This is a genomic window from Vibrio cidicii (assembly GCF_009665415.1).
In the GTDB taxonomy this organism is placed as follows: domain Bacteria; phylum Pseudomonadota; class Gammaproteobacteria; order Enterobacterales; family Vibrionaceae; genus Vibrio; species Vibrio cidicii.
The window spans coordinates 1-57,671 of the sequence record NZ_CP035920.1; the positions used below are offsets into that span (position 1 = coordinate 1).

Sequence of the window (57,671 nt, forward strand, 5' to 3'; positions counted from 1 at the left end):
ACTTAGGAGTTAACAGCTTGTTTTATTTATTTTTCTTATAATGATTTTACTTATTGATGAGAAAATTACTTTGATATTGTTCTCAACTTACTTACGAAGTGGTTTCGAAATCTTTCAATTTTTAAAAGTGAAAGATTGTGATTCATAAGTAATCATAAAAGTGGGCTTTATTATCTAATGAACCTGAGATCGGTTTAAGCCATCGCCGAATGAGCATCCACGAATCGCAGCTACTTAGAGTTAAGTGTAAGCGGTTAATACCCAGCAGTATTGAAGTGAGCAGCTAGAAGTATTAGTATCTGGAGATATTCCACGGAAGAAGAGATTCGAACTGCTCTACCGTTTCGGCATACAGCAGTTTAGTCAGGAGGGTGGTGAAGATATTCGTATGGCTCTAGCCCATTTAGCTTTGCGGTTTCGACGATGCTGTAGGCTTTCGCTCCAGGCGAACAACCATGACCACCTCCCAACCAAGAAAGAGCGAATTGCATTCTCGGCAAGGATATTGCTGATGCGCAGTTCGCCATCGGTGTAGTAGACAGTAAGTTTAGACCCGAGATTCCGCAGCTATTTTTAGAATTTATTTCGCCGAATATGCCGACACGTTCGTAACAATTGCGAAATCTTGCTGCCTTTGAGGCACTAGCAGAGAGGCATGTGATTTTTGATGACGAGTCACGTTTAGCCTCCTGATAGCAGTGAGAGATAGTTTAACCGAATATTGTTATCAGAAACCGACTTGGGTAGCCACCATTGGATGACCCAATCAATCGTTACGTGATGAAAGTCACATGATTTATTAGATAATTAGGTGCGGAATGACGGTTAGAAAAGCCAAAAGTAAAATTCGGATTGGATTTTTGCTCACGAGAGACGACCTCATAATGAAGTTCAATCAACTCAGGCTTGCGTGCTTTGCGCTTCGCCCGATATTCTTTATCGTATTGCGATTTAGCTAGCCCTTAGCAACTTGTTGCTTTAGGGGCGCAGCGTTTACTTCCCTTGCAAACCAGGTTGTGTTGAGAGACAGTTTAACAGCTTGCGAGCCCGTAATGTGATGCGAGTCGAAAGGAAAATTCGCGCATAAAAAGTATCCGCTCAATACTCAACTCAAGCTCTTTAAATGTAAAGTTGGTTGAGCCTTTACCTGGTGTTTTGGCTCGTGGCTGCGCCTCAGTCGCCTTTAAGACTGGGGTTATCTCTTAAAAACTACCCGAAATCACAAGCCCAGAAACGAGTACCCCCTCACAGGGTGCTGATCTAACGGGTAGCGGGAGGGGTGTTGTTGGTGATTAACAAAGCTGAATGGACATATATTCGTACCATCTCGTGTAGAACCACGAAATGGTCAGTAATATCCGTTAATACCCCAGTTCACCTGCATTAAACAAAACCAAACTTTAGTAAATCCAATTATTATGTGCTAAAGGCATTCGGTTTAACAAATCACGGCGCTCTCGCCAATCGGGAAGTAGCTTGCCCATATACCCCTTGAAGCATTCATTGTGATTACGCTCAAGCAAGTGCACCAATTCATGCACTAGGATGTACTCCAAACACTCCGGTGGCTTTTTAGCAAGTTCTAAATTCAGCCAAATACGCTTGGCCTGCGTGTTGCAACTGCCCCACTTGGTTTTCATCTTTTTGACTCCCCAATCGGCAGCTGTAACGCCGATCTTATCTTCCCAAACAGGCAATAACTCAGCGATTCGCGCTTTAAGCGCATCTCGATAATATGAGTTCAGTACCAATGCCTTGTTCTCAAGCGTTGTTGCGGGATTGACATATAAATGCAATCGACCACGACCTAGCTTGATTTCATGCTTACCAGCGCGCTCGACCACATTCAGTCGATAACGCCTGCCCCACAGGTAATGACATTCACCACTCACCATTTCTCGATCAGATTGGCGAGGTTGTTTGGCAAAATCACTCTGCTGTTTCTTGATCCAAGGAATGCGGCTGATTACTGCCATACGGATTGCGGTTTCTGTCATAGATTCAGGAGCAGAAACACGCACACGCCCATCAGGTGGCAGTACGCTGATATGGAGATTTTTAATTGCCTTACGATTTAACTGCATCGTAATAGAACCAATTTCTACCTTAGGCATCAGTGGTACTCTTTTTGCGCTTTTGCCAGTTCCATTACACCCTGAATATCCACCTCATAACCCGCCGTTTCTTCTCGAACCGCATTGGCAATTTCTCGTTCCTTAAAGCGATCACCTACCCAATCCGCTTTTTTGGTATAACGAATGGCACTATCTATTTTGGTAGCCAGTAGTTCATCTTGACCAAAATTATCGTAAAACGCGCGTTTGGGATTAGAGTCCATCGATGGCGGATAGTTAGCCGCTGTCTGCTCTGGACGTATAACCTTACGAGATAGCTCGCGGACTTTTTCCAGATACTCTTGATATTCAATCGCTTTTTGGCGACGAAGCTCAATCAGCTCGTCCAATAACACCGACATTTGCTCGTAATACTTGGGGTTAACCGGGTTTTCATCAACGATGGTTTTACGCACATTATTTTCGATGGTTTCGGCCATGGCTTCCTGATTCTTACGAATACTTTCAGGCAAAGCCTCCACGGCATCAGCACCTTTTTCAACAATGAGCTCAATAAGCCCTAGCTCTTCAAAATCCATCAGCACTTCGCTGTCATCCGCACGAATATACATATCTAACAAGTGGCGCATCGCAGGCTCAAAGCGTTTCATTTCTACCAAATCGCCACTGGCCAGTTTTACTTCGTCACGGACTTTCTCAAAATGAGCCACTTCTGTTCTTATCGAGTCCACATCTTGCCCAGAATAGCCTGCATCAGGCATTTCATTGGCGATATTGGCGAACGCACGCAGCAGTTTGGCAACGTTCTGATAAAGCGTTAAACGCAGCGCTTCTTTCTCGGTGAGCTCGTCTTGGTTCAGACCTGACTTACCACAAAAATAATAAATGTAGTCTTCCGTGTTGCGTGGCGCTTTTACCGGCTCACACAAGGCTCGCACCATTTCCAGAGCATTATCCAAATCTAGCTTGGCCTGCTCTAAACGATCTTTCAGCAGCCCGGCAACGTCTTCCTTGTCATAACCATCAAATGCGCCTTGAGTATAATCCGAAATTGCTTTATCCAACGAGCGGAACAGATCTTTGTAGTCAATGATGTAACCGTATTCTTTATCATCACCATCCAAGCGGTTCACGCGGCAAATGGCCTGAAACAGGTTGTGATCAGCCATCTGTTTGTCGATATACAAATAGGTAGCCGAAGGAGCGTCAAAGCCAGTCAGCAGCTTATCGACCACGATGAGCAAGCGCATTTGCCCTGGCTCATCAATAAATTGCTTTTTAACTTCTTTTTCAAACTCTTCAACTCGGTTAGCGGCCTTGTCTTCCGGTTGCTCGAAGTAATCCGCAAGCATCTTGCGGTAAATATCGTACTTAAAGAGCTTTTCTGTTAAACCTTCACCAGTTTCTTCCCCTTTAATGCTTGCAGCAGTCGGTTGAAAACTGGTGACAATAGCCACCTTACCGGCTAAATCTGTTTGACTGAACATTTCATAAGCTTTACAAGCTTGATAGACACTAGAGCAGACCAACATGGCATTGCCGTAGCCATCCATCAGGCGTGGCTTGGTGTCCATATCCAGCAAGATATCATTCACAATCTGCTGCAAACGCGATTTACTGGACAGCACCTTTTGCATGGTGCCCCATTTCTGTTTCAACTGGGTTTTCGCTAATCGAGATAATCCGCGTGTTTTGGCCTCAAACCATTCATCAACCTTTTTCTGCGAAGTGACATTTTGGTCAATGTCTCGTGCTTCATAGCGCAAGTCGAGCACCACCCCATCGGCCACGGCTTCATCAAATTTATAGGTGTGAATGTAAGGGCCAAATACCTCAACCGATTTCTTCTTGTCTTTCTTCATCAAGGGGGTGCCGGTGAAGCCGACAAACATGGCTTCTGGCAGGATGGACTTCATCGCTTCGTGCAACTTGCCCGATTGAGTACGGTGACACTCATCCACAAACACAAACAAATCGCCTTTGGCTTTAAAGTCCGATGGTAGGGATTTCTTTAACTCGGCAATAAACTCATCCGTCGCGGTATCGTTTTCCGAATCAGACTGCCGACCAAATTTATGGACTAAAGAGCAAACCAACCAAGGGTTGGGCTGATTGAGCGTCGCCACCAAATCGGCACCGCTTTTGGTGCGATAAATATCTTCCTCAACACCGGTGAACACTTTTTCAATCTGCTCATCCAGCTCGGTACGATCGGTCACAATCAATACACGGGCGTCTTTGACATTTTCGCGTATCCATTTGGCCAGCCATACCATAGTGAGGCTTTTGCCAGAACCTTGCGTGTGCCAAATAATGCCGCCTTCACGCCTTGCGATATGGCGTTTTGCTGCTTCAATACCAAAGAACTGATTGTGACGACAGGTCTTTTTTATACCCGCATCGAAAACAATAAAATCATGGATAATTTGCAGAAAGCGCGCTTTGTTACACACGCGGCTCAGGTGAAAATCGAGTTTATGATCGTATGGCCCTCTATTTGGCTCATGGCTGCTGCAATCTTCCTTCCACTCAAGGTAATGTTTTTCAGGTGTTTCAATGGTGCCGTAACGCAAACCTTGCGTGTCGTTACCCGCCATCACCAATTGCATGCTGGTAAAGAAGTTACGAATAAAATCTTTCTTTTGGTTATCGAGGTTCTGCCGAATACCTTCAGAGACAGACACAGAAGAGCGTTTCAGCTCAATCACACCGAGTGCGATACCATTGACATACAACACAATATCTGGGCGCTTTTTGTTCTCACCCTTAATAGACACTTCTTCGGCAATGGCAAAATCGTTTGCTTCTGGGTTTTTCCAGTCAATCAGCCACACAGTTTCATTAAGATGGCCAGCACCTTCTTTGTCTTTCACGCCATAACGCAGCAGGCGATAAACCTCTTTGTTGGCGTAATAGAGCTTTTTACCTTCGCCCAGCGCTGCTGCCGTATCTAATTGGCGAATAGAACGATTGATCAACGCCTCGCTGACACCACGCTTTTTTAACCAATCAACTAGGATATCCACTTCAATATTTTTATTATTAGCGCGATCCTGCCAATCGCCTAAATAGCGATAGCCTAAGTCAGTTTGAAAAAACTGAACGATACGATTTTGGGTAGCGCGCTCACGCTGACCAACGTTACTCATCCTAACCTCTAATCAATTCGAAGCTTGTTCCCCTTGCCAATCAAGCAACGATCAAGCAAATTATATCCATCAAAATCAAGCCATTAGAACTAAATTAGCTAGCTTTATCACCACCAAGTCAAGTAAGGATCAAGCAAGTTAGACTTTTATTAAGCACCCAACTCAACCAACTGTGCTCGCTATTCTTTGAGCTCGCTTAATAATGGCCTTGAACGCATTGCCAGCCCTGTCGTCAATAAACTCAATGTCTGGATACGCTTTTAACGCTCGTTTTATGCCGCTCCCCAAGCCCCGATATGGCAACACTTTTGGAGCAAACGAGGCCAAAATTGGGTTCCTAACATTCGAGTTACCCATTTTGATATTTTCTATCGTTAAGTTATTGGGCAAGTGACCGGGGCTGACGATTTCAATTCGATCAGCAAACACCAAAACCTTAATCGGAGCGGATACAAAGTAATCTCGATGAATAAGTGCATTGGCAATAAGCTCTTCAAGAACGATTCGCGGAATTTCTGGCTCGCCTACTGAGTTGAAGCCTTGTTCATTCTGCACATGGCGAATGTTAGCCAGCACAAAACCCAGAACCTTTTGGAATACATCCGATAGCTTGCCGTTAATATCCTGGCTGTCGATATAGTGCTCGTCTTCGATATCAACACCCGGAAAAGCCACCGCTTTTACAATAAAAACCGGTAAGCGTATTTGTGGTCGTGATGCAAACAACAAGGCGCCGCAGATGTTAAGCTGCCCGTTCTTTGCCAAATTCATGTTTTCAAGCAGTTGCACACGAGATACGTCTTGGTCTTCAACTCGTTCGCCGTATTCCCTTTCAAAAAATGCGTCAAAAAACTCTTGGTCTATGTCTGTAACAGAACTACCGTTCACAGATATCTCATCCGCATGGACCAACGCCGATGATTGAAACATTCTCAGTAGCTCTTCTCGCGCGCTGACTTTGGATTTGTTAGCGCTATTTTTTACCCATACATGTAGGTTGCCATCCATATAAGGCTTGCTTATGCCTTCAGGCACATCAACAACCATCACCATACCACTGGGTAAAGCAACATTTTCAGTGGTAACGGAAATCGGTGGTTTTACATCCTTTGCCGCATTAGAAACCAACTGATTAATTCGCCCCATATCCTCAATAGTTAGTCCTTGAATGCCTCCGTCATCAGTGACTCCAATAAACAATAAACCGCCTTTAGAATTACTGAATGCCGCTAACTCGGGCACCAGACTCTCAGCTCGGGTAATGTTTTGCTTAAACTGATGCCTTGAGTCTTCACCGTTGGCAATAATCGCTAAGAGTTCTTCGGTTTCCATGCTTCATATACCTGCTTACGTTTCTCGAAGGCTTCGGCACCACCTTCCATAATACTTACAATGCGTTGCTGAACGTCAGCACAGTCGATGCTGCCGTTAACTAACGCGATATGGTCATCTTGATACTCACAGGCAATCACCTGTTCCGCATCACCCAGTACCGGAATATTGGCGTTGTGTGTCGCGAAGATAAACTGGGTAGAAGGTTTAAGCTCTCTAATCAGCTTGATGACATCGTCATAGATAGTTTGGTTGTCCAAATCATCTTCTGGCTGATCAATGATCACCACGTCGTTTTCTTGCTGACTTAACACAAACAGCATCAACGCCGATGCCCGTTGCCCCAACGAGTGGTGCGCCAGTGCTTTGCCGTGATACTCGATAGTAAATACATTCGGCACTTGCCAGGTTAACAAGGCTTCTAAGTTGTCTTCAAAATACTGCCAGAAGGTATCAAAAGACCCGCTAAGCGTGCTTTTCAGCTTTTCAACGTCGCGATAGGCCGATGCGAAATCACTGTATTCATCCACCACACTTTGCAACGTTGCTTCACGAATACGGCTCCCGCGATACAAATCTTGAATGTGCTTAAGCATGGCAGCCTTATTCGCTTTAAATTGCGGCACAATTTTAAGGGGCGAATCAACCCGATTGATTTTGCTCAGTACCTGCTCAATGGTGCGGTACTCCTCCAGCCATAAATCATTAAGCTGCGCTAATTCACGCTCTAGGGATTGATTCAAATTCGCATACTGCTGCTCGCTTTTGGCGAGTACGGCTAACATTTGCTCGGCTTGATCTAACAAGCTTTTAAGTTGTTTAAATTCTTGCGGGCTAATTGCCTGTGCACCAGCTTGCTTAAGCTCTGTGGCCAGTTTGCGTTCAATCTCGGCAAACTCTTCTTTTAGCGCCTGCTTTTGTTGTACAAAGCCAGCTAGTTTCTGCTGTAAAAGCGCAACCGTATTGTGACCATTGAGCACCGTTTGCTTAATGCCATCAAAGCCAGCAATCAACTGCTTGTAGGTCGCAAAAAAGTCATCAAAAAATATCTGATTCTGGGCAGACTTATACAACGCCTGATTTTTTAGCTCATCTTCAAAGCTGGCGACAAAACTATTGAGCTCGGATAGATAATGCTCAGCACCTTGAATGACTTGCTGTGCTTTACGTTCGTCGCGCTCAAAGTCAATTTGCTTTTGCAGCTTGGTTTCAACACCGTGCTGCTGATAAAACTTGAGCTTAAATTCGGCATCTTGCTTTTTCTGCAACCATTCTTGCTTTTGCGTTGCCGCTCGGTTGAGGCGCTTAATCTGATTAATCGCATCCACCACCCGCTGACGGCCCAGCTCAATTTTTTGCCGGACAGGTACCAGCGCTTCGCCAAGCAACTTTTCAATCAAGTCTTTTTCAAAGCCAGCGCCCGTGCTGGAAAGATCTTTCTGACCAAAGTAGATCGGCTGATGCAATACCGTTTCACGCACCGACACGCCAGGTTGCAACTGACCATTCACATACACATCGGGGCGCTCACCCAAGATACGGCGGATTTGATAGGGCTGCCCGCGTCGATCAATGGCGTCGATGGTAATTTTGCCACCACTACGCAGTAAGTGTTTTACCAGCCCCTCTTTGTATTCCACATCCGACGACTTATCACCAAAGGGGATATTCAGCGCGTAACGTACGCCTTCCAACACGGATGATTTACCACTGCCACGAATGCCAATCAGGGTATTGAGCTCAGGTGAAAGGCAAATTTCTGTGCCACCTAAAGTACCCGCCCCTTCAAAGCGGATTTTTTGAATATAAGAATGCTTATAGCTAGGCAGCTCGGCGCGGACTCGGGAGACTTTATCGCGCAGCGCAAATTTAACCGCCTCAAAGCTGAATGAGCCAAGCTTTAAGTAACTTGCCTCTTTTCGTGCCGCCATATCCGCAAGGTTCTTGGCATCACAACCTTCCACTTCAGCCGGATACAAATAACCTAATGCTTGCTGGATTTTCGCGCGCTCATCGCGGGTGCGCACTTTTTGAAAAGCCAAGGCTCTGCGTCGTACTGTCGCATTATCAAATAGCTCTTTGATTCGTCCCGGAGCAAGCCCGCCCCATAAGCCATTCGGAGCTTCAACATGGGCAAAAATGAGAAAGTAATCTTTGTGAAATTTATCCAGCTCACGCACGGTTTCGACAATATCGTGGTTCGAGCGCGCATTTTCATCTTCAAAGTTCGCAATACCCGCGAAAGTCAGGCTGAGAAACGTTTGAATATGGTTGGTCTGTTCTTTGTTGTTAAACCATTCATCAGAAAAAACCACCAACGTATGCACACCAGCCTGACCATCTTTAATAGATAGCTCAACGCCCGGCAACAAACCAATGCCTGACTTTTTGGCTTTTTTGCGCAGTGCCTTAAATTCATCTACATCAAATTTATTGTGGTTGGTGATAACTCCAAGACCAATGCCCGCATTCGCAAGCGCCGCGACATACTGGTTGGCATAGTCATTTTCTTCACCACTATAAGTAAACTCTTTATCAGCGCGAGTATGGAGGTGGAAGTCGGCCTTTAACCAGCGACTTCCATATTCAAAAACGGATTCACTCATGAATAACCTCCTTTGATGGTTTGATTAACCGTGTTTTACCCGTCAGCAGCTCTTGCATCATGCCTTGTTTGATCTGGCGGGTTTTGCCAAGGCGTTGTTCCAGCGCCTGAATCTCTGCGTCCATATCGGATAGGATGGTGGCGATGGCGGTTTGTTCTCTAGTATCGCAAGGTAAATATATTGGTATTTTTTTAATAAGCCCTGCGGTGTAGCTTAACTGCTTTGTACCCTGACAATATTTGAAGGCTAGCTCTTCGCCGTTATAGACATACCAGAAATATAAATACTGGGTCATTAGCTTTTCGTTTGGGTAAATTGCCATGCAAGACTGATTTGTTGCTGACGGCTGCCCAACAATGCCACAAGCACCACGCGTACCAGCGGCTTCCAATCCAGTAATAGCCATTAAGAATGTACCTGCTGGATGAATCTTTAGGTTTGTTTTTAAGACTGCCTCATCGCTGATTTTTTCAAGAGTATCATTAATAACGCAATAATTGAGCTCGCCGCTAGTTATCCAACGAATAGTGCCTTTGTAAAAAGACTTATTTCCTCTATAGGGTGTTGCGCCACTAGACAAAAAGCTTATTACGTCAGCAAAGGTAAATACCTCCCAATCTTCCGGGATTTCTCCCAACTCACTTGGCTTGGTACCTTTTGGCGTACCATCTTCACGCAAAGCAAACTGCGGCAGGCGGGTGCGGCCGGTGAGGAGTTGTTGCATGGTGGCAGTTTTGATGGCCTGTTTTTTGGCAATCAGTTTTTCCAACTCGCTAATTAGCGCATCGACATCTGACAGGGCATTGGCGATGGCGGTTTGTTCTTTTTCTACGCTCGGTAGAGGAATTTTGAATTCAAATAAGTTTTCAAGCGTGATGGACGCTTGGTTGGCGTTTCCTCGATAAATCACCTCAATAAAATCAATATAACGTTCTGTTCGAAAATGATTTAAAAGTAATGCTTGAATACCTTCCGTTTTAGATTTGGCTCGAATTCGAACTGCATTTTGGTTTAAGAGGCTTCCTTCATGCTTTTTTGTTACATAAATGGCTTTACCAACCAATGAATCATACATTGGCGGCTTCGAACCAACCGTAGAAAAAATAAGGTCACTTTCTCTGAGAGACCATGCTTGATAAAGCTTTGCCAACTTATCCGAGATGAAAATTGGGGATTCATCTTTTATATCCGCATAACTTGTATCGCTCACTCTAATGATACGCGTGCCCGTTTCGCCGTATTGCTCGGATTTGAACGCATATCCCTTTTTATAATCGACTAAATCCCCAAAGTTATGGCACTCCCAATCTAATGGGATATCGCCAGCTTCGGTCTGCTTATAGCCAATGAGGTCAGCATTCGAAGCCGCTTCCGCCAGATATTTCGGACTCATTTCCGCAATTCCACTCATAGCGTCCACTCCAAGCCCATCGCTTTTAAGTGGCCTGCCACTTTATCGCTGAGGTTTTCTACCGATTGGGTCAGTTGCGGCAGGGTGGCGCTGTAGCGCTCTTCCAACTCTTTCACACGATTCGCTAATTGCTGCGTCACGCGCTCGATTTCGGCGACAATATTACTTTCAAGCGTTGCCAGCCATTTGTCGTCCACAATCAGGGATTTGATCTCATCGATGCTGAGTTTGGGGTATTGCTTAAACACCGCTAAATCGAGGGCTTCTTGCGCTTCTTTTAGGGCTTTTTTGGCCTCGGCCTCGGCATCAAAGAGTTTTTTGGCTTGTTTTAGTGCGGCTTTTTCATCCGGATCGCTGGCGAGTTTCAAGCGCGCCGTGACGGTGGCTTTGGTGACTTTATCTTTATCGTTCAGCGCATCGTTAAGTAGGCCATCGTCACCACTGTTTTCTTCCAGATAGGTTTCAAGCTCTTGGCTGGCGCTATCCAATAGCGATTGCAGGCTATCCACTTTGGCTTGTTCTTCGGCAAAAAAGCGCGCCACGATTAACGCCGGTGGAATGAGTTCGGCTTTGTATTTGGCTTTACCAATCACCAGATCAGGCGTTTCTTTCAGTTTTTCACCTTTTTTAACGACCAACTCACGCAACACTTTGCCTGCTGGCCAGCCGTCTTGCACTAGCACATACACATCGTCTTGCATTGACTCCGCCCAGTAATCCATCAGGATCTGGTAGATGTCGTATTTGCTGAGTAACGCCACGTTCGCGTAGCTATGCAAGAGACTTTCACTGATTTCAAAAATAAGCGATTTGGGTTGATCACCGATAGCGATTTCCTCTAACGCGATAGCCTCACTCCATGCATGAAAATGCTGCAAGCTTTCTGTCGCGAAGGTTTTAAACTCCGCATGATTCAAAATGGTACCTTTTACTTCAGAGGATTTAACCAAGGCTTTGCTATAACCCTCACGGGCATTTTCAAACAAGGTCGCACGAATGCTCGGGAAGACTTGCCAGTAACGCTCTAAGGCATCGATGTCGCGGTTTGGAATACCGCCTTGCAGATGAGCGCTTAAGTCGTGTAAGTCTTCCGGTTCACTGGAGTCGATATAACGCGGAATATTCAGGTTGTAGTCGTTACCGGCGATTTCACTGAGCGGTACCATACGCGAGTAGCGCGGCAGTTCTAGCTGCTTGGTAAAGACATCAACGATTTTGTGAATATCTTGGCTGCGCAGGCGGTTTTTATTGCCGTCTTTGGCAAAGCCTTTGCTGGCATCGACCATAAAAATACCGCTGCGAGCGTTCGCGTGCTCTTTATCAATCACGATAATGCAAGCCGGAATGCCGGTGCCATAAAACAGGTTAGCCGGTAAGCCGATAATACCTTTGATGTAACCTTGTTTAATCAGGTTTTCACGAATACGCGCTTCGGCATTGCCTCGGAACAAAACACCATGTGGCAAAATGACCGCGCCTTTACCGGTGCTTTTTAGGCTTTTAATGATGTGCAGTAAAAAGGTGTAGTCGCCGTTTTTCTCTGGCGGAATGCCCCAACTGAACCGGCCAAACTCATCCTCGCTTGGATTAATTCCACTGGTCCAGTTTTTGTTGGAAAACGGCGGATTGGCCACGGCGAAATCAAAAGTCTTAAGTTGGCCGTTTGCTTCTTTCCATTGCGGGTCAGCAATGGTGTTGCCTTTCCAGATTTTGGCGGTGGCGTTGTTGTGCAGGATCATGTTCATACGCGCCAAGGCACTGGTCGCGTTGTCCATCTCCTGGCCAAAAATACTCAACCCACGCGGCGCTTCATCACTGGCTTTTAGCAATAGCGAGCCCGAGCCGCAGGTTGGGTCGTAGACGGTGGCATCTTGCGGAGTATTGCTATCAATACCAATCACTTTAGAAAGGATACGTGACACTTCCGACGGTGTATAAAACTGGCCTTTGGATTTACCGGATTCGGTTGCAAAGTGGCGCATCAAGTATTCGTAAGCATCACCCAACAAGTCATCGCCATCGGCGCGGTTGGCAGAGAGATCTAGCCCTTCAAAGATACCAATCAGCTTAGACAGGCGGTCAATCATCTCTTTGCCTTTGCCAAGCTTGTCTTCATCGTTGAAGTCGGCAACATCGATGACGCCTTTGAGGTCATTTTCTTCGGCCAGCGCGCTGATGATTTTATTGATTTTATCGCCGATCTCTTTGTCGCCTTTCAGGGCAACCATATCGTCAAAGCTGGCACCTTGTGGCACTACAATCATGCCGTAAGGGTCACCTTTGTATTTGTCAGAGACATACTTCATAAACAGCATGGTCAGCACATAGTCTTTGTACTGACTGGCATCCATACCGCCGCGTAGTTCATCACAGCTAGCCCAAAGGGAGGAGTAAAGTTCGGTTTTCTTAATGGCCATTTGGGTTCCTTAACCTTTCATCGTCTGGCTTTTGGCCGGAGTATGTTCCAATAATTGGTTTAACTCGCAGTCGAATAACTCGCACAGCTTATCGAGCGCCTCTAAGTCCACCTTGAGCGCGGTTTCTTTGTACAGTAGCGTGACTGTGGTACGGCTGAGGCCGGTTTCACGCATCACGTCGCTAATGCGCATTTTTCTCTCACCCATTAATCGGGCTAGGTGGCAGCGGATCATGCTCTCTCCACGGTGTTTTCTTAACCATAAGCTTGGGGATTTTTCACTGTTTCTTACCCTACCACGATTATGATTATTCTCAACTTATTTGAGTTAAAACCAAATAATTGAGCGTATTTGTTATTCGTTCGGTGCTGGTTGTTGGTACGCTGGCAGTTCACTGGAATGCTTCTAACGGTATTGTCCGCCTTAGCCAGTAAACCTAGCCAAGCCCTTGGTTTACTGGCGGAGCACTGCAAGGTGACAAGCCTACACAGGATTCATCGCCTTTCTAGTCATCCAAGATGCTTCCTTTAACACAATACATGCGTGGGCGGATGTTGTCGGATAGGCTAACTTTGCGCTGTGGTCGGCTACCATCGGGCAAGCGCAAAATCCGCTGCTGACGCGCTGGGTGTACTGAGTACGAGGTTCTAGGACGTTGTCAACATTGAGTGTTGCCGCTTTTAACCATCTTTCGATGAACAGTAAAGCTCACTTAATCTTTACATAATGACGCACAGCCTTCATCAGAAGCTCATGATCGATATTGTCGAATGCGCCTTTGATATCAAACTCAACGACCCAGTCCATTCGCCAACACCACAGTCGAGTTTTATCTACCGCTTGCAGTGCCGATTTCCCTGGTCGATAACCGTAAGAATCAGGATGGAAGCATCTGTCTATTTCGGGTTCTATTAGCATCTTGACCACCATCTGAGCGATGCGATCAGACATGGGACACCCAGACTCCTTGTACCACCATCCTTCTTAGGTATATTTACCTGCTGAACAGGTGGTGGCATGTAGGAGCCTGACGACATACGATTCCATATCTTGTAGAGATTTCCTTTCAGGTTTCGCTCAAATGCAGACAAAGAGATTTTGTCTACACCAACTGCGCCTTTATTAGCTTTCACACGCTGATATGCCCTCCAAACGAGCTGTTTTGAAATATCAAACGATTTTGTTGATGCCATCTGGCTATTGCTAGGTTGACTGAATTTCATCAACTGGATAATGCTTCCCTTCACTCCTCATCCATTACAGATGACTCATCGCTACTACGAGCCGCTCCGTCCCTGTATTTGATATCGGTATTCTTCCTCATGGTATTTGCCATTTGTCATTTCCCTTAAACTCACATCCAGGTTCCCACGTTCCATGCTACCGCCTAAATCAAGCTCATGCCGCCTATACACCGATTGCCGCTGAAACAGTAAGTAGGTTTCCTTTCAGCTAATCTTAGGGTTACTGGGCGCCCCTAGTTTTGACAATACTTAATCCTTAACGATGCGTCATCGGACGGTTTGCTTTCGCTCATCTTCTTGATTCATAAATGATATCTTATTGATACCTTTTCCAAAGTCGCTCACTACCATATATCTTAAATACAGCAGCACTTGGCGGTTTGAAACCGCCCCCTACAGGCAGATTTCGGGAGGCCATCTCCCATCAGTAGCACCGCTACCAAGAGACAAGTCGGTGTCACTTTCAATCATGGCAGCGAGACCGTTGAATAGGTTAAGACGCACACCTTCACACCTAACTCGAAGCCAATCGATTCAGGCTTATTTAACCGATGAAAGTTGTCAATGTTCAGCCTGAACATTGCTATTGGAGCGTGTATGAAAAACGGATTTACTCTACTGGAATTGCTAATTGTAGCGGCTCGCAATCGAAAACAGTCGGACTCGCAATCAGCGCAAATTTCGGCTCACATTAACTGCAAATGAAAAACGCCACCGGCTCACATTAAGTGATAATGAGCTCGCATTTATCCTGCTCGACTCACAATCGACTTTTGTCGACTCACGCTAAGTGAAAATGAAATACTCCCCCGCGACCACCTTGAGTGTCCACTTAGAGTAGAGTTAAACGAGACAGTTTTCATGGCACTTTACGGCTATGCCCGCGTTTCAACCAATGATCAGGACCTTACCCTGCAGACACAAATTCTCCGCACTGCCAGGACAACGGCGCCTCTGGCGCCACCGATAGTCGTTGTTGCAACTGAATGACCGGGGATGGCAGCGCCGCCTCTGGGCTCAAATGGGGGGCGATTGGGCGTTCCTGGGAGGAAGGTCTCTGCGTGAAGGGGAGAGACTCACCGCCCCAACTCCCGACGGCACTAAGACCGGTGAACAATATCGCACTGACCATAACAGTGTGTCCGGATGGGATAAGTGCCATATAAAATCCTTGGCCTTAGTGAGGCGGTTAGGGATAGGTGACGCTGTGAAGTTCGCACACCGTTTGACGGCTGGCGGGCCACAACGAGTCGGGATAAGCCGACACGATGATCGGTGTGTGAGCCTGATAGGCGGCCAGAAGCATGCTTAAGAGCCCGTCGTATCCTGGGTGACTTTTCGCCACAAAATACCCACCCGGGCACGGTTCGCTGTTGGTTTCCATGGACAGAAAGGCATCGCCTTGTCGGCTGTCAATGACGAGGCGATCAATCATGGTGGGGAGGGGGATGTCCAAATCCGGTGAAGCCGTGGCTAAGGTGGGTAAGCCGACGACGCTGAGTATGAGTATGAGAAAGTAGGCTTTCATTTTTTATCCCAGTAGCGAGACCAAGAGTGACGACCCTGGGAGCGACTTTACGCGTCTAGATATCAACCTGAAGGGAGTCAGCCCGATGACTTAAGATTGAACCATTAGACTCAGTGATTTATGGGGTGAGAGGAGAGCTCACTGACCGCCTTAATCAAGGTCCACTTCTCTACCCGGTCACTCCCCCCTATTTGCAGTTAATGTGAGCCGAAATTTGCGCTGATTGCGAGTCCGACTGTTTTCGATTGCGAGCCGCTACATCTAAGGGGCGTTTTTTATGTTTCAGACCTAATTCATCTATCAACTTGAACATATGCCAGCAAATGCATTACAATGTGACACGAATCACAAAAATTAAAAAAGGGGGGTAAAATTGAAATTAAACAATAAAGAAATTTCAAGAAAGCAGTTTGATGATTTCCTCAACAAAAAATTTGGCGAGGCAATTAAGAATAGTATCGAGCAATTAGACTGTGAAAAAGCTCGAGAAACAGTTACCAATCAATTAAGAGAAGAGGGTTACTTAAATGAACAAAAAGAAAACCAATAAAAAGATTGCGAGAAGTGCAATCACTGGGCAATTTGTTTCTCTTCAATACGCAAAATTACACCCATCAACAACCGTTGTTGAGAAGAAAAAATAGTCTATACAAACGCAACGCATTTTAGAGTAAAGAAGATTTATTCCAAAATTCGTTAAATTTTAGTGCTCCCTTTTACTACTTAACTGCTTATCGCACCATGCGCTTATCTGTGGCGAGTAAAGCGCGAAAACACTAATCAACAACGCGATACCAATAATCACAAATAGGCCACTCATAAGAACCACCTCCCAAGAACATACCTACTCATAAGACTACCACACCTTTGAGTTTTCCAAACTGAACATCCCCACACCAAGAAATCGGCGAAGCCGTTTTCTTGGTGTGGGGATGCGACAAGCGCAGCGCGTCAGTTCGGAGCCAAATGTTCGTTGTGAACATTCATCTTTCATCACTCTGTCACTTCATACCCCTATCAAATTCACTCAGCGTCCCTCCCTGTTTGCTCGCTCCGCATTGCAAATTTGGGAGAGACACTTCGCAAATTTTGATGGCGATCAAGACCTCGCTAGGTTAGAACTTCGTTTAACCTAGCAAGGTCTTATAAAGTAAATGATTCAGACATTTCACGCATATTAAATAACGCATACTCAATTTGAAATTTGATCTTTAACCAAGAACAGTGCATTATTTGCGCAACGATGTGAATCAGTTTTATGGTGGCGTAATCGCTGCACTGGCAAGTGTGCTTTTCAAATTTGATTTGGATATATGGCGAAATGCAAGGTCAGTATCACCCACGATACCAAGCACATATGTGCCAATACCGAGAACGGTTTTAGTTCAAATCGCACTCGCGACCACGCTGAGAACAGCTTAAGTTCAAACTGCAAAGCAGCAATGTTTAGCCAACTTCAGGCTTGGAAAACGGTCAGATAATCCATGTGTTTCTCACACAAAACTGGCGAATAGGCATTAAGTTGTCGCTGTCTCGATGTTCGAGATTGTATGTTCTTACAAGGAAAAACAATGTCATACACTTACAACCAAAGAGAAAACATTCGCACCTCATTTGAAGTCGAAAAACTCTATAACACTCATAAAGGTTTTATTGGCCGCCTCCCTGATGTTGAATACAAACAATCCAATGGAACATGGAAAAGTGCCGGTTCACGATGGTTAATCAACGTCGACGATATAAAAACCATCATGGACGAAGGTTTTAAAAGCGCTCAACTCTAATGACTGACTTCGATGTTCAAAGCGAACTTTCAGCCCTGAAAGATCAAACCCAAACCATACGGAAACGCTCCTATTCCACTCGAAAATCACGCCTCGACAAATACAAGTATCAACTATTGGAGCTTCATCAAGCTGGCGCAACTGGCGCAGAGCTTCAGCGTTGGCTTCGCACCAACAAACGGATCAAAGTCGCTCACTCCACCGTTCTTCGATGGTTAGAAAAACATGGCTAAATTTGCGAAGAATGTCGATCCAAAAGCTGTTGCTGCAAAACAGGCCGCAAACGTTATGAAGCAGATGCAGAGGAAAAACCTCTCTAGCGTTGGCACGGTTCGCAACTACGAAGAACGTCTGACGATAGTCGCCAAACACGCCAATGCCGATTTTAATTGTGGTCTCCGAGATTTAACGGTTGAACAGGCACACCAGTATTTAACCGATAGGGCCACAGAAGTGGGGCAAAAAACCTTAGATATGGAGCGTCAGGCGATTCAATCCATGATGCAACATGTCACAGGCAAACTCGGGCCGACTGAAAAACTGGATGTGATAAAATCCTATAAGCAGCAAATACTTTCCTCTCGCTCTTACACCCCTGAGCAAGCAGCAATGATTGCGAAGGCACAAACCGAACGCAACGCCCTCGCCACTGAAATCGCTCACGCCGCCGGACTTCGAGCGCATGAGCTTTATACCCTGCAACGCATCGATGAACGATCTCCTGATCCTAGACCTGCACTGGAAGAGAAATTCTCAGCTCGAGAGGGTGAGCGTTACACCGTCGAGGGAAAAGGCGGTCTGGTTCGTGAAGTTCTCATACCCAAAAGTCTTGCAGAAAGATTGGAAGATCGCAGACTTGTGCACCCCATTCAGATCACCGACCGAGGCGTGCACTACACCAGTCATTACGACATTAATGGCGGTAATCGTTGGTCCAGTTCTTTCACTACAGCCTCAAATCGGACATTGAATTGGAGTACTGGAGCGCATGGACTAAGGCATAGCTACGCCCAAGAGCGCATGAGCGAACTGCAAAAATCGATGCCGTATGAGAAAGCACTCGAAGTAGTCTCCCAAGAAATGGGGCATTTTCGCCCTAATATTACCGAGGTTTACCTAAGATGACCGAAGAAGAACGTGAAATAGCCAAACTCAAAAATGTCATTGAGCGCTTACAACGCGATCGTCAGACACTCATCGAACAAAACCATGAAAAAACGCTAAAAATCAATGAACTCACAAACAAGCTCAAAGCGACAGAAGAAGAACGTGACGATTGGATTAGCCAATGCGCAGAAGACAGTCGATTTTATGCTTATGAAGAGCATCGTCGAAGTTACGAGTGCCGAGAATGCAAAGAGAAAGACGAGCAATATCATCGTATGAGAAGTGCTTTTGACCGAAGGAAGCAACAGCACCAAGCCATCGCCGAGTTCTTCAAACACTACCACTTTACTCACAATGGGGAAAAAATGAGTCTAACGAAATTGATTCAGTTCGGGCTCGATTTAAAAAAACAGGAATAACCCCCCGAAGAGCGCAATAATAATGATGATGTTGATATAAGGCGTCAAAGCGCTCTTTTTCAGACGGGGTCATAGTGTTCTCTCCAGTAACACACCAACGACATGATGGTGTTACTAAAGAGTATGATTATTAGGGGCTATTCATTTCTGCCGCGGAGCGGCTTCGTTCAACTCAGAAATGTCCAAAAAAGAGCTGGATCGTTTATGTTTCGGCCAATTCTGATTGACCCACAATAGGCAGCCAAGCTAAGAGCTGCCTATTGTGAGATTCAAAACAGGTTCAATGGTCTTGATACTTCTCCAGGACAGCCGCGATCGCCTGATCGAGTTCATTTTGCACGTCTTTAGACAAGCGGCCAAACTCATACGAGAAATTACGGCCTTTTACTCGCTTACGGGCAAAAACGCCTTTGCTGTTAAACTGGGCTAGGGGGTCACTTCTGATTGCTCTTTCACTTGTTTTGCTTCAGTGATTTTTAACTCTGCTTTTATCGCGGCAATGATGTCTAACTTGGTTCCATCAAGGGGCTGTTCAGCCTGAACATTGACAAATTTCTCCTGAACGCGATCGACAAAAAATCTAATTCGTTCGCATTACTTCCCAATAGTTTCATGACCTTACCGAACAACGAAAAATCTATTATCAAGTTTAAAAGGGTGAGTGAGCGGCCAGACGAGATCGCGGCTGGATCTCCTGAATTTGAAAAAATTCTCGATGCGGGTGACGCGAACCTAAGCAAAATTGACTTTAGAATGAGAGGAATCGGCATAGTTAGAGTTTGTGACCCGAGTGGAGCAAGCAGCCTTTATAATAGCTGCTAAGTTTTACGGTCAAGCAAGATAAAAGCGACTCTTTAAATACCTGCCACAGGAGGCACTTAGTAACACAGCAATGCCCCAAAGCTTGTCTTAAAACAGCTCATACCTTACAGCCGGTAACTCACTATGCTATAAATCATCTAATGTTACTTTCAATCGAGGAGCGAGCCATGAGCCGTAAACCACTTTCAGAAAAAGAACTGCTTGAGGGTATTACCCCCAAAACAGCACACGCTGATGAGCTCGCGACTACAAATGAAAAAGATTGGGGATCTTATTCTGAAGATACGGATAAAGCAGAAAGCGATTTTCTTGTTCAAAGAGACGATGCTCTTAACGACACCCGAATGGAAAAAATGCTAAAAATGGCTGAACGCTTTAACAAAAGCGGGAGTGTCGATAGGGAAACTCTCATGAAAGTTAAAGGACTTACTGAATCGGAAATACCGTCAGAAAACGAGTACAAGATGGTTTTAAAGAGGATTGAAACCATATTCGATGCTGAACCAGGCACACCCGAAGGTGACGAACTTGAAAAGCTAGTGACCTGGGTGGAAGCGTATGAAGAAGAGCACTACCCATTTTAAGCTAGTTAGCCCTCTGCTGATTCATCTTTGCCCCAAAGTTTGTTTCAGCGCATTCACCCTAACAGCAGTCTAGCTGATTTTGCTATACTGCAATTTATCTAAAAATCCTTCCAGGTTGTATGAGATGAGCAATAAAAAGCTGACCGAAAAAGAGCTGTTAGAAGGGATGAATCCTTATAATACCCACAGTGATTTACTCGCCAAGACCGAAACAAAGCCTGATTGGTTGTCTTTCGCCGACGCGGTAGAGAGTATTACAGATAATTTCATGGCTAACCGAAATGAGGTTTTCGATGAGCTTCGTTCAGATTTGGTAAACCCATATATTTTTCTTTTAAACCTCAAGTTAGTACTTGATAGCCTTCCTGATGGTGATATTGCGCTTTGTGACTTGGGCAATGAGATTGGTCGAGTTATTGCTAGTTTGAGTTCACCAAATAAGACATGCTTACGTGAAGTCACTAATGGTATTGAACATGGTTTTGATTTAATTAGAAAAGAAAGAGGATCTTCGAATGAGTAAGCTTGATGAATGGGTTGACAACAATATGACTCTAACCAGTATCATCATAATGGTTGCGGGGCTAACGCTTGGATACATCCTTATTCAAAATTAGCCGCAAGGCAAGCTTTGGGCTGGAAATCGGTTGGAGGGGCGACGCCTTCACTCATGGTCGAGAAATGTGGACCATGTTAAAACGGGGACAGATTGATGTTGAGGGAGACTCTGCTTGCGAGAAGTTTTACGCTCTTGCAGGATAAGAGTGTCCAGAGGCCGCTGCCTTCACTTCACGTCAAAAATAAACTTTGCGACAGAGCCAAAAAATTCGGGTTGATATGTTGAGCTGTAAATTGAGCAAAGTATGCTCCCGCCCTCTCACGCACATAGGGTTGAAGTTTTAACTCAGAAATAACTTACTTGGTACCGACTGTAGAGAGCCTTCAGATAACTACTGTCAGATCACGTAGAATTTGCACACCACTTCTGTAGGCCCCCACTGGAAACCTTCAAAAGTGGTGTAGGGGAGGGAACCTAAAGAACATCCCTTAGGTCATTTTCACTCTCATTTTTTCTTTTTGGCTTTGGCGTGATACTCAAAACCTCGGGTTCTTCCTGAATTGCTTTCGCGATTCTTGGTTTCTCCGCTTTTTGTTTTTTCGGTGGAGCAAAACTCAATACCCCTTTTCGCGATAAAACACCGTCAACAAACTCAATATCAAACTCCCTTTCCTCACTTTGAGGCAGATAGTTGGACTTCAAGAACCTGACTTTTCTCTCATTTTTTTCCGCTTTTATCGTGATTAAAAACTTAACTAGCCGCATAACAGAGCTAAGCCCGGCACCAGAGGCCATGGTCACTTCTTGCTCTCCACGAATTTCATTTTTATTGACGTGATGAACAAGCAAAATAGCAGCCCCTGTGCGTCTTGCGATGGCCTGAAATCCCGCCTTGATGTGCTTGTCGTGTTTCACTTCATCACAGCTGCCAACGGCTTCCGTGACGGTATCAACAATAATAAGATCAACGTCATTATCAACCGCAGATTGAACGAGATTATTTACATACAGGCTGGCCGCGTCATGCTCATCTTTATTCGCCTCTGGCGGCGCTATCAACGGCGTTTGTTCGGTGAGAAACAGCAGGTTACTAAGCAGTTCATTTTGAATATCAGGTGAAAATGACTTGAGCTTTTCCACCATACGTTCCCGCAAAACCGCACTGCTATCCTCAGAGCTGACAATCAGTACTTTTCTCGGCGTCTCAGCACATGAAAGCCCGAGCGTCACCGCTGACGAAGCATGTTCTATCGCTAACGACAATGCTAGATGACTTTTTCCAGCGCTGGGCGCAGCAATCAGCATACCGATGGAAGCTTTAACCAAACCTTTTAGAACAAAAGGGACTTCCGAAATAGTCTGGTCATTCAGCAATGAGTTTAGATTTTTAATCATGACTACGTCACCTTGAAGAATTGATGTTCACGGCCATCGACGGAGACGATTTGCAGGTTAAAATCGGTCTCAATCTGATCCCTAACCTCCAGTAAGCTTCGCTTAAGATCGTATCTGAATGACGCACCCACATTGGACGCCACCGAGTTCATATATTCCTCAATCGCCCAACTTAATTTTTTCGTATGCAGAAAATCGAGATTATGCGTGGTGAGCCATTTAATGAACGAGCGCACAGCGTAAGAGCGATAGTTTGTGATTTTGTGCTGCTCAAGTCGGTAGTAATAACCATGGGATTTGATGGCTTCTAAGAGCCTTTGATCAGGAACAACAAAGATGTGGTTGGCGACAACATCATCACTCTTACCGTTTTTGTTTTTTGATTTGTCATAGCAAAGCATGAATTCCTTTACGAAACTCAAAGGTTTACGGCTTGAAATGTGACCATCTGAATCCATTTCACAAATAAAAAGCTTTGATGTGTTGAGTTGAAAGATCCTATCCTCGATCAACCGATAGTTAGATCGTGTCGGCTTTATCTTCATTCGAGTGGCAAGCTCATACATGCTCATGGATAGCACTATCGCATTGCTATCAATCTCCTCGTCTAAACTTTGCTCACTTGAGTTAGGAAGTGTTTGAGCATCATTTAACGTTCCTAGCACCGCTCTCCAAGTCATTTTGCCGCCGCTCTTATACGCCTCATCATCCAGCTTAATCAATTTCGCATAGGCTAGAAGCGTCTCAAGCACATCTCGGTGGGCGTGTAACAGGTAGTTATTGTGCAGTTCGACTCGGAAATTTTTACCAAATGAGTTTACAGTCACAACCTCTAGGGGATGATCAAATGAAACCCCGCCCATTGATGCGACTTCAGCCATCCTTTTGCTCATAGATGGCGTCATTCGAGCAGAAGGATGAAAAACCGTTGCTCGTGAGAATAGTAGGGAGCTGATAAATTTATTAGCTCTGTCTTTTTCATCAATTACGGATAGATCTTTCGTTTCTTCGAACATGATCACTATGTCAACTGGGATACCTAGATAGCGATATTATGTCAACTGGGATATCTTTTACAAACATTTTTATGTCAACTGGTATAGTTTTTCTGTCAACTGGGATACTGATCACCGTCAACTGGTATATCAAATAGGTCAACTGGTATAGTTTTGAGGATCTTCCTAGATCTTTAAGAATATCTTTAGATATTCAAGTTCTTATTCTCGCTCACACAGGCGAGCTGCGACAATCAACGAAGAACTTTCCTCGCGAGGGCGAGAAAAGTCCTTCATTGATTTTTAGAAAGAACTAGAGCGTGTTGAACTTCAGTATGAAAAGTAAACAGGGAGTTGTGTGACGTAATGGTTAACCGAAAATGACAATAGCGATTACCCATAATGGCTTGCTGATGTTAATAAATAATAGCGGGAATTTGACACCAAAAGCTGTGCCACTCGTTGCTATTTGACTTAATTTTTCAAATAGATCTATTATGAAGCAAGATACCTGCTTTATGATAATAGATTACTGATTTTTAAAGAAAATATGTGAAGGTTATAGTGAAAGGACAAGTAGTATCGTTCATAGTTGGGAAGAATTACGGATTTATTAAGGGCGATGATGGAGAAAGCTATTTTTTCCACTTATCGAGTCTTAAGGACAAATCTTCGAAATCTAAGGTGACTAAAAATGCCTACGTGTTGTTTGATCCGAGCCCAACGCCTAAGGGAAACGCAGCAAAAAATATAACGATACTCGATACATTTTATAGAAAGAGGCTGGTACCGTTTTTCGTTACGAAAGAAGCGTCACCTAAGCATGGGGAAATTGAACAACATCATGCGTTGAGTACGCCATATTATGATGATCCCAACGAGGCACGAGAATACCTGAAACTCATGGCAATGACGGTTGGTTGCAATGCTATCTTAAATTTCCATATCAGAAGAGAAACCTTTTCGGAGGGGAATTACAACTACACAATGCACGCTGCTTTGGGAACGCTCGCTTTAATCAGTGAACTTGTGCCATGTTCTTCTGAAGCAGAGGTCGAAGAGGGCGAAGAAGAAATAAGAGAAGCCATTGCTCAGTTTGATACAAACTTTTCTATCGTGAACGAGAGGGAAACTAAGATTAGATACAATCAGGAAGGCTGGCCAGTTCCAAGATGGTTTGTGCCTGGACTGATCATAGCGGCGTTCATATTACTTTCCGTTATCGGCATCGGCAATTAGCAGCAACGCTTTAAGTATTCTGCTTTAACGATCTTATGCCCCAATGTGAGTTAACGCAAACATTCATCATTACTCTCTCGGTGTGGATTTTTCATACAAACGTTAATCTGAAGTCCGGATTGTTAGAAATGAGAGTTTCTTATTACTTGGTATCGAAAGGGATGGAAGGCTTTCTACCCTAGATGAAACAAACGATTTTTTAATTTGGTGATCTAGAAGGTAAAAAACTTACTTAAAAAATGCAACTTCATGTAGTGACTCGTTGTTCATCTGTAGGAGTGTCGATAAAATAGGTTCATAACAATCAGGGAATTATAGGTAAAGTCAGTGGCTGAAACTAAACATATCGGCGCAATTGCAGAAATCATTTCTAGTCAAATCTTTAATGAAATGAAGTGGCGTACAGGTGATGAAACAGACGTAAACTGGAAATGCTGCACGGACTCGCATTTAACCAAGGCGCAGCGTGAAGCAAAGAAACCAAAGGAAAAAACACATCCTACTGATATCGTTTTTTCTTATTCAGACCCGTATGACAGTGAAGTAACGATCTACGTTCAAACAGATCTTAAATCGTACAAGAAGTCGACAATTGAAAACTACAGGAGTATCCGTTCAACTATCAGTAGCCTTGCTCAGCAGGTAGAGTGCTCGCAAAAAAGTCCTGAATGGCGTGATAAATATTTGCTGAAACAACCTAGCAAATACAAGGTTCATGGCATGCTATTTATCTATAACCACGACAATGAATACGACGACGAACTATTTGATAAGCTAAGTGGTGTTCCTAATTCAGAATACAGCATGCCTGAAAACTCTATGATGGCAGTTTTCGATCCTAGGCTGATTCGTTTCTTGCTTAGTACCGTTGAAGAAATCAACAAGCGTAGAAATATTCCAGCAGATACTACTGCACAAGAAATTTTATGGCAGAAGATTCCTGATCGAGATAAATGTAGTTTTTTCTACCCTGATAAGCACAACAAGCTGTCCGTAAAGGGGGGAGGCTCTTCTGCGTCATTGGAAATGATTACATCTGGTATGTTGATGTTTTCTTACGAACATGATTTTTTTAAGCATATCGAAGGCGATAAAGTAATCACCGACCGTAAGAAGATTCTAAACATTTTTTGGGATGAAGATGTTAAGTCCAAAGAAGCATTTGTATTTGTTCTCGAATACATTTTTAACTATCAATTACTGAATCAGTTTGATCGCATTTACATCAGCACACCGTTTTCATCAACTTCAGGTACGTATCTAAAAGACGCAATTACTTACTACGTAGGAAAGTATTCGTTTAACAGCCAACAGCTTAAAACGGTTCGAGATAACATTATTTCGATTCCAATCCATACCAAAACGGTATCGATTTATGATTTCCAAGTTGGTAGTGAACAGCACAATCGCATTTGTAATTTTGAGTAAGGCAGAAAATAATGAATAAGTACCAAGCAACACTATTCGCAAATGAAAGCGACATCTACACTGCCTTGCATTCAAATAAAGCGAAAATGACTGAAGGCGCACTGCGGAAAATTGCTTTTGATCGTGGGTTAATTTTTCCAAAGAAGCTGGAACGTGAAGACTTAGTAGAAAAGATTTCCGATTTACCATTTTCTTACTCGCATGTAGAAAATATTCAAAAGAAACTTGCTTCAAATTCCAGTCAGGACCTGTTTTCTGTAAAACGCATTTTTAATGATGTTGAAGGTTTTGATAACTTTAATATTGACGACCTATATGACGTTGTCGAGATTGTTAAGCAAGAGCGTCCACCAATGCTTGGTAGCGAAACGATTGAACACTTTGCCGCTCCCGGAATGTATGTGATATCAATCGAATATACGGAATTTGATTTCAAACGCAGCAAGTTCCAACAACGTAAGATGTATGGTGGTGAAATTCGTTTTATTGTACACCCTAGCTATGTTTCGGTTCGTTTTAACTACACAAAAAGAATTAAAGAAATTCTTGGGGAAGTAATTGATAAGTACCAAGAAAAACAGAAGTGCAAGATTTGTATTCGTGAAATTGATCTATCAAGTATTACTGAAGCTCAGCATCGCAACGCTTTCGCTGAAAACATGTACGATTTTGACTCTTTGTACACGAGTAAATCAGGGTTTAGCTATGCTGGGCTAGAAAAAGTACGTGTAAGTAAGATCCACACTGCATTAGAACAGCCAACGTCTGTTGAATTGGATGATGACTCTGACGAAGAACGTGATGACTTTGAACTGGATGCAAAAGCCGATGATAAAGACAATAAGACATTTATCGATAATGCTTCATATGACGGAAAATCATTAGTGAATACCACACAAATCGAAGATCTATGTAAAGATGGTTTTTACCGTAGTCAGATCAAATGGAAGTCAAAAGCTACATTCTTAACTGGCGCACCTGTAATCACCTTTGAATTGGCTTTTGATGAGAAATACAAAGCACAAGATCTGAAGTTTAAAATCATTAGCAAAGAAACATCAGGCATGCCTGATACTAAAGAAAAGCTAAATGACGCAGAATTTGACCAAGTGATCGCACACCTAGAAGAGCATATCTTTGTGCTAAACGACATCATTCAAGAAGAATACGCTCAACAATTTCAATCTGCAACACCAGAACCTGACAAGCAGGAGGCTAGTTGATGGTTAAGGTAAAACTGTACAAGGTCGATCAGATACCTATAGAAAAGATTGTCCGTGCGAACCTCGCACACAGGCAGTACGATCATAACACAGGTTTTGGGTTTGAAGTAATTGATGACGATGAAGAATTCATCATCCAATTCATAGAACGCCAAATCCTTAAACAAGAAATCGAAACACTTGATGGTAGCGTTTCGACTATTGAATCGGTGTCTTACATTAAAGTGAAGTTCGGTATTCGATTTGGAACTAAGCATGCAGTCTACGTCATAGATCCACCTAGAAGCATGAAGCACCCATTTGAAATGATAAGGACACTGTTTGGTTCTGACGGTAACTTACAGCCCGCAGAATTCGATTTGAAAACGTTGCTGCAAATTTTTGATGCAAGCTACAAACATGTAATTAAATCTATGTCGCTGTCCAACATCCATTGTGACGCCAACACTTTGGCTAAGACAATGATCGTAAGCTCGAAGGACTTACATCCGTTCTATTTGAATAATTACAGTGATACTAAAGCTGTAATTGACATAATTCATATGGAAGTTGATGGAATTGATGTTGAATTGTCTCGTACAGGGCGTTTTCGCTTACATGAAGCCAAACTATCGAAATTTATGCTTATGCTTGAACATTCATTCCAGTAAGCCTTTAGGAAAGATCTAATGATTTTTTCGTTGTTATGCGCAGATAAAAGGCTTCAAGATACTCATCCTAATCTGACAGAGACGATTTTGGGTAATTAAGCTAACTTGTTTCTGTCCAAAAATGAGCTGGAGTGTTTATGACCCACAATAGGCAGCTAAGCTAAGAGCTGCCTATTGCGAGAATCACAACAGGTTCAACGGTCTTGATACTTCTCCAGTACAGCCGCGATCGCATGATCGAGTTCATTTTGCACGTCCTTAGACAAGCGGCCAAATTCATACGAGAAATTACGGCCTTTTACTCGCTTACGGGCAAAAACGCCTTTGCTGTTAAACTGGGCTAGGGGGGTCACTTCCGCTTGTTCTTTAACTTGTTTTGCTTCAGTGATTTTTAACTCTGCTTTTATCGCGGCAATGATGTCTAACTTGGTTTCATCAAGGGGCTGTTCAGCCTGAACATTGACAGTTCTTTCCTGAACTCGCTCGACGAATAAATCCAACTCTTCAGCACTATTTCCCAATATTTTCATGACTTTATCGAGTAACGAATAGTCCGTGTGTGAGAGAAGATTAACATCCGAAAATAAGGAGATAAGTTTGTCATCGATACTGGCGGCTTTGAGAGCTTTGCTGACCGCGGGACGGCTCATTCCCATCACTTTAGCGACATCTTCTTGCGTAAATTCGCCACTGGCCATGATCGCTTTACACTGCAAACCGATTTCACGCTGATTATGCTCTTTGGCGGTTTGTAACTGCTTGGCTAGTGCTTTGGCATCGGAGTAGGATATTTGATCTTGAGTGACCAATATTCTAAACGTTTGCACTTTCCCGCGATTTTGTAAGAACCATGCGCGGCGACGTGAGCCATCGAGCACATCGATCTTTCCATCCAGTTCTCGGCCAACGGCAGGGTAAAACTGCTGAAACTCTAGAGAAGCAAGATCAGACAATGAATCTTTAGTCAAAAGAGACTGATCACGGCCATTTACTTCAAAGGTGACGTAGGTATTATCGCGAACTTGTTCGTATGACAGTGTCACTTCGTTAAATGTCGCCTGAGTCCCAGATTCCAATTGCCATACGACGCTATTACCGACAGATTGAATACCAAATGTTTGTTGTAGATAGTGGACAACACTTTCGCCGGCATTAGTGAGCTCTTGGGATAGCTGCCGAGTTAAACTGTCAATATTCGCTTTTGCTGCCGATACTTGTGCTTCTTGAGACCCTGGGGCATTACCTAAGGGGCTTCCTCCACGTTTTTTTGCCATTATTTTTGTTCCTCTCGCCAAACGTTAACGATGTCGCGCAAAATTTGACTCGTCACTTCATAACCATTTTGCTGCGCACTTTGGAAAGTGCCTTTGCTCTTCGGATACTCACTTTTCGACATATCAAAGACGGTGGAAAGTAGGGAAGAGGCCTGACGGATCGCTTCACTATGTTTGAACTCTTTAGAGTAAAGATAAGGAGAAAAATGGTCGTACAGGCTGTTCATTAATTCAGTGGTTGTCGAGCCGTCTCTATGGTTAGTTAATAGTATTTTCATAAAGTCGTAACCAGAGTGGTTGGCATTCGCCAACAAGGCCCACACTTGAGGGATGTAGCTGAAATAAGAGCACGTAGCATCGATGTCGTTTTCGGTAATCGAAAGTGGGAAAACGACACTGGTCGCCGCAAAGTAGGCGTTATAGGTGGCGTACCCTAATGATGGTGGGGTATCAATCAGGATAATATCAAACTCATCTCGCACCGAGTTGATAATCTCACTCAAAATTGAGTAAGGGGAAGGCAGTTTGTGGCTAAACACTTGCTCATGAAACCAGCCCTCAATCGCTCGGTCGGTTTGTGATGCCGGTAGGATACGCAGATTAGGTATGGTGGTTTTCAAAAACGAATCCGACACCACTTGAGCCAACGTTTCACCTTCTTCGAGATCAAAGTTTTGCATCATCAAGTCGCCCACGGACAAGCAACCTTCCTGTTCTGCTTCCGGCGCGTAGTACATGGAAAGTGTCGCTTGGCCATCCATATCGATCAGACCGACGCGATATTCTTGATGAAATTCAGTGGCTAAACCAGATGCAATCGTTGCGGCAGAGACGGTTTTCCCAACGCCTCCTTTTTGGTTTTGAATCACGATAATTTGAGTCTTTTGGTGACTATCGCGGACAAACTTAGCTTCTTTGCGCAGAGAGTCGGGTAACAAATCGCGCACCGTATACATCTCTTCAATGTTAATCGACCACTGAGAATCTTGATGGCGGCGTGGGTCGATCCCGGCATTGGCGACGTACTTATCCAATGTTTTAGCATCGATATCGAGATAGGCAGTGGCTTCAGCGCGAGTAAAGTTACGCAGTTCTTTACGATGGTTGGCGAGTAAACGCTGATTGCGGCGTTTGATGTAACCGTCGGCACCTTGCTTAAGAGCTTGAAAGGTCAATGTGGTTTGTTGGGTATCCATTTCTATCTCCATAGAGGATTTAAAAACAGTATATCCATTAATTTTTGAGGTGCACACTAAATAGTAAGGGATGGTCTAATTTTTTAGCATAGTTCGCAATTTTCATTAAATTGAACGACAAGCGGGATAAGTAAAGCTGTGGGGAAAAATGACTTTTCAAGTCCTAGCACCTTACCTTAGGCAGATCTCGCCAACGGGTCGTGTATTGTGGCGTGAGCATTTCACGCCGCATTTCCCATTTACTCCCTATGCCTTGCGCTGCTAAAAAAACAGCGCCATCCCCATAACGTTGATTTAAGCTGTCAAATACGGCCATCAATTTTTCATCGTTCGGACATGGGTTGAAAAGGTCTTTTTGCTCATGTCGGCCGTCTTGCAAATCGAGCAAACCAACCCCAAATTTGTAGAAGCGAACCCCCTCATGAAACACTTCATTGGCTAAACGGGACGCCGAAGAAGTGATCTGAGTAACGTCAGATGTAGGGTAAGCAAAGCGATGTATTGCTTTAAAACTCACCGGTTTTTCATCAAATGGAGAGTTCGAGGCAAACACTAGCATCACACGGCATAGCGAACTTTGTTTTCTCGCTTTGCGTGATGCTATCCCAGCATGCAGGCACAACGCCTGACGCAGTGATTCAACATCGGTGATCCGCTGGCCTGCGCTTCGGGTAGAAAAAATCTGTTTCTTATCAGCCCTAGCCACATCCCAATCTTTACAGCGTTGACCGTTCAGCTCTCGAATGGTCCGTTCGACTTCAACATTAAAATTTTTGCGCATTAACGGCGCAGGCTTTTTGGCGAGATCAAGTGCAGTATTGATACCCATTAGTTTGAAATGGGAAGAGAGTTTACGGCCAACTCCCCATACGTCTGAAACAGGCGTTTTTGCTAAGACTTTTAGACGATCGGCTTCATTATCGAGCACACAAACGCCGGAGTAACCGGGTATTTTTTTCGCCGCGTGGTTGGCAAGCTTAGCTAAAGTAAGGGTGGGGCCCATGCCAACACAAACGGGTAAACGGCACTCTTTCCAAACCGCTCGACGAATCAAAGTGCCGTGCTGACGGAAATCGCCGATCGCAGTTAAACAACGTTCAAAAGAAAGGAAAGTTTCATCGATAGAGTAAACATGCTGCTCTGGTGCGAATCGACCGATCACTTGCATCATTTTTTCTGACAGATCGGCATACAGCTCGTAGTTAGAAGAAAGGGCAATCACCCCTCGCTGTTCACACAAGGCGCGAACTTGAAAATAGGGTTTAAACTTCTCGATGCCGGCTTCCTTTGCTTGTCGGTTTGCGGCAACGATACAGCCATCGTTATTCGACAAAACAATCACCGGCTTACCCCGCCATTCAGGCCGAAAGACTTGCTCTGCACTGCAGTAAAACGAGTTAGCATCGACAAGCGCGAACATTATTCACCACACAACAACGGGCTAGGGCGGTGGCAGCGAATCGAGCGAATCACCACACCTTCAATTGAAAAAGAATCAAACTCATGGATAGGAACAGGCTGTAAATGTTCATTGGCAGAAAGTAACAAGCGGCGACGAATATCGAGGATCTTACAGACAAATTCACCGTTGTAATTAGCAACAATGATGTCTTGATCTGAAGCTTGCACATGCCGATCAACAATCAACAAATCCCCATCAAAGATCCCAACGCCTTGCATCGAGTCGCCCTTTGCTTGCCCTAGAAAGGTTGCGCTCGGGTGCTCAATGAGCAATTCATCTAAATCTATCGCAAGCTTCTTGTACTCAGCCGCAGGGCTTTCAAAGCCAGTAATGCCGGCACTCGCGTAAATAGGGATAACTTTCATAGATAATAATACTGTTCATTTATACAGTATTATTTTGATATGAGGTACGGAAAAAAGCAATATGATTAGAGAGAGTCGCGCTGTCATTGCCGAACAAAAAAAGAAAAAAGCCAGACGCAAAGGGCGGCTGGCTAAATTTTGTGAACAAATTCATTCACTAACAACGTCAGTTGGCTAGGTGACCCTCGGCTTAAAAGGGTCACTGTATGTATATCAAATAGCGTGCCAAATAGAAATGGTTAAATATCCAACAAAATAGGGGGTTAAATGGTGTTTATATCATCACGTTTCATATTTTGAATTGCAATGTGCAAGAAAGTTGCAAAATGCATGCGGCTACTTACTTATTCATCTTGCTCTTGATATTCACAGACTTGCTGCAAAAAGTCGTCGAAATCTTGTTTCGACTCAATACGAACGTCACGTGACGCTAACGCCACATTGAGCACCCCAATGATTTCTCTAACCGTGATCTTCTCTATCTGACGCAACCTTTCGACCAAGTCGACCATTTTCTGATCAATTAAGAAGTTTTTCATAAATACTCCGTAGGTTTTGGGGCGTAAGCCCCAAAACCATTAGCCTAAGTTTGCCGCCAATTCACCCAAGGGAACATATTGCGATTTGTTCTCTGTGGACCAAAAACGCACCTTTCTCACCTGCCAGCCACAACGAATGTAATCTTTATCTGTGAGATAGGTACCGGCCCCCATCGAGTAGTTTTCTCGGTGCTCCGCACTGTTGGCCACATTGGCCAAAAACTCAGTTTCAGGATGGTTGAGGCAGGCTTTGCGCAATTCAGGAAACAAACGACGTTGATGTTTTGACCAAGCCAATATGATGGTTTTCTCGGTTCGATATTGGTAATAATCACTTACGGGTTTGTCAGCTTTGTTGTGCAAAAAAACTCCACCCGAAGGTGGAGTTTGCTTTTTAGTGCGCCGAGCATGGTGTCAACCTAGGAGGTGAAAGTCCTCTACGTGCCTTGTCGAGCAGGAAACGTTAGCCTATGCAAGGGTGTCCATCGTGAGGTGGAATCTCCGGGGCGCCGGCCGGAAGTAAGCAAATGGCAAAACATAGCTTTGACGAACAGAAATCTGGTAGTAGGCATAGTCAACTTGGGTAACCTAGCTATAGATAGAATAGCCCGAAGTCTCGAACAGAAGTGTGATTATGTAAACCGGGCAGAGCTATGGGAAAGGGGGGCATCTTACCTCGGGAGGTCTTATCGCCTGTCTCATTAGAGACTAATGCAATAGTGATGTTGTGTGATGGGCATAAGAAGTCAGCAGAGGGCATAGTACCTAAGATTTAGGGAAGGCCTGAACCAAGGTTTTAGATAAACAGGTAACAAATTCTCAGTGTGTACGGAGTCTCAGTAAAGAGTAGAACCCCTACAGCTACGTTAGAAATATGTGGAGAAGTCGGAAATGGATCTGCAACTAACGAAGAGAGGCAAGACATAGTGGCGTCGGAGTTAAACAGTGAATCTAAGCCAACGAAAGTTAGCATGCCTTGGAACCGCCGTATGCGACCCACGCTTGTACGGTGGTGTGAGAGGATGGAGGCCGTGAGGCCTCCTCCTACTCGATTCGAGTGATGGACACTCAGATTGCTCAAGTTTGATGGTATCAAGGAGTCGGTGTTACAGTTACACAAGACACAAACTGGTTAAGATTCGTTGTTAGAGTTGCTGAGTTGCTGCTGGTCGATGTATACATGCGCAGAGCCCAGTAATTACCAGTAGCGCTACCTTGGATTCTTAGCGAAGCACTCATGTAGTGCGTTTTGATATCGACAGGTGTTGCCGCGCCCGTTGGCCAACCAAACACTGGTGATATCAAGCGATTATTATCTTCATTTGACGTGATCATGCTTGTGTTTAGTGTGCCCATGCTAGAGGCTGCTGGATCTGGTGCATTGTTACCAGCGTCAGCATAGTTGTTAGCCGTGTAGTAACCACCAGTGTTACCGATTGGCAGTGCCCATTGTCCACCATCATACAGGTTTGTACATGCGGTAAATACATTGCCTTGGTCATGGTTGTACATTGCCCACTCAATGCCATTGAATGGTTGCGGTGCTGCTGCTGTTAATAGGTTCGCGTTAAAGCCCACTTTGTCTTTCAGTTGTGTCTCGGCAAAAGTGAGAGGACGGTGGTAAGTAAGCGCGCCATGTTCAACCAGACGTATAGGTTCGATACCACGTTTACTTGCATCTGCTGCATCATAGTAAAGACCGCCGGTCACGCTTGCGCTGTCAGCAGCGTTCGCACATTTTGCTGTACCGTTAACATCCACACAGTATTCAACTGATTTTCCAACAAAGTCACGCGCTTCTAGTAAGCCTACACCCGCACCAGCAAACCAGTCATAGTCGGTTGCCAGAGAGCCGCGAGCGCCGATTTTATAAATGTTACCTGTATGCTGAACGCTCTTGTTGCCTTCATCTACAGGGCCGGTTTGGTTACTGGTGTCAACCTTCCACTCACCAAGAGTCGCGTCAGCCGCATAGCCATACACGGTTGCGATTAGCTCTTGGTCGTACTCAAGTTTACCTTCGATTTTGATGCCTTTTGGCGTCACTTTAGACGTCAGACAAACTTCATCACCTGCGGTATTTAATGCAGTTTGTGGTGTGACACAGAAATCCAGTTGTTTACCTAAATCGGCTTGGGTGATGGTGTAATCACAGGCACGTGCATCAGCACACTCTTCTCCTGCAATATTGTCTACTTTCCAGACTGCGGTAGACGTGCCTTCAAGGCTGCCGTCTGCTTGAGCATAATCATAGTTACCACGTAGTGTGGCACCAACTTCAGTATCAGCCGCAGGAGCCTGAACTTCTGCAATTACGTTACTTGCGGTTGGTTTCGCTTCTGAAACAACAGCGACTGGTGTCGTTGTGGCACAAACTTCAGTACCGTTTGTCGGTGTACCTGTTTTGGCGACCGGAGTAACACAAAACTCTAACGCAGTGCCCTTGTCACCTTCTACTGGGGTATAGATTTTTGTGGTTGAAACTTCGCTTAAACCTGACTTCCAGCTGTAGGTACTGGCACCTTCAAGGTCACCATCAGCATCAGTAAAGGTGTAGTCGGTGGTCAGTTCTACACCAACAAAGGCGTCCGCAGAGAACGTGATATTAGATGCAACTGGTGCTGAACCCGCTTTGGCTGTAATTGCGTCAGTTAACGCTGAACAGACTTCATCCCCAGCTACGGCTGGCGTGCTATCGGTTTTAGGCGTAACACAGAACTGTACCTGTTTACCTTCTAGCGTGTTGCCAAGAGTGATGGTTTTTTCAGTGCCCACAGTGTCAGTGCTGGTTTTCCAGGCAAACGCAGAAGTACCTTCTGTCACGCCTAAACTGGTATCAAAATCATAAGCTCCGGTCAGGACGTCGCCGACAGCAGGTGTGCTGTTAGGAGTAATCGCAACGTTAGTTGCTACAGGTTTAGCACCTAGTGGAGCATTAACGACTTTAGGTGTACTACATTTTTCTTCACCAACCGTATTCAAATCGCCTTGTGCTTTTGGTGTCACACAAAACGCTAGGTTTTGTCCTTCAAGATTGCTTGTGATAGGCAGCTCTTGAGTGTTGACGATTTCACTTTGATCGGCAGCATTACGCCATGAATAGATGCTAACCGCTTCTGGACGTGGGTTTGCATTTGGGTCAACAAATTTGTAGGTACCCTTGACCGTTTCGCCTACATAAAGTGCAGGGGCGACCACTTCAGTCGCAATAGGCGGGTAAACATTGTCGTTACTGATTGGAAGTTCTTTGTTGTCTTCGGCATTACAGCCGATCAGGGTTGCTGTAATGACAACAGCTAGGGTCTTTTGTTTGAATGTCATATCGCGTTTGTTCCTACGGTTGAACAACAATGCCGTTCTACTGCGAGTCAGCGGATGGCGTGCTGGTTGCTTTGTTCATTTACGTAATGTGTTGTCAGGGGGTGATATTAGCTTTCTAAAGCTTTCATTAATGTGATTTATGCCAATTTTCGAAGTGTTTTATTTCACTTTGAAAGAAAATGATGACGAGTGTCAGGTCTTTGAAGACAAAAAAAGCCAATCGTAAGATTGGCTTTGGATTTTAATTAAGGAGTGGTTTTAGAGTTTGAATGAGTAACTGACAATGGCTTTGATCGCATCGATATCACCACGGTCTGCTGATCTCTCTGAGACTAATCTTGCATAAGTACGGTCCGGACGGTACATACTGCTGCGGAGCAAGAATTCAAAGCCTTTCATTGAACCAGAGCGTGGGCGATAAAAGACATCGATAACGTGCTCTTCACCGCGACCCATCGCGAGCTGGTCGTTATTGTCAAAATGTTGTTCTGCTTTTCTTTCCCAGTGGAAACGGTACGAAAGCTTAAGATCAGGAATGCCGAAATGACGCAAATCGTAAGAGATACCGACAACATGAGCTTGGCCACCATCACTACGGAAAGAGGAGTAACCTGGCGAAGTGACTAGGCTCAAGTAGCCTTTTGCGCCACCGAAGCCGTAAGAGAAACCGCCTCTGCCATCTGATCTTGGTGCATCAACCGTATGGTAGCCGTACCATAAGCCCCATGCATCTCGCTCCAGTTTGCCGTGATAAGCAATCAGGTAGGCGTGGTCATCAAAGGCAGCAACGCCTCTTTCGACATCTTCGTGCCAAAGATCACCAGCCGCTTTGTTGTAGTAATATTGTGCTTTTAAATGTAATTTCGTTTCTGGCGTGATCATATGATTCATCCAGACGTTAGTGTGGAAGCGACGTAAGTAATCTTGTGCTTCACCATAAGAGAACACATAACCCCAGTCACGACCTGCGCGGTAATCTACGCGTCCGGTGTAGAGGTAGTCGTAAGTATTAGGATACGGGTCATAGTAGTTGCTGTTGGTGGTCAGATCGCCCATTTTGTCGGCTAGACCGTCCATAAAGCCAGTTACAAACGCAGCATCAAAACGGTAGTTATTCCATTTGTGGCGAAGCATGACCCCGCGGTAACTGGAAAGAGTCGCGTCATCGGCAGCCGCTGTGGTGATCATGCCGGTGTTGAAAAAACCGTCACCGACGGTCAGGTTACCGCCTTTCCAGTAAAACTTAGCATTGGCCATTGGCACTTTACCGAAACCTTCCACGTCGTAACATTTGTACTGGCCCTTAAATTTCTCACCACCGGTCCAGACACAGTCCTTACTTTCCAGTAATTTTTGCCCGCCATGCCAGTTGTGCATGCCTCCTGGGTATTGACTATCAAGCTCAAATATATGCGAGTAGCCAAGATTCAAGTTCATTTTTATCGGGCTGTCACCCAGGCTGATCTTGCCAGAGTTGTAGAACATGCCGACAGATTGCGTCCACTCTGCTTGTGTGTGGTGACCCTCTTCCGATTGTCGAAACTTACCATTCTCATCAAAGTATTTAACATCGGTATCCCAACGGTGTGCCGATTTGTAGTAGTTGACCAATGAGACGGTGATTTTGTCGTTTGTGGTCGCCTCTTTATAGGCTTGGCTTAAAGATGAGGCGCTAGCAATAGAAGGTACTGCCAATACACTAGATAAGAGTGCGCCACCTAAGGTTAGTTTCACCGCTCGTGCGCAAATGGTCGGTTGATGTTTACGTGCCATAAAAAGTCCAGCTCCAATGTCCACTTTATCGTGTGGGGTGGAATAGTAAGGAATAAGTAATAGGTTAATTTTATTACTGACTTTCACAATCTTTCGTGACTTCTAACACGAAAACAAAAGAAGACTAAAGGTAGTTAATCGAAAATGAGATATTAATCCTGATTTAAGCGCTGATTCGCAGGGAGTTGTTACAGAGATGGATGGCATGAGGAAATGCAATGTAATAGTGCATACTCCACAGATGGATTATACGCTATTGAAGTGAAGTAAAACGCTTACTTCAAGGTGTAGACTTTAAAGTTGTCAATTTTTAGGTGGCTTTTTCAGGTACGGACGCCAAATTTACCCGATTTGAATTGCGCTTCATCGGTAATTTCATACAGTTGTTTATCATTGACGTAGACATAGATACGTTCGGCAAGTTCATGAATTCTTTTGCGGAAACGTCGTACTCAGGAAGACGAGGGCTATCATCGGCATAACGGCGGAAGCGAGTGGTGGAGTTATCGTTCGCCCCGTAACCAATGTAGTAAGAGGGCATTGGGTCGTACTTGCGCCATCCAGAACCAGTTGAGATCCGTGCTTCGGTCATTCGGGCCTCCATTAAGCAAGACCATACCATCAAATTCAATCGCAGATGGGGTGTCAATATCGTGCTTAAACCACACGGTGGTGCCGTTTCCATCATCAATATCCAGTGCTGATCCTTTTATTTCGGTACGTGATACATCGGTCATTTCGACGACCCAGTTTCGATTCCATTATCGAATTTGTCACTGTGGGCTAACGTGGCATGCGTTTTTATCAGTTGTTGCGCAGTATCAAAACCAAATGAAAAACTTAATGCTGCAACGAGTAAGGTAAGTTTTTTTTCATTATACTACCTAAAGAGTAGTCATCAGGAGTAAAAACGGTGGGTGGAAAGAAAAGCCAGCAAACGCTTAATGCCAGTCGCTTAAGAGCGAGTGGCAATCGAAACTGGCTTTTTCAAAACCGCTCGGGGATAGAGTCTTCGTTTTTGTTTTTTGGAAGAATAAGCCGCTTCCCGCTATCCCTGATGATCTGCACCAGTTGCTGTTGCCACTGCTCAATAAACAACTGACAGAAATCATCGACATCACAGAAGGTTTCAATTAATTTGTCCATGCTCGTTCCTTGGAGGTATCTGTTCCTTTTGGTCGAATGATCAGATCGGGGAACGAGCAATTAGTTCCTCTGTTAGCTCAGTTTCTTATCCAGAGTTCAGGTTAGCTAGGTTACCCAAGTTGACTATGCCTACTACCAGATTTCTGTTCGTCAAAGCTATGTTTTGCCATTTGCTTACTTCCGGCCGGCGCCCCGTAGATTCCACCTCACGATGGACACCCTTGCATAGGCTAACGTTTCCTGCTCGACAAGGCACGTAGAAGACTTTCACCTCCTAGGTTGACACCATGCTCGGCGCACTAAAAAATCGGTCGTAACTTACGTTACGACCGATTATGGAGCCTCTGTAGGGTCGTTCAAGTAGCCACACGATCAGCATTAAGCACAAAGCTGGCTTTATTATCGCTAAGTAAGACTTAGATATAAGCGTTTAACACAGAAGCTGGCACTTCTGTTGGACGCCAAGAGTCGCCGGTGTGCTCAAGCCAATGCATGAGTTCGGTTTGTACCAGTTGTTCAACCAACTCTGGGTTCTTATCCGCAATGTTATTCATTTGGAACGGATCAGCGATGTTGTCGAACAACATGTATTCAATTGGCTTACCAATTTTACGCGTTGCTTGCAGCGTGTAGCGTTCTGTACGAACTCCACGCTGCCCGTAGGACGGTGCGCCATAAGGTGACTTCACATAAAGCTGTGAAGTGGCACGTTTATCGCCTTTTTCACCTTGTACTGTTTTCGCGTAGTTGGTGCCTTCTACCGTGTCTGGGATCTCAGTATCTAACCCCATCAGACCCAACATGGTTGGAAATAGGTCAGGGATAGAGAAGAGAAGATCGTCTTGCATTGGCATCAGTTTGCCTTTCCAACGGAAAATCATCGGAATACGTACCGACTCTTCATAAATCACGTTTTTCGTTGGCTGGCCATTAGCGCCAAGGCAGCAACCGTGATCAGAGAAGAAAACGACAAGTGTATCTTCGGCAAGGTTGAGGCGGTCGAGCTCATCGACAATACGACCAACTTGCTCGTCAACACCGTTAATCATGGCGAGGTATTCTTTGTAGAACTCAGGGCCGTAACCTTCCAAATATTCTTTGTTCCAATCGACGTTTGGACGATCGTTCATCTCTCTTGAGGTTTTGCCCTTAAAGCGTTCTAAGTATTTCTCTGGTACTTGATCATACGGTGAATGCGGTGGGTTCATGGAAACAACCAGTGCGAATGGTTCTTCCTCATTACGGTATTGACCACCTTCGTTACGTAGGTATTTGATCGCCATGTCCGCTTCGTGCTCTGGTGACCATTGGTTGATTTTCAACGGTGCTTCACGTGGCGTTTCGTTAGTCCAGTAGATTGGATTCATGTGCAGATCGTACGTACCGTAAGAGTACCACCAATCAAAACTGTGACGGTGCGATAGCGGTGTCCAGTCATTCCAGTAACGGCCACCGAGTGGGTTATTGTAAGACGGCACAAATGGCGGTTTCGGGCAGTCTAAGTGCCACTTTCCTAGGTAGCCCAGTGAGTATCCCTGTTTTTTCAGCACATCTGACCAACAAATCGCGTTCTGTTTTAGCTCAACGCCAAAATTAGAACCACCAAAGTGGCCTTCTTCCGGCGTATGGCAGTTACCGTGAATACCATTGCGGTACGGGTACTGACCAGTCATGAACATGCCGCGCGCTGGCGTACATAACGGGAAATTTGAAATGGTTTGATCGAGAACGACACCTTCACGCGCCATGCGGTCGATGTTTGGTGTCATCGTGTGTTTATCCATCCCCATATAACCCAGTGACTGAGTACGACATTCATCAGGGAAAATAACCAGTAGGTTTGGTTTTTTTACGTTGTTTTGCTTTTTATTCTGACCCTGAGCAGGAGCAGTGCCATTTGAGGTGACTGAAGAACAAGCGGCTGTTGTAGCAACAACGCTTGTCGCGGCAATCCCTTTCAACAGGTCTCGACGAGAAACAGACATGGTGGTTTCCTCTTGTCAATGTTCTAAATTGCAAGCGACTTGTTTTCTAATACGCTTACCTTTTTTATATCGTAAGTGATCGAAAGTTAAATTTCGAATTGGTAGATCACAAAAGTCGGAAATCAGGTCATAGAAAATTAAAAAATGCCGCGAAGAAAACCCTGCTTTCATTTTGTTTTTATTTGTTTCGTTTGCCTTTTTATTTGGTTTTTCTGTTAATTTTTTATGCGAAATCGAAACGAATTGGTGTGATTTGTGAAATGCATCAAAAAAACAGTGCTTTCGTATTGTGTGGCTTTTGTTTTTTTTCGTATTATAAAAGCGAAGAAAAATGAAAGTTCATTTGTTATTATTACAGAATAACCAGTGGGCACTTTGAATTGGATTAATTGCTCCTTTCAATTTCACCTATGAAGTGTCTAACCATCATCTTATTTTTACTAGGGTGTCGCTCTGTGAAATGGGGATAACACAGTAATTCTGGCATTACGACGACGGAAATATTCTTTGCTTGAATGATGTTTTTATTGATGTAGCTATGACGAATGAACTTGGTGTTGCTATGGCCTTTCATCTGAAGTTGGTGCAAGTTTGGCGTTTGGATTGTGATGACGTAGTCGAAGACGTCATCGTTTAAAACCTTACAACATGCGCCTTTTTCGTGTTCGAACTTCATAGAAACGTCGGGTAAGACTTATACCGAATTGATCCACTTTGGAGTGATTACATGACAACTCTACTGAACATAGTAAAGCAGCATAAAGCTGGTAACGAAAACGGCATTTACTCCGTATGTTCTGCTCACCCTCTTGTTCTCGAAGCAGCTATTCTGCAAGCGAAAAAAGACAAATCCCCACTTTTGATTGAAGCAACGTCGAACCAAGTTGATCAATTCGGCGGCTATACGGGGATGTTACCTGCTGACTTCCGTGATTTAGTTCTTAGCTTAGCAGAAGCACATGGCTTTAACTCTGAAAACTTGATCCTTGGCGGTGACCACTTAGGTCCAAACCGTTGGCAAGATGAACCAGCAGCGGAAGCGATGGCAAAAGCAGAGGTACTTATCGAAACGTACGTTGCTGCGGGATTTACGAAAATTCACTTAGACTGTTCGATGCCATGTGCCGATGATCCTGTGTCTCTAACGGATGAGATCGTGGCTGAACGTGCTGCGCGCCTTGCGAAAATTGCAGAAGACACAGCAGTGAAAAATTTTGGTACTGCACGGGCATTTACATATGTGGTTGGTACAGAAGTGCCAGTACCGGGTGGTGAAACTGAAGAGTTACACGAAGTGCAACCAACGTCACCAGAAGCGGCTCGTCAAACTATTAAAGCACACAAGGACGCATTTGCTGCTGCTGGCTTAGATTGTTGGGATCGCGTTGTAGGCTTGGTTGTACAACCTGCCGTTGAGTTTGACCACTCTAGTGTGATTGATTACAAACCAGAGTCAGCGGCTGAGCTATCAAAAGTGGTTAACGAGTTTGAGAATATACTGTTTGAAGCACACTCAACCGATTACCAATCTCCAGAAAACTACGCTCTATTAGTTCGCGATCACTTTGCGATCTTAAAAGTGGGCCCGCAGCTAACTTTTGCTATGCGTGAAGCCCTATACGGTCTCTGTGCGATTGAAGATGAAATACTACCTATCGAGCAACGCTCTAACCTACGTAACGTCATCGAATCTGTGATGCTTGCAAAACCAGATAACTGGGCGAAGTACTACCACGGTAACGAAGCAGAGCAAAAATTTTCACGTTCTTACTCTCTATCTGATCGTATCCGTTACTACTGGGCTGATGAAACCATTCAAGCTGCCGTAGACAAGCTGTTTGCCAACCTAAAAGAGGGACTACCTCTTGCGCTTGCGAGTCAACACCTACCTGAAGGTTATGCAGCACTGCGTAGCGGTGAAATAGAAAACAACCCGAAAGCGTTTGTTATCAACAAGATTCAAAAGACCGTGCTAGAAATCTACGCACGTGCTTGCAAGTTTTAATTATACGAGTGACTAAATAATGAAACACCTAGGCATTGACATTGCTGAGCTAGAAACGAACAAAGGTTTCTGGACAGCAAAAGAAATCGAGCAACAACCAGATTGTTGGTTAAAAACCCTTGCGATTGTGAATGAATGTCGTGCGCAAGCAGAAGCGTTTCTTTCGCCACTGTTTGCCAAAGAGAACTTACGAATTGTGATGACAGGTGCGGGTACGTCTGCATTTGCCGGTAAAGCGTTAGCGCCAATCCTAGCGAAAGAATTAAACTGCCGCGTAGAAGCTATTGCGACCACAGACATCGTGTCAAACCCATCTCAGTACTTTGCTGAAGATATCCCAACACTGTTGGTGTCATTTGCTCGTTCTGGTAACTCACCAGAATCCGTGCGTGCGGTAGATTTGGCTTCTCAAGTCTTGTCTGATTGTTTCCACCTAGTGGTTACTTGTAACGCTGACGGTCAGCTTTACAACCGTTGTCAAAGCGATGTGCGTTCTCTAGCGGTACTGATGCCGACAGAGACTAACGATAAGTCGTTCGCAATGACTTCCTCATTCTCTTCAATGATGATGGCGGCATTCTCGTTCTTAACTTTCAACAAAGCCAGTTCACAAGATTTCGAGAAAGTATGTGAACAATCTAAAAGGCTGATCCAAGACGTGTGTGCACCAATTCGTGACATCGTGGCGAAAGATGCAAAACGTGTGATCTATATCGGTTCCGGTGGTTTCCAAGGTCTGGCTCAAGAGTCTGCTCTAAAATTACTAGAGCTGACGGCGGGCAAAGTGGTTGCTATGTACGATTCGCCACTTGGTTTCCGTCACGGTCCTAAGTCAATTATTGATGATGAAACATTGGTCATGGTCTACATCTCGAATAACCCATACACACGTCAATACGACTTAGACCTGTTGACAGAATTACGTCGTGATAACCTAGCACTACAAGTGGTGGCAGTTGCTGCGCAACTAGATGATATTGTCACTGATGGTCACTACCTGCATATTGATGGCCTAGAAGCGGCTTCTGATGTTGAGTTGATTTTCCCATACTTAATTGTGGCTCAAGAGTACTCATTCTTCCATTCGTTAGCGCTAGACATTACACCTGATAATCCTTGCCCAACGGGCGAAGTCAACCGTGTCGTGCAAGGCGTGATCATCCACCAATTTGAATCATAACTGAGGGTTTCAATACTATGTCAGCGAATATTGTATGGTGCCGAATAGACGAGCGTCTATTGCATGGCCAAGTGAAAATTACTTGGATGCCGGCTTCTGGCGCTAACACTTGTATCGTGTGTAACGACGATGTGGCCGAAGGCCCAACTGCCGAGTTCTCTCAGGCGGCGATGCGCGCTTCGGCCGGCGGCGAGTTCAAAACCTCGTTCTACTCGGTCGACAAGCTGTGCGCCATCATTGGTAAAGCCAAGCCGGAGCAAAAAATCTTCATCGTGTGTTCGAACCCAACCGACGTGGCGCGTCTGATTGAAGGCGGCGTGCCTATCAAGGCGGTGAACGTGGGCAACATGCACTTCCACGAAGGCAAACGTCAAATCACCAAAACCGTATCGGTGGACGACAAAGACATCGCGGCGTTTGAGCGCATTGCGGCGTGCAATGTGGTTTCCACTATCCAAAACACCCCGGATCAGGATCCGGTTGAGGTGTTAGCTCTGGCGACAGCGAGCGCGTAATTTTCAACCGCCGGGGTGGGGGTGTCCTCCTCCGGCTCTGATAAAGGAAGAGACAATGCTATTTGAAGCAATGCTTGTGGCGGCGTGGGCGTTCCTGTGTGGTATCGATAAATACGATGTTGCCCTGAACATTCACCGTCCGCTGATCACAGGGCCGATTGTTGGCCTGATCATGGGTGATCTGGAACTGGGTCTGATGACCGGCGCGGTTCTGGAGTTGGCGTGGCTTGGCCTGGTGCCAAACGCAGGCGCTCAGCCACCAGATGTAACCATGGGTACGATTGCCGCGGTGGCGTTTGCCATCATGACTAACCAGACCCCGGAAATTGCGATGGGTGTGGGCATGCCGATTGCGGTTCTGATGCAGATGTTGATCATCGGCTTCTTCGCCATGTCGTCGTTTGCGATGGGTAAAGCGGATGACTGCGCGGAGCGCGGTGATTCTCGCGGTATCGACTTCTTATTGATCAGCATTCTGACCGCTCGTGCCACCATGTACTCCGTGGTCGCGTTCATCACCGTGTACTTTGGTGAGCACGCGGCGCAGTGGATTGACGAAAACGCTCCAACCATGCTGCTTGAAGGCTTAGGTATCGGCGCGAAAATGGTGCCAGCTATCGGTTTTGCCATGCTGTTAAAAGTGATGTGGAACAAAGAGATGGCGGGGATCTTCTTCATTGGTTTCGTGATGACCACGTACCTGAAACTGCCGATCATGGCGGTGGCGGTACTCGGTGGCTCAGCCGCGGTCCTTTACTACTTCATGACTGGCAACCAGGCCCAGGCAGTCGCAAGCAATAACTCTGTGCAAAGTGAGAATTACGATGACGACGGTATCTAATACAGACACACTTCCAAAAGAAGTTGAACAAGCAGAACGTTTCACTGACGAGATCGATGCGTACCAAGACACCGAAGTACGTAAAGTGATCACCAAGCGTGAGCTTATTATGTGTGCCCTGCGTGGCCTGTTCATGGAAGGCAACTTCAACTTCGAACGTATGCAGGCGGGCGGTTACGCGTACTCGATGATCCCGGCGCTGAAAAAAATTCACGGCAACAACAAGCGTGACTTTGCGACCTCGTTGAAAAACCACCTGCAGTTCTTCAACAGCTCACCAAAACTGTTCACCTTCCTGCTTGGCCTGTCGGTAGCAATGGAAGAGAACAAAGAAAAACCAAGCACCATCAACGCCGTGAAAGTGGCGGGTCTTGGTCCACTGGGTGGCATTGGTGATGCGCTTGACCACATGACTCTGATGCCATTGACTTTAGCACTGGGCGCGGCGATTGCCGCGGATGGCTCGATTGCCGGTCCGTTCGTGTTCTTCGTGCTGTACCAAATTCCGCACTTCTTAGCGTACTTTGGTCTGATGTTCCTTGGCTACAACGCTGGTGCGAAAGCGATGAGCGCCATGAGTGGCGTGACCGAGAAGTTAGCGCGCGCCGCCAACATCATGGGTCTGTTCGTGATTGGGGCGCTGACCGCCACCTTCATCAAAGTCAACACCACGCTTGAGCTCGAGATGGGCGGTAAAGTGGTGTCGCTGCAACACGATCTGTTTGACAAGATCATGCCGAACCTGCTGCCACTGGCGCTCGTGTTCTTCATGTTCAAAATGGTGCGCGGCAAAGGCTTCTTTGCCAAGCCACCGGTACTGATTTTTGGCACGCTCGCGCTTGGCGTCGTGGGGCACTATTTGGGCATTCTCTAAGTCTGAGTAAAGGGGAAAACAATCGCTTCCCCTTATTTTTAAGGAATTTTCTCATGATTGGTATTGTTGTTTCAGGCCACATCAACTTCGCGACCGGCATGCAGTCGGCCTTTCACGCCATCGCTGGCGAACAAGATCAGTTTGAATTTGTCGACTTCTTGGAATCCATGTCTACTGACGATTTAGAAGACGAGCTACGCAAAGCGGCGCAAGCGGTCAACACCGGTGACGGCGTGCTGTTTTTATGTGATGTTCTGGGCGGCTCACCATGCAACCGTGCGATGAACATCATGCTGGACACCCCGAATATAGAAATAGTGGCGGGTGTGAACCTAGCGATGATCGCCAACTCGGCGTTTGAGCGCGATGGCAGCAACCTCGACGACTTGGTCGAAACCTTGTTGGAAATCGGTGGCTCGACCATGCAATCTATGCGTCAGGCGCTCGTGAAAATCAGCGCGGCCGCGGCAGATGACGACGACGGTTTATAAGCATGCGTTTCGCCCTATTAGCGGATAAGGTCTTCACCCCAAATGGGGTGGAGCACGACACCGCCGTGATCGTCAATAGCGATACCATCGAAGCGGTGACCAAGCAAATCCCAAGTGATTGTGAGTGCATTCGCCTTGAAGGCCTGTCTCTGATGGCTGGCTTTGTTGATATTCACATTCACGGCCGCGGCGGGTGTGACGTCATGGACGCCACGCCCGAGGCGCTGCAAACCATCAGTGACGCCCTGCCAGAAACGGGCGTCGTCGCCTGGTGTGGCACCACGGTGACCGCGCCGATGGACGAAATCCACGCCGCGCTCAGTGGCGTGAAACGCTTTATTGAGCAGGGTCAGAGCTCGGGCGCCGAACTGGTGGGCTCGTTCTTAGAAGGGCCTTACTTTACCGAACCGTTTCGTGGCTCGCACCCGACGCGCTTTTTAAAAGCCGCGACACTGGATGAACTCGAGCAGCTCAGCGCCTGCGCCGGCGACACCTTACTGCGTGTGGCACTTGCGCCGGAATACGACGGCTCGATGGCGGTGATTGACTGGCTGGTCGCGCGCGGGATCAAAGTCAGCGTCGCCCACACCAGCGCCACCTTCGAACAGGTGACCGAAGCGCATCAGCATGGCGCCGACTGTGGCGTGCACCTGTTTAATGGCATGTTGGGGCTGCACCACCGTGAGCCGGGCTGTGCCGGCGCGGTGCTGTATCACGACATGCTGGCCGAAATCATCCCCGATGGCGTGCACGTCAATCCGGTGATGATGAATCTGGCGTACCGCATGAAAGGGCACGAGAAGATGGCCCTGATTACCGATTGTATGCGTGCCGGTGGCATGCCCGATGGCGATTACGTCCTCGGCGCGCAAACCGTCACCGTGACCGATGGCAACGCCATGACCGCCGACGGCTCTCTGGCTGGCAGCACCTGCAGCCTGGACAAAGCGCTGCGCACCATGGTGTTTGAGGCCAAGATCCCACTGTGGGAAGCGGTGCAGATGAGCACCGCCGTGCCAGCGCGCTACCTCGGACTGGGGCAGCGTTTAGGCTCGATTGCCGCCGGTTTTGATGCCAGTCTGGTCGTCATGGACGATCAACTTCACGTTCACCGCACCCTCATCAAGGGGCAGTGGGCATTTGATACACAAGAATAACGAGGGTTCCTAATGGATATTCGTCAACCTATTCACAGTGCACACGCAAAAATGCTCGATACGGACGGGCTGCGTGAACAATTTCTCGTCGAGCGCGTGTTTGTCGACGGCGAGATCTCTCTGACCTATTCGCACATCGATCGCATCATCTTTGGTGGCATCGTCCCGACGCAGCGCCCACTGGCGTTAGCCGCGGGCAAAGCGTTAGGCGTGGAGTACTTTCTGCAGCGCCGTGAGTTGGGTCTGATCAACCTGGGCGAAGCGGGCAAAGTCACCGTCGATGGCGAGGTTTACGACATCGCCCCGCGCGAAGCCCTGTACATCGGCATGGGCGCCAAAGACGTTACCTTTGAAAGCGTCGACGCCAGTGCTCCGGCGCAGTTCTACATGAACTCCACCCCGGCGCACCACGCCTACCCAACGCGCAAAATCACCCTCGATGACGCGGAAAAAGTCACGTTGGGCAACGCCGAAAACTGCAACGTGCGCACCATCAACAAATACATCGTGCCATCGGTGCTGCCAACGTGTCAGCTGACCATGGGCTTAACCCAGCTGCACCCGGGCTCACTGTGGAACACCATGCCATGCCACACGCACGAGCGCCGCATGGAAGTGTACCTCTACTTTGATATGACGGATGACAACGTCGTGTTCCACTACATGGGCGAGCCGACCGAGACGCGTCACATCGTGATGCGCGAAAAACAAGCCGTGATCTCACCAAGCTGGTCTATCCACTCCGGTGTCGGCACCGCAGCGTACTCATTCATTTGGTCAATGTGTGGGGAAAACCAGACGTTTGATGACATGGACCACGTGGCCATGTCCGACCTACGCTAAATCAGGCCTGATTTTCATATTTGATAGTCATACACGCTCTCACGCTCACCCTCGAAGACAACCGGGCGTGAGGGCGGCTTTATAAAGGAAATGCATCATGAACATGTTCGATTTAACAGGTAAAGTCGCGATTGTGACCGGTTGTGATACCGGTCTGGGCCAGGGCATGGCGGTGGGTCTGGCCAAAGCTGGCGCTGACGTACTGGGTATTGGTTACGTAGACGCACCAGAAACCAAAGCCATGATCGAAGCCGAAGGCCGCCGTTTTGAATACATCAATGCGAACCTTATCGCCAACTCAAGCAAGGCGGCACTGACCGAGCTTGTCGACCAGGCGGTAGAAATCATGGGGCGTGTGGACATCCTGGTCAACAACGCCGGCATCATCCGTCGTGAAGACCTGATTGACTTCTCAGAAGAGAACTGGGACGACGTGATTGCCATCAACCAAAAAGCCGTGGTGTTCCTCTCTCAGGCAGTGGCGAAACACTTCATTGCGCAGCAGTCAGGCGGCAAAATCATCAACATCGCCTCTATGCTGTCGTTCCAGGGCGGCATTCGCGTGATCTCTTACACCGCGTCTAAATCGGCGGTCATGGGCATCACCCGCGCCTTAGCGACCGAACTGTCTGGCCACAACATCCAGGTGAACGCGATTGCCCCGGGTTACATGGCGACCAACAATACTCAGGCTCTGCGTGAAGACGCGGCGCGCAACCAGGCTATCTTGGAGCGCATTCCAGCGGGTCGTTGGGGTCTGCCAACCGACATGCAAGGTCCGGTCACCTTCCTGGCTTCAGACGCCTCAAACTACGTCACCGGTTACACGCTGGCCGTGGATGGCGGCTGGTTAGCTCGCTAAGAAGGAGCCGACATGACACTTAATAAAGCGCACGTACTGGATCAGATGAAACGCGTTTACCGCTATCAGGCGGCCAACCAGACGCGCAGCGTGATCCGCCGCAGCGGGGCCACGCGCTTCATCAAAGACACCGACTGGGAGCGGGGCGTGTTCTGGTCCACCGTGGCCGCGGCGTGGAAAGCGACCGACGATCAAGAGTACCTCGATGGGGTGATGAACTACACCCTGCACACCGGTTTTCGTACCGGCGCCTTCCCGCGCTTTGCCGACGACCACGTGTGCGCGCAGGCGTACCTGGACGTGTACCCAACGGTAAACATTCCGGAAGCGCTGGAGCCAACCATCAAAGCGTTCGACCTTATGGTCAACGATCCGAAACCGGGTCACCGCGACTGGTGGTGGGTGGATTCGCTGTTCATGGCGCCGCCGGCGTTTGCGGCGCTGTCACGCGAAACCGGTGATGACAAGTACGTGAACTACATGCACACCGCCTTTTGGGACTCGGTGAATCACCTGTACGATCCGGAGACGGGCCTGTACTACCGTGATTATCGCTACATGCCAACCGAAGTGGGGCAAAAGTACCGCAACGAATTTGGCGATGGCGGCAGCGAGTTTCGTGAAGCCAATGGCGAAAAAGTCTTCTGGTCACGCGGACTGGGCTGGATGCTGGCCGCCGTGCCGCGCATCCTTGAGCGCTTGCCAGAGCACTTTGACGAGCGCGAGGGCTACCGCACTCTGTTCGTTAACCTCGCCAAAGAAGTGGTGAAGTACCAGCACGACGACGGTTTCTGGCGGGCGAGCCTGCTGGATCCGGATTCGTTCCCGGCACCGGAGTCGAGCGCCACGGCGCTGTTCACCTTCGGTCTGGCGTGGGGCCTCAACCAGGGCTTACTGGATGAAGCGACCTACCTGCCTGTCGTGCACAACGCGTGGGCGGCGTTAGAAACAGCGATCCACGACAACGGCATGATTGGCTGGGTACAGTTGCCGGCATTCAACCCGCGTGATGTGCAGTTTGAGCACAACATTGATTACGGGGCCGGCGCGTTTATTCTTGCGGCGATTGAAGTATCGAAGCTGGCGTAACGTGCAGCACCAACGGGAAAGAGAGAGCGGCGCCGATGCGCCGCTTTTTTTGTGGATTAAGTTGAGATGAATAATTAAATCACATTCCATCTTTTCATATTAATTTGTCTGCCAATAGATATAGAAATATATTTTCAAACTGATTCAAATTTTTAACAATATGTAGTTGATAATTTCTTATTATCGTGTGAAATATATCTTTCTTTATTGTATTTCTTATTTTTAGGGATGTTTATGAAAAAATTACTTACGGTTACCATTGCGTCTTTACTTGCTTCATCTGCTGTGTTTGCGGGTGATACTTACTTAATTAAACATGTTGAGAAAGCCCCTGTTATTGATGCAAATGACAGCGACAGCGCGTGGGGTGAAGCCGATACACTGACTCAGTTTACCTTCCCTTGGGATACCAAGTTGGCGCCAGCAACAGAGTTTAAGGCCGTGTGGGATGATGAAGCGGTTTATTTCCGTTACCGCGTGGATGATAAGCATGTCACCATTGGCGAGGGTGAACGTGGAGCCTTGGATTCTGACCGTGTTGAAATATTTTTAGCGAAAAGTCATGATCTAGAAAAATATTACACAATGGAAATTGACGCTGAAGATCAAATATATAGCGCTGTGGGCACTTTCGACACCAAGATTAATAAAAGAACCTCTTTGGTGGAATATAAATGGGAAGGCCTTAAAACTCGATCAAAAATAACGGAATATGGTTATTTGGTTGAAGGTTCTATTCCAATGAACACATTAACAAATATGCAACTGTGGCAGAATAAAGACAAAACAGAGCTTATTTGTGCTTTAATGCGTGCGGAGTTTACTAAAACAGAAAGCGGTATCGATATGGGTTGGATTGCGTGGAATGATCCTAGGCTTCCAAAACCTGCGTTTCATAATCCAAAACCTTTTGGTACATGCAAACTTGTTAAATAAAATAAAAAGCGCCATTGATTGGCGCTTTTTTATTGAAGACTATATTTATGCGCGGATGCATCGCAAACTCTATGTTGCGATGCATTCATCGTCTTAACGCTGATAACGCAATAGCCCTAATAGACCCAGTCCAAACACCAGTAATGGTGATGTCGAGCCACCACTGCCACCTGAAGATGATGGAGATGTTGGTTCTTCGGGTACTTCTGGCTCTACTGGTTGCGCTGGAATCGATGGTTCCAGAGGGATCAGTGGCAAGCTCGTTGTTGTGAGCGTTACTTCTTGTGGCATGGCAAAGTCGCTACTTAATGTCACCATGGTTTCATTGTCTGATGCCACGACTTGCGCTTCACCAGCCGAGAGCTGCCATTTCCCTTTGATGGTATAAGTAATACTGACTGGTGCAGGACCGGTGGTTAAGTCAGGGAGTAATTGATTATCCACGTCTTTTTGATAGTTAAGCTCCAGAGACGATCCTGATAACATCATTTTTTGTTGTAGGGCATCAACACGAAGCAGCGTCTGAGATGGCTTGTCTACATGAGTGATGTAGCCTTGATCAAAGGTAGACTCAGCAAAATTGGTGTAACCGAAGAGATTGGATGACGTATCCTTCACCACTTGACGCAGTTCATCACTTTGCAAGGTTACAAAACGTGGTTGCGCTTTAAATGCTCTCGCCAGTTGCGTCATCTCTTGTGGTGTGGCTTCCATCACCATGATGTATTCGTATTGCTTATTATTCGGAGCAACGCCATGGTCAATCCAAGCACTAGAGAAGTTGCCAGAGGTAACGGCTTTAGTTTTGATATGCTTTGACGTTTGCCCACCACGGTATACCTTCACCGGATCGGTGTTCACGAGGTAGTAACCGACATGGTTGTCGTCAATGATCCAATCACCTGACTGTAAGGTAGTGTTTAATGTACTGCCCGTATAAGAAACACCATTAATATTTACCCCTTTTCCTGAACGTATGGCCAACTGAAAGAGGGTCGTCTCAGTGCGATGGCTGCCATCCAGATTACGGATATTATTACCCGTTAAATAGATAAATTTTTCTGAGCCTAGCGCATGTTTGTTCATCTCAAAGCTTGGCTCGAAACGATCTAAATCTTGTGGCGCTTTATGCTTAAAACTAAATAGTGTGTACTGATTTTCTAACGACGTCGCCCCCGATAAGCCGGCATCAGAGCGTACCATCAGCGTAGAAGAGCGAGGGCTTTCAAGCTCGTCGATGGGTAAGTGGATAGTGGTTGTACCCGGATTACGGTTCCAGTCCCATCCCTCTTGTTTATAGCCATGGGTGACAGGGTCACCGTGAGGGAGTACATGCACCGAGCCGTGTGACTGGTAACGACCATAACGGTTATCGTTGGTATAGATTTCTGAAGACCAAACGTCTTGGTTATACCCTTTGAAAATCGCCATGCGATCGCCTACCCGGTGAACAGCAAAGGCACCACCGTTAAAGGTCCAACTGCCCTCAGGCAAGGTCGCTGGGGTAATGGATTCTCCAAAAATAGCCACACTTTGAGCTGCACTTTGCTGAGTTATCGTGAGATAAATACTCGCCAGCTCTTTGTCTAGCGTAGGGTAGCTAAGAGCGATATTTTTCATGCTTTCAGCAAAACTGCTGTTGACGGATAAATCAGTAAATGGGTGACGACCTGCTATACCCAAAGGAACCGTCGGGTTGGTGTAGATCCATGCTGATATCATGGCCTTTTTTATCGTGTCCAGAGCGCCAGTTTGGAAGCCAAACTCATCCCCTTTCATCAGATAAGCAAGATCTCCGATGCTCGTTAAGGCAGGGAATGCATAACCTGGATAGTGCCCTTTATGTCGCCATGCGGTGCCGTCCGGTCGAAAACCATCGTTGTAGCCCGGAGGATTGCGATCAATGGTTGCAGAGAGGAAATCGGCGTACTTATGCAGCAGTGCGACTTTTTCTCTCTCATCTGGATTAAGTAATATCATTGCCAGATTTTGCTGTGACAGGGTATTGAAAAAGTCCATATCCGTGCTGCTTGGGGTCACGTTCATTTCAAAACCACGGTCACGGAATTCACGAGAAAACCACAGTAACGCTTTATAGGTTTTATCGAGCAGACCGGCTTGACGCAGAGGCTCTTCCATCAGCAATGCCGAAAGGTACCACCAACGGCCACTGTAACCCCAGTGGTGGGTAGTCCCTAGCGCACTGCCATCGACAAAGCCTTGGTCGAACATGTGTTCTGTCATGAGGGTATACATTTCAGCAATGCGATCTTTGTTCGCAAGAGGGTTGTGATACGCCTTGCCCAGATTAAGCATTAACTGAGCATATCCGGTGATTTTTGAGTTGTATTTATCGCCTTCACCCAGAAGGGCGTACTCATTGTAGTCCGCTTTATCTTGCGCAGAGAGGTGGTTCGGTTGGTACGGCGTTTGCTGCGGATCAGTAATAAGGTGGCGGCCAGTTATGGTGCCATCTGCTCGTTTGATAATATTAAAGCTATTGAATTTGCTTTCTAAACTAGAAATGTTAGCACTGCCCGTACCGAGATTTTGCATCAATCTGGTTTTGATTTGTTCGATGGCCGCGAGCTCTGCACTCGTCGGTGCGGGTAAGTTCATCGGCAAGTCGAAATTAATCTCTTCGACTGGATAACGTGTGGTGATTTGATCATCACTCCATTGGTAACGGCTGTCATCAATAGATACCATAATGCGGTCAATATATAACTTACCAGAACCAGAGTTCGGTGCGCTTAGCATGATTTGGCCAAACTTAGCCGGGACTGATGACGCAAAGTCATTATTAAGTGATAGTGTCACGTTTCGCCACCCGGTGAAGTTTAAATTGATGGTGGTGGTACGTGGGTAAGCGCCTTCAGGATTGGCTAATGTCAGCGTGGCCGGGGATGCGCTTGGCGTTTCGTTATACAGCCAAAAGGAAATGATCTGTGTGGCTGAACTGCCGTAGAGTGCACGCGCTTCGGTATCGGTATAACGGGTGAATGTTTTACTGATCACCAATTTTTCGCCCGCGTTCCACTGCCACAAGAGCGATTGATCACCCAATATCGCGCGCTTAGAGCTGAGGCTAAGAGTGATTTCATTGCTGTTAATCCACGTTGGTACACTGCTTTCTTCAAAGCTGAGGATTGTTGGGGTAAGGGAAGCAAAAGCGCTTGGCGCCATTAAAGCACTGCCAAGTAACAGTGCGACTTTATTTAAAGGAAGGAGAGCGGTTCTTTTCATTGAAGTATCCAAGTGAGAATCATGTCTCAAGTTATTCAAATCATTTGTTAGGGTTGTATTTCAAATTCGGTGGCGGCGCCAAATAGACTCGAAATGGTCACTATGGTCGTGTTATCGCGGTATTGATGGCGAATCGCCTGATCCATTTGCCACTTACCACGCAACGTCAGTTCTATGATGACCGGTTTGTTTGGTGCCTCGGTTGGCCCATACGCCCACTCTTTGACGAGGTTTAAATCCATCGCGGACACACTGAGTTTGACGTTTCCGTTTGCTAACGTCTGAGTCAATACTTGAGCGGGCTGACTGACGTCTTGCAGCACGCCGTGAGTAAAGTGCGCAGCACTAAAGGCACTGTATCCATATAAGTCATTCACTCTGACAAGGTGGTGGTTATCACTGGTTTCTAGAATTTCGCCCGGTTTTTCGGATGCATCACGAGCGGCGTTTTGATAACGCTGCGCGAGCTGCTGCATTTCTTCGGCTGTGGCATTCATCACCACCAAATATTCATAGTGGGCGTTCGTCGGGTTTACCCCGTGATCGATCCAAGCGGTCACGAACTCGCCTTGAGTCGCTTTTTTGGTTTTGTTATGGCGTGATTGTTGTACGCTTCGGGTAACCCGAACTGGGTCCACATCAATCAGAAAGTAACCCACGTTATTGCTATCAATTAACCAGTCGTGATTGGTCAATGTGATGTTTAAGTTCGCATCAGAATGGAGAGAGCCATTAATATTGATGCTGGTCGCGCTGCCTTTGGTGGCGAGTTGGAATAAGGTGGTTTCCGTTGTTTCGTCACGGTCACTAAGCGAATTGCTAATCTGATTTCCCGTCATGTAAAGCATGTTTTCTGTCGCCAGTACGTGCTTATTGGCGCGGAATGTGGGGTCAAAGTGTGGGTATTTGCGCTCAACGTGTTTGTGACTAAAGATGGTATGCTTCTGGTCTAACGAGGTAGCGGCGCTTTTTCCCTCTTTCGAATACATCATCAGGGAATCACGAGTAAAACTTTCGAGTTTATCTAAATCGACTTTAATTCCGGTTGCGCCAGGGTTGCGCGCCCAGTCCCAGCCATTTTCTTGATAGCCGTGTTGTTTCAGCTCGCCATACGGCATCACATGCACGCTGCCATTGCTTTGATAACGGCCGTAACGATTATCGCGGGTATAAATTTCAGAGCTCCATACCACATCGTTATACCCTTTCATAAAGGCCATTTGCGTGCCGTGTCGATGTACGGCAAACGCACCACCATTAAACGACCAGCTTCCCTCCGGCAGGGTGGCTGGAGAGATGGTTTTTCCAAAATGTTTGACACTGTCTTTTGAAGATAATCCCCTGATTTGCAGATAAATCGAAGCTAACTCTTCATCAAATTGTGGGTAGCTTTTGGCTAATAACTTCATGCCTTGCGCGTAACGTTTAACGCTTAAATCATCGAAAGGGTGGCGCCCGGCAATGCCCATGGGTACCACAGGGTTAGAATAAATCCAGCCAGCAATCATGGCTTTTTTAAGCTTATCCAATCCCGGTTTTTGAACCGCAAACTCGGTACCGTGAAGGGCATAAATGACCTGTGCGATATGATCAAATCCGTGAAACGCATAATTCGGGTAATGCCCCATATGACGATAAGCGGTACCATCATCACGCAATCCATCAAAAGACGATGGTGGCGTTTGCGCCAGAGCTTGAGTGATAAAACGGCCAAACTTACTCACCAATGCAACACGCTCGTTTTCATCGGGATTGAGCAAAATGAGTGCTAAATGCTGGCGAGATAGCGTATTGAAATAGTCTAAATTGGAGCTCTGTGGTTTTATCTCCATATCGAAGCTGGCTTTAAACTCACGCGCATGCCAAAGCAAAGCGTCGTAGACTTCTGGCAGTAAGTCGTTCTGCTCAAGCACATCTTGCATCAGCAACGCGGAAGAATACCAACCTCGTGATGAGTAGCCCCAGTGGTGGGTGCTGACAAGACTGCTGCCTTTAGCAAAACCTTGATCGAGCAAATGCCTGGTCATAAGGAGATACATGTCAGACAATGCCGCGCGTTCTGCGGCATCTTTGGTTTTCACATAGCGACTGGTAATATCGAGCATGAGATCGGAGTAACCAAGGTGCTTGATGATCCCGAATTGGTCTTTTTTTCCTAAAATGGCGTATTCTTTAAAGTCTTCTAAATCTTCAGGCAATAGATAGCGTGAGTTATAAATGACTTGCTGCTTATCGGTAAGAATGTGCCGACCACGAATTACTCCCTCCACTTCTCGTATTTGGAAGTCATCAAATTTAGCTCGCAAAGCAGGAAGTCTGATGTTGCTGTCTGCCAGTAATGTGATGGTTTTTTGTTTGACCACATTCAGCGCTTGTTTTTGTTGCTCAGTCGCTTCAGGTAAAGAAGTGGGTAATCCAAAGTCGATCTCTGGGAAATGGCCTGCCATTCTGTTTTTGACATGATAATCCGACCACTGATAACGCCCATCATCAATAGAAAACATCACTCGGTCGATAAATAGCTCACCAGAGTCATGAGTTGGTGCCACAAACTGAACGGTATCGAGCTCTTTAGTGACGGGCTGCTCAAAGTCACTGTCCAAA

The 57,671-nt window shown here is 46.1% G+C and carries 46 protein-coding genes and 4 pseudogenes (1 of these 50 running past the window's edge); 24 read left to right on the forward strand and 26 right to left on the reverse strand.

The annotated features are described in order from the left end of the window. Positions 1 to 292: 292 nt before the first annotated feature. From EWA64_RS00270 to EWA64_RS00310, 9 genes and pseudogenes are all read right to left on the reverse strand, one after another. A pseudogene (locus tag EWA64_RS00270) lies at positions 293 to 528 on the reverse strand (transposase domain-containing protein); the annotation flags it as partial. Between the two features lie 872 nt (positions 529 to 1,400). Further along, positions 1,401 to 2,114: a M48 family metallopeptidase gene (locus tag EWA64_RS00275; protein ID WP_061894817.1), complete on the reverse strand. Its 714-nt coding sequence runs from the start codon at positions 2,112 to 2,114 to the stop codon at positions 1,401 to 1,403. Next, positions 2,114 to 5,224 (reverse strand): type I restriction endonuclease subunit R, encoded by a 3,111-nt coding sequence (locus tag EWA64_RS00280; protein ID WP_061894816.1) that lies wholly within the window; start codon positions 5,222 to 5,224, stop codon positions 2,114 to 2,116. The genes EWA64_RS00275 and EWA64_RS00280 overlap by 1 nt, the downstream gene beginning before the upstream one ends. 162 nt (positions 5,225 to 5,386) lie before the next feature. Continuing rightward, a complete protein-coding gene (locus EWA64_RS00285) occupies positions 5,387 to 6,556 on the reverse strand; it encodes an RNA/DNA-binding domain-containing protein (RefSeq protein WP_061894815.1) in 1,170 nt (389 codons plus the stop codon). Beyond that, positions 6,535 to 9,162 (reverse strand): TrlF family AAA-like ATPase, encoded by a 2,628-nt coding sequence (locus EWA64_RS00290; RefSeq protein ID WP_061894814.1) that lies wholly within the window; start codon positions 9,160 to 9,162, stop codon positions 6,535 to 6,537. Before EWA64_RS00290 ends, EWA64_RS00285 begins: the two co-directional genes overlap by 22 nt. Next, complete coding sequence (locus EWA64_RS00295; protein ID WP_139045690.1) at positions 9,155 to 10,573, reverse strand: restriction endonuclease subunit S; 1,419 nt, start codon at positions 10,571 to 10,573, stop codon at positions 9,155 to 9,157. The genes EWA64_RS00290 and EWA64_RS00295 overlap by 8 nt, the downstream gene beginning before the upstream one ends. Continuing rightward, entirely contained in the window at positions 10,570 to 12,990 is a 2,421-nt protein-coding gene (locus EWA64_RS00300) for a type I restriction-modification system subunit M (protein ID WP_061894813.1), read from the reverse strand. Before EWA64_RS00300 ends, EWA64_RS00295 begins: the two co-directional genes overlap by 4 nt. Before the next feature lie 9 nt (positions 12,991 to 12,999). Further along, on the reverse strand, positions 13,000 to 13,224 hold the full coding sequence (locus EWA64_RS00305; protein WP_061894812.1) for a helix-turn-helix domain-containing protein: 225 nt from the start codon (positions 13,222 to 13,224) through the stop codon (positions 13,000 to 13,002). Positions 13,225 to 13,617: 393 nt separating this feature from the next. Continuing rightward, positions 13,618 to 14,183, reverse strand: a pseudogene (locus EWA64_RS00310) (reverse transcriptase domain-containing protein); the annotation flags it as partial. A gap of 648 nt (positions 14,184 to 14,831) precedes the next feature. On the opposite strand from EWA64_RS00310, the gene EWA64_RS00315 reads away from it, so the two are divergent. Together EWA64_RS00315 and EWA64_RS00320 are read left to right on the forward strand one after the other, a co-directional pair. After that, a complete protein-coding gene (locus EWA64_RS00315; protein WP_170320342.1) occupies positions 14,832 to 14,939 on the forward strand; it encodes a prepilin-type N-terminal cleavage/methylation domain-containing protein in 108 nt (35 codons plus the stop codon). A 156-nt stretch (positions 14,940 to 15,095) separates the two neighbouring features. Next, positions 15,096 to 15,173: pseudogene (locus EWA64_RS00320) on the forward strand (hypothetical protein); the annotation flags it as partial. A gap of 250 nt (positions 15,174 to 15,423) precedes the next feature. On the opposite strand, the gene EWA64_RS00325 reads toward EWA64_RS00320, so the two are convergent. Next, positions 15,424 to 15,762, reverse strand: a complete 339-nt coding sequence (locus EWA64_RS00325; RefSeq protein ID WP_061894808.1) for a hypothetical protein — start codon at positions 15,760 to 15,762, stop codon at positions 15,424 to 15,426. A gap of 373 nt (positions 15,763 to 16,135) precedes the next feature. On the opposite strand from EWA64_RS00325, the gene EWA64_RS00330 reads away from it, so the two are divergent. From EWA64_RS00330 to EWA64_RS00350, 5 genes are all read left to right on the forward strand, one after another. Further along, entirely contained in the window at positions 16,136 to 16,312 is a 177-nt protein-coding gene (locus tag EWA64_RS00330) for a hypothetical protein (RefSeq protein WP_170320341.1), read from the forward strand. Between the two features lie 1,021 nt (positions 16,313 to 17,333). Then, positions 17,334 to 17,546, forward strand: a complete 213-nt coding sequence (locus EWA64_RS00335; RefSeq protein ID WP_061894807.1) for a hypothetical protein — start codon at positions 17,334 to 17,336, stop codon at positions 17,544 to 17,546. Beyond that, positions 17,546 to 17,779 carry a hypothetical protein gene (locus EWA64_RS00340; protein ID WP_061894806.1) on the forward strand — a complete coding sequence of 78 codons (234 nt, stop codon included), beginning with the start codon at positions 17,546 to 17,548 and terminating at the stop codon, positions 17,777 to 17,779. Before EWA64_RS00335 ends, EWA64_RS00340 begins: the two co-directional genes overlap by 1 nt. Beyond that, complete coding sequence (locus tag EWA64_RS00345; RefSeq protein WP_061894805.1) at positions 17,772 to 18,671, forward strand: site-specific integrase; 900 nt, start codon at positions 17,772 to 17,774, stop codon at positions 18,669 to 18,671. Before EWA64_RS00340 ends, EWA64_RS00345 begins: the two co-directional genes overlap by 8 nt. Next, positions 18,668 to 19,072, forward strand: a complete 405-nt coding sequence (locus EWA64_RS00350; protein ID WP_061894804.1) for a hypothetical protein — start codon at positions 18,668 to 18,670, stop codon at positions 19,070 to 19,072. The genes EWA64_RS00345 and EWA64_RS00350 overlap by 4 nt, the downstream gene beginning before the upstream one ends. 280 nt (positions 19,073 to 19,352) lie before the next feature. Here the strand turns inward: EWA64_RS00350 and EWA64_RS00355 are convergent, their stop codons facing one another. Continuing rightward, positions 19,353 to 19,517, reverse strand: a complete 165-nt coding sequence (locus EWA64_RS00355) for a ParB family protein (RefSeq protein WP_082796678.1) — start codon at positions 19,515 to 19,517, stop codon at positions 19,353 to 19,355. A gap of 544 nt (positions 19,518 to 20,061) precedes the next feature. On the opposite strand from EWA64_RS00355, the gene EWA64_RS00360 reads away from it, so the two are divergent. Next, positions 20,062 to 20,478, forward strand: coding sequence for a hypothetical protein (locus EWA64_RS00360; RefSeq protein WP_061894803.1), 417 nt, complete (start codon positions 20,062 to 20,064; stop codon positions 20,476 to 20,478). A 124-nt stretch (positions 20,479 to 20,602) separates the two neighbouring features. Continuing rightward, complete coding sequence (locus EWA64_RS00365; RefSeq protein ID WP_061894802.1) at positions 20,603 to 21,001, forward strand: hypothetical protein; 399 nt, start codon at positions 20,603 to 20,605, stop codon at positions 20,999 to 21,001. A gap of 510 nt (positions 21,002 to 21,511) precedes the next feature. On the opposite strand, the gene EWA64_RS00370 is transcribed toward EWA64_RS00365, so the two are convergent. After that, positions 21,512 to 22,432 carry an AAA family ATPase gene (locus EWA64_RS00370; protein WP_061894801.1) on the reverse strand — a complete coding sequence of 307 codons (921 nt, stop codon included), beginning with the start codon at positions 22,430 to 22,432 and terminating at the stop codon, positions 21,512 to 21,514. Positions 22,433 to 22,434: 2 nt separating this feature from the next. Further along, positions 22,435 to 23,448 (reverse strand): hypothetical protein, encoded by a 1,014-nt coding sequence (locus tag EWA64_RS00375; RefSeq protein ID WP_052072628.1) that lies wholly within the window; start codon positions 23,446 to 23,448, stop codon positions 22,435 to 22,437. Positions 23,449 to 23,991: 543 nt separating this feature from the next. Here EWA64_RS00375 and EWA64_RS00380 point away from each other — a divergent pair. The 4 genes from EWA64_RS00380 (at position 23,992) to EWA64_RS00395 (ending at position 27,967) form a co-directional block, all read left to right on the forward strand. Beyond that, positions 23,992 to 24,666, forward strand: coding sequence for a cold-shock protein (locus EWA64_RS00380; protein WP_065860331.1), 675 nt, complete (start codon positions 23,992 to 23,994; stop codon positions 24,664 to 24,666). Between the two features lie 327 nt (positions 24,667 to 24,993). Further along, positions 24,994 to 26,094, forward strand: a complete 1,101-nt coding sequence (locus EWA64_RS00385; RefSeq protein ID WP_061894799.1) for a PD-(D/E)XK nuclease domain-containing protein — start codon at positions 24,994 to 24,996, stop codon at positions 26,092 to 26,094. Positions 26,095 to 26,105: 11 nt separating this feature from the next. After that, a complete protein-coding gene (locus EWA64_RS00390) occupies positions 26,106 to 27,317 on the forward strand; it encodes a hypothetical protein (protein WP_061894798.1) in 1,212 nt (403 codons plus the stop codon). Then, positions 27,317 to 27,967 carry a hypothetical protein gene (locus EWA64_RS00395; protein ID WP_061894797.1) on the forward strand — a complete coding sequence of 217 codons (651 nt, stop codon included), beginning with the start codon at positions 27,317 to 27,319 and terminating at the stop codon, positions 27,965 to 27,967. The genes EWA64_RS00390 and EWA64_RS00395 overlap by 1 nt, the downstream gene beginning before the upstream one ends. Positions 27,968 to 28,161: 194 nt before the next feature. Here the strand turns inward: EWA64_RS00395 and EWA64_RS00400 are convergent, their stop codons facing one another. From EWA64_RS00400 to EWA64_RS00450, 11 genes and pseudogenes are all read right to left on the reverse strand, one after another. Next, entirely contained in the window at positions 28,162 to 29,241 is a 1,080-nt protein-coding gene (locus tag EWA64_RS00400) for a ParB family protein (protein WP_061894796.1), read from the reverse strand. Next, on the reverse strand, positions 29,241 to 30,437 hold the full coding sequence (locus EWA64_RS00405) for a ParA family protein (RefSeq protein ID WP_061894795.1): 1,197 nt from the start codon (positions 30,435 to 30,437) through the stop codon (positions 29,241 to 29,243). The genes EWA64_RS00400 and EWA64_RS00405 overlap by 1 nt, the downstream gene beginning before the upstream one ends. Before the next feature lie 163 nt (positions 30,438 to 30,600). Beyond that, the gene (locus EWA64_RS00410) at positions 30,601 to 31,857 is read right to left on the reverse strand and encodes a Y-family DNA polymerase (RefSeq protein ID WP_061894794.1); all 1,257 of its coding nucleotides are present in this window, start codon (positions 31,855 to 31,857) and stop codon (positions 30,601 to 30,603) included. Beyond that, positions 31,857 to 32,264: a translesion error-prone DNA polymerase V autoproteolytic subunit gene (gene umuD, locus EWA64_RS00415; protein WP_039461217.1), complete on the reverse strand. Its 408-nt coding sequence runs from the start codon at positions 32,262 to 32,264 to the stop codon at positions 31,857 to 31,859. The genes EWA64_RS00410 and umuD overlap by 1 nt, the downstream gene beginning before the upstream one ends. A gap of 344 nt (positions 32,265 to 32,608) precedes the next feature. Further along, the gene (locus tag EWA64_RS00420) at positions 32,609 to 32,803 is read right to left on the reverse strand and encodes a hypothetical protein (RefSeq protein ID WP_061894793.1); all 195 of its coding nucleotides are present in this window, start codon (positions 32,801 to 32,803) and stop codon (positions 32,609 to 32,611) included. A gap of 39 nt (positions 32,804 to 32,842) precedes the next feature. Continuing rightward, on the reverse strand, positions 32,843 to 33,166 hold the full coding sequence (locus EWA64_RS00425; RefSeq protein ID WP_061894792.1) for a hypothetical protein: 324 nt from the start codon (positions 33,164 to 33,166) through the stop codon (positions 32,843 to 32,845). Positions 33,167 to 33,895: 729 nt separating this feature from the next. Then, positions 33,896 to 36,124 (reverse strand): hypothetical protein, encoded by a 2,229-nt coding sequence (locus EWA64_RS00430; protein ID WP_061894791.1) that lies wholly within the window; start codon positions 36,122 to 36,124, stop codon positions 33,896 to 33,898. Positions 36,125 to 36,382: 258 nt separating this feature from the next. Further along, on the reverse strand, positions 36,383 to 37,897 hold the full coding sequence (locus EWA64_RS00435) for an OprD family outer membrane porin (RefSeq protein ID WP_061894790.1): 1,515 nt from the start codon (positions 37,895 to 37,897) through the stop codon (positions 36,383 to 36,385). Between the two features lie 310 nt (positions 37,898 to 38,207). Then, a pseudogene (locus EWA64_RS00440) lies at positions 38,208 to 38,634 on the reverse strand (DUF6250 domain-containing protein). 250 nt (positions 38,635 to 38,884) lie between these two features. Continuing rightward, the gene (locus EWA64_RS00445; protein WP_170320338.1) at positions 38,885 to 39,043 is read right to left on the reverse strand and encodes a hypothetical protein; all 159 of its coding nucleotides are present in this window, start codon (positions 39,041 to 39,043) and stop codon (positions 38,885 to 38,887) included. Between the two features lie 416 nt (positions 39,044 to 39,459). Then, positions 39,460 to 41,028 carry a sulfatase-like hydrolase/transferase gene (locus EWA64_RS00450; RefSeq protein ID WP_061894788.1) on the reverse strand — a complete coding sequence of 523 codons (1,569 nt, stop codon included), beginning with the start codon at positions 41,026 to 41,028 and terminating at the stop codon, positions 39,460 to 39,462. 727 nt (positions 41,029 to 41,755) lie between these two features. Here EWA64_RS00450 and EWA64_RS00455 point away from each other — a divergent pair. From EWA64_RS00455 to EWA64_RS00505, 11 genes are all read left to right on the forward strand, one after another. Further along, on the forward strand, positions 41,756 to 43,033 hold the full coding sequence (locus EWA64_RS00455) for a D-tagatose-bisphosphate aldolase, class II, non-catalytic subunit (protein ID WP_061894786.1): 1,278 nt from the start codon (positions 41,756 to 41,758) through the stop codon (positions 43,031 to 43,033). Between the two features lie 16 nt (positions 43,034 to 43,049). Next, positions 43,050 to 44,213 carry an SIS domain-containing protein gene (locus EWA64_RS00460; RefSeq protein WP_439655051.1) on the forward strand — a complete coding sequence of 388 codons (1,164 nt, stop codon included), beginning with the start codon at positions 43,050 to 43,052 and terminating at the stop codon, positions 44,211 to 44,213. A 17-nt stretch (positions 44,214 to 44,230) separates the two neighbouring features. Beyond that, positions 44,231 to 44,728 (forward strand): PTS sugar transporter subunit IIB, encoded by a 498-nt coding sequence (locus EWA64_RS00465; RefSeq protein WP_061894784.1) that lies wholly within the window; start codon positions 44,231 to 44,233, stop codon positions 44,726 to 44,728. Between the two features lie 55 nt (positions 44,729 to 44,783). Next, the gene (gene agaW / locus EWA64_RS00470) at positions 44,784 to 45,569 is read left to right on the forward strand and encodes a PTS N-acetylgalactosamine transporter subunit IIC (protein WP_061894783.1); all 786 of its coding nucleotides are present in this window, start codon (positions 44,784 to 44,786) and stop codon (positions 45,567 to 45,569) included. Continuing rightward, positions 45,553 to 46,443: a PTS system mannose/fructose/sorbose family transporter subunit IID gene (locus tag EWA64_RS00475; protein ID WP_061894782.1), complete on the forward strand. Its 891-nt coding sequence runs from the start codon at positions 45,553 to 45,555 to the stop codon at positions 46,441 to 46,443. Before agaW ends, EWA64_RS00475 begins: the two co-directional genes overlap by 17 nt. Before the next feature lie 53 nt (positions 46,444 to 46,496). Further along, positions 46,497 to 46,934: a PTS galactosamine/N-acetylgalactosamine transporter subunit IIA gene (agaF, locus tag EWA64_RS00480; protein ID WP_061894781.1), complete on the forward strand. Its 438-nt coding sequence runs from the start codon at positions 46,497 to 46,499 to the stop codon at positions 46,932 to 46,934. Between the two features lie 2 nt (positions 46,935 to 46,936). Further along, complete coding sequence (nagA, locus tag EWA64_RS00485; protein ID WP_061894780.1) at positions 46,937 to 48,091, forward strand: N-acetylglucosamine-6-phosphate deacetylase; 1,155 nt, start codon at positions 46,937 to 46,939, stop codon at positions 48,089 to 48,091. A 12-nt stretch (positions 48,092 to 48,103) separates the two neighbouring features. Continuing rightward, complete coding sequence (kduI, locus tag EWA64_RS00490) at positions 48,104 to 48,934, forward strand: 5-dehydro-4-deoxy-D-glucuronate isomerase (RefSeq protein ID WP_061894779.1); 831 nt, start codon at positions 48,104 to 48,106, stop codon at positions 48,932 to 48,934. A 97-nt stretch (positions 48,935 to 49,031) separates the two neighbouring features. Next, positions 49,032 to 49,796 (forward strand): 2-dehydro-3-deoxy-D-gluconate 5-dehydrogenase KduD, encoded by a 765-nt coding sequence (gene kduD / locus EWA64_RS00495; RefSeq protein WP_061894778.1) that lies wholly within the window; start codon positions 49,032 to 49,034, stop codon positions 49,794 to 49,796. A 12-nt stretch (positions 49,797 to 49,808) separates the two neighbouring features. Continuing rightward, a complete protein-coding gene (locus tag EWA64_RS00500) occupies positions 49,809 to 50,885 on the forward strand; it encodes a glycoside hydrolase family 88/105 protein (RefSeq protein ID WP_061894777.1) in 1,077 nt (358 codons plus the stop codon). A gap of 234 nt (positions 50,886 to 51,119) precedes the next feature. Then, on the forward strand, positions 51,120 to 51,821 hold the full coding sequence (locus tag EWA64_RS00505) for a carbohydrate-binding family 9-like protein (RefSeq protein WP_061894776.1): 702 nt from the start codon (positions 51,120 to 51,122) through the stop codon (positions 51,819 to 51,821). Positions 51,822 to 51,914: 93 nt separating this feature from the next. On the opposite strand, the gene EWA64_RS00510 is transcribed toward EWA64_RS00505, so the two are convergent. After that, on the reverse strand, positions 51,915 to 55,067 hold the full coding sequence (locus tag EWA64_RS00510) for a chondroitinase family polysaccharide lyase (RefSeq protein ID WP_061894775.1): 3,153 nt from the start codon (positions 55,065 to 55,067) through the stop codon (positions 51,915 to 51,917). A 47-nt stretch (positions 55,068 to 55,114) separates the two neighbouring features. Further along, positions 55,115 to 57,671, reverse strand: partial view of a chondroitinase family polysaccharide lyase gene (locus EWA64_RS00515; protein WP_170320340.1) — the 3' portion only. The gene runs 338 nt beyond the window's last position; 2,557 of the gene's 2,895 nt are visible here — the last part of the coding sequence; the start codon falls outside the window, past its right edge — the gene reads right to left on this strand; the stop codon is at positions 55,115 to 55,117.

Coding starts and splice junctions, on each gene's coding strand:
- EWA64_RS00275 (WP_061894817.1), bottom strand. CDS start 2,114: ATGCCTAAGGTAGAAATTGGTTCTATTACGATGCAGTTAAATCGTAAG.
- EWA64_RS00280 (WP_061894816.1), bottom strand. CDS start 5,224: ATGAGTAACGTTGGTCAGCGTGAGCGCGCTACCCAAAATCGTATCGTT.
- EWA64_RS00285 (WP_061894815.1), bottom strand. CDS start 6,556: ATGGAAACCGAAGAACTCTTAGCGATTATTGCCAACGGTGAAGACTCA.
- EWA64_RS00290 (WP_061894814.1), bottom strand. CDS start 9,162: ATGAGTGAATCCGTTTTTGAATATGGAAGTCGCTGGTTAAAGGCCGAC.
- EWA64_RS00295 (WP_139045690.1), bottom strand. CDS start 10,573: ATGAGTGGAATTGCGGAAATGAGTCCGAAATATCTGGCGGAAGCGGCT.
- EWA64_RS00300 (WP_061894813.1), bottom strand. CDS start 12,990: ATGGCCATTAAGAAAACCGAACTTTACTCCTCCCTTTGGGCTAGCTGT.
- EWA64_RS00305 (WP_061894812.1), bottom strand. CDS start 13,224: ATGATCCGCTGCCACCTAGCCCGATTAATGGGTGAGAGAAAAATGCGC.
- EWA64_RS00315 (WP_170320342.1), top strand. CDS start 14,832: ATGAAAAACGGATTTACTCTACTGGAATTGCTAATTGTAGCGGCTCGC.
- EWA64_RS00325 (WP_061894808.1), bottom strand. CDS start 15,762: ATGAAAGCCTACTTTCTCATACTCATACTCAGCGTCGTCGGCTTACCC.
- EWA64_RS00335 (WP_061894807.1), top strand. CDS start 17,334: ATGTCATACACTTACAACCAAAGAGAAAACATTCGCACCTCATTTGAA.
- EWA64_RS00340 (WP_061894806.1), top strand. CDS start 17,546: ATGACTGACTTCGATGTTCAAAGCGAACTTTCAGCCCTGAAAGATCAA.
- EWA64_RS00345 (WP_061894805.1), top strand. CDS start 17,772: ATGGCTAAATTTGCGAAGAATGTCGATCCAAAAGCTGTTGCTGCAAAA.
- EWA64_RS00350 (WP_061894804.1), top strand. CDS start 18,668: ATGACCGAAGAAGAACGTGAAATAGCCAAACTCAAAAATGTCATTGAG.
- EWA64_RS00360 (WP_061894803.1), top strand. CDS start 20,062: ATGAGCCGTAAACCACTTTCAGAAAAAGAACTGCTTGAGGGTATTACC.
- EWA64_RS00365 (WP_061894802.1), top strand. CDS start 20,603: ATGAGCAATAAAAAGCTGACCGAAAAAGAGCTGTTAGAAGGGATGAAT.
- EWA64_RS00370 (WP_061894801.1), bottom strand. CDS start 22,432: ATGATTAAAAATCTAAACTCATTGCTGAATGACCAGACTATTTCGGAA.
- EWA64_RS00375 (WP_052072628.1), bottom strand. CDS start 23,448: ATGTTCGAAGAAACGAAAGATCTATCCGTAATTGATGAAAAAGACAGA.
- EWA64_RS00390 (WP_061894798.1), top strand. CDS start 26,106: ATGAATAAGTACCAAGCAACACTATTCGCAAATGAAAGCGACATCTAC.
- EWA64_RS00395 (WP_061894797.1), top strand. CDS start 27,317: ATGGTTAAGGTAAAACTGTACAAGGTCGATCAGATACCTATAGAAAAG.
- EWA64_RS00400 (WP_061894796.1), bottom strand. CDS start 29,241: ATGGCAAAAAAACGTGGAGGAAGCCCCTTAGGTAATGCCCCAGGGTCT.
- EWA64_RS00405 (WP_061894795.1), bottom strand. CDS start 30,437: ATGGATACCCAACAAACCACATTGACCTTTCAAGCTCTTAAGCAAGGT.
- EWA64_RS00410 (WP_061894794.1), bottom strand. CDS start 31,857: ATGTTCGCGCTTGTCGATGCTAACTCGTTTTACTGCAGTGCAGAGCAA.
- umuD (WP_039461217.1), bottom strand. CDS start 32,264: ATGAAAGTTATCCCTATTTACGCGAGTGCCGGCATTACTGGCTTTGAA.
- EWA64_RS00420 (WP_061894793.1), bottom strand. CDS start 32,803: ATGAAAAACTTCTTAATTGATCAGAAAATGGTCGACTTGGTCGAAAGG.
- EWA64_RS00430 (WP_061894791.1), bottom strand. CDS start 36,124: ATGACATTCAAACAAAAGACCCTAGCTGTTGTCATTACAGCAACCCTG.
- EWA64_RS00435 (WP_061894790.1), bottom strand. CDS start 37,897: ATGGCACGTAAACATCAACCGACCATTTGCGCACGAGCGGTGAAACTA.
- EWA64_RS00445 (WP_170320338.1), bottom strand. CDS start 39,043: ATGGACAAATTAATTGAAACCTTCTGTGATGTCGATGATTTCTGTCAG.
- EWA64_RS00450 (WP_061894788.1), bottom strand. CDS start 41,028: ATGTCTGTTTCTCGTCGAGACCTGTTGAAAGGGATTGCCGCGACAAGC.
- EWA64_RS00455 (WP_061894786.1), top strand. CDS start 41,756: ATGACAACTCTACTGAACATAGTAAAGCAGCATAAAGCTGGTAACGAA.
- EWA64_RS00465 (WP_061894784.1), top strand. CDS start 44,231: ATGTCAGCGAATATTGTATGGTGCCGAATAGACGAGCGTCTATTGCAT.
- agaW (WP_061894783.1), top strand. CDS start 44,784: ATGCTATTTGAAGCAATGCTTGTGGCGGCGTGGGCGTTCCTGTGTGGT.
- EWA64_RS00475 (WP_061894782.1), top strand. CDS start 45,553: ATGACGACGGTATCTAATACAGACACACTTCCAAAAGAAGTTGAACAA.
- agaF (WP_061894781.1), top strand. CDS start 46,497: ATGATTGGTATTGTTGTTTCAGGCCACATCAACTTCGCGACCGGCATG.
- nagA (WP_061894780.1), top strand. CDS start 46,937: ATGCGTTTCGCCCTATTAGCGGATAAGGTCTTCACCCCAAATGGGGTG.
- kduI (WP_061894779.1), top strand. CDS start 48,104: ATGGATATTCGTCAACCTATTCACAGTGCACACGCAAAAATGCTCGAT.
- kduD (WP_061894778.1), top strand. CDS start 49,032: ATGAACATGTTCGATTTAACAGGTAAAGTCGCGATTGTGACCGGTTGT.
- EWA64_RS00500 (WP_061894777.1), top strand. CDS start 49,809: ATGACACTTAATAAAGCGCACGTACTGGATCAGATGAAACGCGTTTAC.
- EWA64_RS00505 (WP_061894776.1), top strand. CDS start 51,120: ATGAAAAAATTACTTACGGTTACCATTGCGTCTTTACTTGCTTCATCT.
- EWA64_RS00510 (WP_061894775.1), bottom strand. CDS start 55,067: ATGAAAAGAACCGCTCTCCTTCCTTTAAATAAAGTCGCACTGTTACTT.